This is a genomic window from Arthrobacter sp. BB-1, from assembly GCF_006151685.1.
Classification (GTDB): domain Bacteria; phylum Actinomycetota; class Actinomycetes; order Actinomycetales; family Micrococcaceae; genus Arthrobacter.
On record NZ_VDEV01000002.1, the window covers coordinates 280401 to 337302 of the forward strand.

56 protein-coding genes and 1 tRNA gene (1 of these 57 running past the window's edge) are annotated in these 56902 nt (G+C 65.7%); 42 read left to right on the top strand and 15 right to left on the bottom strand.

The window, feature by feature from the left end; genetic code table 11:
* The first annotated feature begins 98 nt into the window (after nucleotides 1-98).
* From pstS to FHJ30_RS01690, 5 genes are all read left to right on the top strand, one after another.
* The gene (pstS, locus tag FHJ30_RS01670; RefSeq protein WP_139027528.1) at nucleotides 99-1220 is read left to right on the top strand and encodes a phosphate ABC transporter substrate-binding protein PstS; all 1122 of its coding nucleotides are present in this window, start codon (nucleotides 99-101) and stop codon (nucleotides 1218-1220) included.
* A gap of 106 nt (nucleotides 1221-1326) precedes the next feature.
* On the top strand, nucleotides 1327-2259 hold the full coding sequence (gene pstC, locus FHJ30_RS01675; protein ID WP_139027529.1) for a phosphate ABC transporter permease subunit PstC: 933 nt from the start codon (nucleotides 1327-1329) through the stop codon (nucleotides 2257-2259).
* Nucleotides 2260-3372, top strand: coding sequence for a phosphate ABC transporter permease PstA (pstA, locus tag FHJ30_RS01680; protein ID WP_139027530.1), 1113 nt, complete (start codon nucleotides 2260-2262; stop codon nucleotides 3370-3372).
* An 80-nt stretch (nucleotides 3373-3452) separates the two neighbouring features.
* Entirely contained in the window at nucleotides 3453-4232 is a 780-nt protein-coding gene (pstB, locus tag FHJ30_RS01685) for a phosphate ABC transporter ATP-binding protein PstB (RefSeq protein WP_009357830.1), read from the top strand.
* A gap of 170 nt (nucleotides 4233-4402) precedes the next feature.
* Nucleotides 4403-4666 carry a hypothetical protein gene (locus tag FHJ30_RS01690; protein ID WP_139027531.1) on the top strand — a complete coding sequence of 88 codons (264 nt, stop codon included), beginning with the start codon at nucleotides 4403-4405 and terminating at the stop codon, nucleotides 4664-4666.
* A gap of 66 nt (nucleotides 4667-4732) precedes the next feature.
* On the opposite strand, the gene FHJ30_RS01695 is transcribed toward FHJ30_RS01690, so the two are convergent.
* The 4 genes from FHJ30_RS01695 to FHJ30_RS01710 form a co-directional block, all read right to left on the bottom strand.
* Nucleotides 4733-5140, bottom strand: a complete 408-nt coding sequence (locus FHJ30_RS01695) for a hypothetical protein (protein ID WP_139027532.1) — start codon at nucleotides 5138-5140, stop codon at nucleotides 4733-4735.
* A 207-nt stretch (nucleotides 5141-5347) separates the two neighbouring features.
* The gene (locus FHJ30_RS01700; RefSeq protein ID WP_139027533.1) at nucleotides 5348-6361 is read right to left on the bottom strand and encodes an inorganic phosphate transporter; all 1014 of its coding nucleotides are present in this window, start codon (nucleotides 6359-6361) and stop codon (nucleotides 5348-5350) included.
* A gap of 1 nt (nucleotide 6362) precedes the next feature.
* Nucleotides 6363-6980 carry a DUF47 domain-containing protein gene (locus tag FHJ30_RS01705; protein WP_139027534.1) on the bottom strand — a complete coding sequence of 206 codons (618 nt, stop codon included), beginning with the start codon at nucleotides 6978-6980 and terminating at the stop codon, nucleotides 6363-6365.
* 315 nt (nucleotides 6981-7295) lie between these two features.
* Nucleotides 7296-7955 carry a hypothetical protein gene (locus FHJ30_RS01710; RefSeq protein ID WP_139027535.1) on the bottom strand — a complete coding sequence of 220 codons (660 nt, stop codon included), beginning with the start codon at nucleotides 7953-7955 and terminating at the stop codon, nucleotides 7296-7298.
* Between the two features lie 188 nt (nucleotides 7956-8143).
* Here FHJ30_RS01710 and FHJ30_RS01715 point away from each other — a divergent pair.
* The 6 genes from FHJ30_RS01715 (at nucleotide 8144) to FHJ30_RS01740 (ending at nucleotide 12690) form a co-directional block, all read left to right on the top strand.
* Nucleotides 8144-8216: transfer RNA gene (locus tag FHJ30_RS01715), tRNA-Lys, on the top strand.
* 181 nt (nucleotides 8217-8397) lie between these two features.
* Nucleotides 8398-9414: a LacI family DNA-binding transcriptional regulator gene (locus FHJ30_RS01720; protein ID WP_139027536.1), complete on the top strand. Its 1017-nt coding sequence runs from the start codon at nucleotides 8398-8400 to the stop codon at nucleotides 9412-9414.
* A gap of 118 nt (nucleotides 9415-9532) precedes the next feature.
* Nucleotides 9533-10366, top strand: coding sequence for a DUF4397 domain-containing protein (locus FHJ30_RS01725; RefSeq protein ID WP_139027537.1), 834 nt, complete (start codon nucleotides 9533-9535; stop codon nucleotides 10364-10366).
* Nucleotides 10367-10482: 116 nt separating this feature from the next.
* Nucleotides 10483-11205 (top strand): class F sortase, encoded by a 723-nt coding sequence (locus tag FHJ30_RS01730; RefSeq protein WP_139027538.1) that lies wholly within the window; start codon nucleotides 10483-10485, stop codon nucleotides 11203-11205.
* A gap of 50 nt (nucleotides 11206-11255) precedes the next feature.
* Nucleotides 11256-11834 carry an RNA polymerase sigma factor gene (locus FHJ30_RS01735; protein WP_139027539.1) on the top strand — a complete coding sequence of 193 codons (579 nt, stop codon included), beginning with the start codon at nucleotides 11256-11258 and terminating at the stop codon, nucleotides 11832-11834.
* Complete coding sequence (locus tag FHJ30_RS01740) at nucleotides 11821-12690, top strand: anti-sigma factor (protein ID WP_139027540.1); 870 nt, start codon at nucleotides 11821-11823, stop codon at nucleotides 12688-12690. Before FHJ30_RS01735 ends, FHJ30_RS01740 begins: the two co-directional genes overlap by 14 nt.
* Here FHJ30_RS01740 and FHJ30_RS01745 read toward each other — a convergent pair.
* Nucleotides 12652-13191, bottom strand: coding sequence for a hypothetical protein (locus FHJ30_RS01745; RefSeq protein ID WP_139027541.1), 540 nt, complete (start codon nucleotides 13189-13191; stop codon nucleotides 12652-12654). The two genes, FHJ30_RS01740 and FHJ30_RS01745, sit on opposite strands and share 39 nt — an antisense overlap.
* A 174-nt stretch (nucleotides 13192-13365) precedes the next feature.
* Between FHJ30_RS01745 and araB the strand changes: the two genes are divergently transcribed.
* The 3 genes from araB to araA are packed head-to-tail and all read left to right on the top strand — an operon-like array spanning nucleotide 13366 to nucleotide 17390.
* Entirely contained in the window at nucleotides 13366-15114 is a 1749-nt protein-coding gene (araB, locus tag FHJ30_RS01750; RefSeq protein ID WP_139027542.1) for a ribulokinase, read from the top strand.
* A complete protein-coding gene (locus FHJ30_RS01755; RefSeq protein WP_139027543.1) occupies nucleotides 15111-15824 on the top strand; it encodes an L-ribulose-5-phosphate 4-epimerase in 714 nt (237 codons plus the stop codon). Before araB ends, FHJ30_RS01755 begins: the two co-directional genes overlap by 4 nt.
* 45 nt (nucleotides 15825-15869) lie before the next feature.
* Entirely contained in the window at nucleotides 15870-17390 is a 1521-nt protein-coding gene (gene araA, locus FHJ30_RS01760) for an L-arabinose isomerase (protein ID WP_139027544.1), read from the top strand.
* Nucleotides 17391-17510: 120 nt separating this feature from the next.
* Here araA and FHJ30_RS01765 read toward each other — a convergent pair whose 3' ends face one another.
* Nucleotides 17511-18407, bottom strand: a complete 897-nt coding sequence (locus tag FHJ30_RS01765; RefSeq protein WP_139027545.1) for an ANTAR domain-containing protein — start codon at nucleotides 18405-18407, stop codon at nucleotides 17511-17513.
* A gap of 388 nt (nucleotides 18408-18795) precedes the next feature.
* Here FHJ30_RS01765 and FHJ30_RS01770 point away from each other — a divergent pair, with 388 nt between their 5' ends.
* The 15 genes from FHJ30_RS01770 to FHJ30_RS01840 all read left to right on the top strand — a co-directional run bounded on the left by FHJ30_RS01770 (nucleotide 18796) and on the right by FHJ30_RS01840 (nucleotide 33717).
* Nucleotides 18796-20286, top strand: coding sequence for an alpha-N-arabinofuranosidase (locus FHJ30_RS01770; protein WP_139027598.1), 1491 nt, complete (start codon nucleotides 18796-18798; stop codon nucleotides 20284-20286).
* 137 nt (nucleotides 20287-20423) lie between these two features.
* Nucleotides 20424-21008, top strand: a complete 585-nt coding sequence (locus tag FHJ30_RS01775; protein ID WP_139027546.1) for an HhH-GPD-type base excision DNA repair protein — start codon at nucleotides 20424-20426, stop codon at nucleotides 21006-21008.
* A 258-nt stretch (nucleotides 21009-21266) separates the two neighbouring features.
* Nucleotides 21267-22391 (top strand): multiple monosaccharide ABC transporter substrate-binding protein, encoded by a 1125-nt coding sequence (gene chvE / locus FHJ30_RS01780; RefSeq protein WP_171058880.1) that lies wholly within the window; start codon nucleotides 21267-21269, stop codon nucleotides 22389-22391.
* A 94-nt stretch (nucleotides 22392-22485) separates the two neighbouring features.
* Nucleotides 22486-24015 carry a multiple monosaccharide ABC transporter ATP-binding protein gene (gene mmsA / locus FHJ30_RS01785; protein ID WP_139027547.1) on the top strand — a complete coding sequence of 510 codons (1530 nt, stop codon included), beginning with the start codon at nucleotides 22486-22488 and terminating at the stop codon, nucleotides 24013-24015.
* Nucleotides 24016-24020: 5 nt separating this feature from the next.
* The gene (gene mmsB / locus FHJ30_RS01790; protein ID WP_139027548.1) at nucleotides 24021-25307 is read left to right on the top strand and encodes a multiple monosaccharide ABC transporter permease; all 1287 of its coding nucleotides are present in this window, start codon (nucleotides 24021-24023) and stop codon (nucleotides 25305-25307) included.
* A gap of 195 nt (nucleotides 25308-25502) precedes the next feature.
* Nucleotides 25503-26507: a LacI family DNA-binding transcriptional regulator gene (locus FHJ30_RS01795; RefSeq protein WP_139027549.1), complete on the top strand. Its 1005-nt coding sequence runs from the start codon at nucleotides 25503-25505 to the stop codon at nucleotides 26505-26507.
* Nucleotides 26508-26560: 53 nt separating this feature from the next.
* Nucleotides 26561-27112, top strand: a complete 552-nt coding sequence (locus FHJ30_RS01800; protein WP_139027550.1) for a cysteine hydrolase family protein — start codon at nucleotides 26561-26563, stop codon at nucleotides 27110-27112.
* Between the two features lie 204 nt (nucleotides 27113-27316).
* The gene (locus FHJ30_RS01805) at nucleotides 27317-27619 is read left to right on the top strand and encodes an urease subunit gamma (protein ID WP_139027551.1); all 303 of its coding nucleotides are present in this window, start codon (nucleotides 27317-27319) and stop codon (nucleotides 27617-27619) included.
* Nucleotides 27620-27630: 11 nt separating this feature from the next.
* A complete protein-coding gene (locus FHJ30_RS01810; RefSeq protein WP_139027552.1) occupies nucleotides 27631-27984 on the top strand; it encodes an urease subunit beta in 354 nt (117 codons plus the stop codon).
* Nucleotides 27981-29723 (top strand): urease subunit alpha, encoded by a 1743-nt coding sequence (ureC, locus tag FHJ30_RS01815; RefSeq protein ID WP_139027553.1) that lies wholly within the window; start codon nucleotides 27981-27983, stop codon nucleotides 29721-29723. The genes FHJ30_RS01810 and ureC overlap by 4 nt, the downstream gene beginning before the upstream one ends.
* A 23-nt stretch (nucleotides 29724-29746) precedes the next feature.
* A complete protein-coding gene (gene ureE / locus FHJ30_RS01820) occupies nucleotides 29747-30226 on the top strand; it encodes an urease accessory protein UreE (protein WP_139027554.1) in 480 nt (159 codons plus the stop codon).
* A gap of 129 nt (nucleotides 30227-30355) precedes the next feature.
* Entirely contained in the window at nucleotides 30356-31024 is a 669-nt protein-coding gene (locus FHJ30_RS01825) for an urease accessory protein UreF (protein WP_139027555.1), read from the top strand.
* A gap of 25 nt (nucleotides 31025-31049) precedes the next feature.
* Nucleotides 31050-31667: an urease accessory protein UreG gene (gene ureG, locus FHJ30_RS01830; RefSeq protein ID WP_139027556.1), complete on the top strand. Its 618-nt coding sequence runs from the start codon at nucleotides 31050-31052 to the stop codon at nucleotides 31665-31667.
* Nucleotides 31664-32629: an urease accessory protein UreD gene (locus tag FHJ30_RS01835; protein WP_139027557.1), complete on the top strand. Its 966-nt coding sequence runs from the start codon at nucleotides 31664-31666 to the stop codon at nucleotides 32627-32629. The genes ureG and FHJ30_RS01835 overlap by 4 nt, the downstream gene beginning before the upstream one ends.
* Complete coding sequence (locus FHJ30_RS01840; protein ID WP_139027558.1) at nucleotides 32629-33717, top strand: HoxN/HupN/NixA family nickel/cobalt transporter; 1089 nt, start codon at nucleotides 32629-32631, stop codon at nucleotides 33715-33717. The genes FHJ30_RS01835 and FHJ30_RS01840 overlap by 1 nt, the downstream gene beginning before the upstream one ends.
* 40 nt (nucleotides 33718-33757) lie before the next feature.
* On the opposite strand, the gene FHJ30_RS01845 is transcribed toward FHJ30_RS01840, so the two are convergent.
* The 6 genes from FHJ30_RS01845 to FHJ30_RS01870 form a co-directional block, all read right to left on the bottom strand.
* Nucleotides 33758-34216, bottom strand: a complete 459-nt coding sequence (locus tag FHJ30_RS01845; protein ID WP_139027559.1) for a DapH/DapD/GlmU-related protein — start codon at nucleotides 34214-34216, stop codon at nucleotides 33758-33760.
* A 107-nt stretch (nucleotides 34217-34323) separates the two neighbouring features.
* Nucleotides 34324-36648 (bottom strand): maltose alpha-D-glucosyltransferase, encoded by a 2325-nt coding sequence (gene treS, locus FHJ30_RS01850; RefSeq protein WP_139027560.1) that lies wholly within the window; start codon nucleotides 36646-36648, stop codon nucleotides 34324-34326.
* 125 nt (nucleotides 36649-36773) lie between these two features.
* On the bottom strand, nucleotides 36774-37433 hold the full coding sequence (locus tag FHJ30_RS01855) for a GntR family transcriptional regulator (protein ID WP_139027561.1): 660 nt from the start codon (nucleotides 37431-37433) through the stop codon (nucleotides 36774-36776).
* A 119-nt stretch (nucleotides 37434-37552) separates the two neighbouring features.
* Complete coding sequence (locus FHJ30_RS01860; protein WP_139027600.1) at nucleotides 37553-38506, bottom strand: transketolase family protein; 954 nt, start codon at nucleotides 38504-38506, stop codon at nucleotides 37553-37555.
* Nucleotides 38507-38571: 65 nt separating this feature from the next.
* Nucleotides 38572-39444, bottom strand: coding sequence for a transketolase (locus FHJ30_RS01865; protein ID WP_228405100.1), 873 nt, complete (start codon nucleotides 39442-39444; stop codon nucleotides 38572-38574).
* A gap of 35 nt (nucleotides 39445-39479) precedes the next feature.
* Complete coding sequence (locus FHJ30_RS01870; protein ID WP_139027563.1) at nucleotides 39480-40817, bottom strand: MFS transporter; 1338 nt, start codon at nucleotides 40815-40817, stop codon at nucleotides 39480-39482.
* Between the two features lie 181 nt (nucleotides 40818-40998).
* Between FHJ30_RS01870 and FHJ30_RS01875 the strand changes: the two genes are divergently transcribed.
* From FHJ30_RS01875 to FHJ30_RS01920, 9 genes are all read left to right on the top strand, one after another.
* Entirely contained in the window at nucleotides 40999-41823 is an 825-nt protein-coding gene (locus FHJ30_RS01875; protein ID WP_139027564.1) for a sugar phosphate isomerase/epimerase, read from the top strand.
* A gap of 91 nt (nucleotides 41824-41914) precedes the next feature.
* On the top strand, nucleotides 41915-42688 hold the full coding sequence (locus FHJ30_RS01880) for an SDR family NAD(P)-dependent oxidoreductase (protein WP_139027565.1): 774 nt from the start codon (nucleotides 41915-41917) through the stop codon (nucleotides 42686-42688).
* A gap of 62 nt (nucleotides 42689-42750) precedes the next feature.
* Complete coding sequence (locus FHJ30_RS01885) at nucleotides 42751-44496, top strand: dihydroxyacetone kinase family protein (RefSeq protein WP_139027566.1); 1746 nt, start codon at nucleotides 42751-42753, stop codon at nucleotides 44494-44496.
* Nucleotides 44493-44984, top strand: a complete 492-nt coding sequence (locus FHJ30_RS01890; RefSeq protein WP_139027567.1) for a ribose-5-phosphate isomerase — start codon at nucleotides 44493-44495, stop codon at nucleotides 44982-44984. The genes FHJ30_RS01885 and FHJ30_RS01890 overlap by 4 nt, the downstream gene beginning before the upstream one ends.
* Before the next feature lie 106 nt (nucleotides 44985-45090).
* Nucleotides 45091-45804: a FadR/GntR family transcriptional regulator gene (locus FHJ30_RS01895; RefSeq protein ID WP_139027568.1), complete on the top strand. Its 714-nt coding sequence runs from the start codon at nucleotides 45091-45093 to the stop codon at nucleotides 45802-45804.
* A 221-nt stretch (nucleotides 45805-46025) separates the two neighbouring features.
* The gene (locus FHJ30_RS01900) at nucleotides 46026-47396 is read left to right on the top strand and encodes an MFS transporter (RefSeq protein ID WP_139027569.1); all 1371 of its coding nucleotides are present in this window, start codon (nucleotides 46026-46028) and stop codon (nucleotides 47394-47396) included.
* Between the two features lie 27 nt (nucleotides 47397-47423).
* Entirely contained in the window at nucleotides 47424-48197 is a 774-nt protein-coding gene (locus tag FHJ30_RS01905; protein WP_139027570.1) for an SDR family NAD(P)-dependent oxidoreductase, read from the top strand.
* 135 nt (nucleotides 48198-48332) lie between these two features.
* The gene (locus tag FHJ30_RS01910) at nucleotides 48333-48773 is read left to right on the top strand and encodes an SRPBCC family protein (RefSeq protein ID WP_139027571.1); all 441 of its coding nucleotides are present in this window, start codon (nucleotides 48333-48335) and stop codon (nucleotides 48771-48773) included.
* Between the two features lie 291 nt (nucleotides 48774-49064).
* Nucleotides 49065-49817, top strand: coding sequence for a GAF and ANTAR domain-containing protein (locus tag FHJ30_RS01920; protein ID WP_139027572.1), 753 nt, complete (start codon nucleotides 49065-49067; stop codon nucleotides 49815-49817).
* On the opposite strand, the gene FHJ30_RS01925 is transcribed toward FHJ30_RS01920, so the two are convergent.
* Nucleotides 49802-50092 carry a hypothetical protein gene (locus tag FHJ30_RS01925; protein WP_139027573.1) on the bottom strand — a complete coding sequence of 97 codons (291 nt, stop codon included), beginning with the start codon at nucleotides 50090-50092 and terminating at the stop codon, nucleotides 49802-49804. The genes FHJ30_RS01920 and FHJ30_RS01925 overlap by 16 nt on opposite strands.
* Before the next feature lie 176 nt (nucleotides 50093-50268).
* Entirely contained in the window at nucleotides 50269-51108 is an 840-nt protein-coding gene (locus FHJ30_RS01930) for a helix-turn-helix transcriptional regulator (RefSeq protein WP_171058882.1), read from the bottom strand.
* An 87-nt stretch (nucleotides 51109-51195) separates the two neighbouring features.
* Here FHJ30_RS01930 and ilvD point away from each other — a divergent pair, with 87 nt between their 5' ends.
* Nucleotides 51196-53061, top strand: coding sequence for a dihydroxy-acid dehydratase (ilvD, locus tag FHJ30_RS01935; protein ID WP_139027575.1), 1866 nt, complete (start codon nucleotides 51196-51198; stop codon nucleotides 53059-53061).
* Nucleotides 53062-53146: 85 nt separating this feature from the next.
* Complete coding sequence (locus FHJ30_RS01940) at nucleotides 53147-53611, top strand: phage tail protein (protein ID WP_139027576.1); 465 nt, start codon at nucleotides 53147-53149, stop codon at nucleotides 53609-53611.
* A 31-nt stretch (nucleotides 53612-53642) separates the two neighbouring features.
* On the opposite strand, the gene FHJ30_RS01945 is transcribed toward FHJ30_RS01940, so the two are convergent.
* A complete protein-coding gene (locus FHJ30_RS01945) occupies nucleotides 53643-54410 on the bottom strand; it encodes a FadR/GntR family transcriptional regulator (RefSeq protein ID WP_139027577.1) in 768 nt (255 codons plus the stop codon).
* 141 nt (nucleotides 54411-54551) lie between these two features.
* On the opposite strand from FHJ30_RS01945, the gene FHJ30_RS01950 reads away from it, so the two are divergent.
* Nucleotides 54552-55847, top strand: a complete 1296-nt coding sequence (locus FHJ30_RS01950; protein ID WP_139027578.1) for an ABC transporter substrate-binding protein — start codon at nucleotides 54552-54554, stop codon at nucleotides 55845-55847.
* A 111-nt stretch (nucleotides 55848-55958) separates the two neighbouring features.
* Nucleotides 55959-56902, top strand: partial view of a carbohydrate ABC transporter permease gene (locus tag FHJ30_RS01955; protein WP_240793540.1) — the 5' portion only. 10 nt of this gene lie beyond the right edge of the window; only the first 944 of its 954 coding nucleotides appear in the window; its start codon is at nucleotides 55959-55961; its stop codon lies beyond the right edge, outside the window.

Genomic DNA, 56902 nt, shown 5'->3' on the forward strand with positions numbered 1-56902 from the left:
CGGACCCTAACTTCGATGAAGGTACAAAACGTACGCATCGCGCAACAGGGTTCTCCGTCCCTGCCCGCATATTGAAAACCCTGGAAGGGGTACATCCAGTGAAGGCACTCCGCTTCGGCCGCCACGCGGCTATCGCTGTTCTCGCAGCCGGCGCTCTCGCGCTTACCTCCTGCGGTTCAGACAACGCCACGAACACCTCGCCCACCGGCAACCAGGCGCCCGCAGGCCCCAAGGTCACCGGCACCCTGACCGGCATCGGCGCATCCTCCACGGGTGCGGCCATGGACGCGTGGAAGGCAGGCTTCGCTTCCGCAAACCAGGGCGCCACCGTGCAGTACTCCCCGGACGGCTCCGGCGCAGGCCGCAAGGCCATCATCGACGGCTCGGCCCAGTTCGCCGGTTCCGACGCCTACCTCAAGGACGAAGAGCTCGAGGCTTCCAAGGCTGTCTGCGGTCCCGAGGGCGCCATCAACATCCCGGTTTACATCTCCCCGATCGCCGTGGCCTTCAACCTTCCCGGCATCACCGAGCTGAAGCTGGACGCAGCTACCGTGGCCAAAATCTTCCGCGGCGAAATCGCCAAGTGGAACGATCCCGCCATCGCCGCCCTGAACGAGGGCGTCACCCTGCCGGACCTCAAGGTCACCCCCGTGAACCGCTCGGATGACTCCGGCACCACCACCAACTTCACCGATTACCTGGCGTCGGCCGCACCCGAGGTCTGGACGGACAAGGCCGCCGGCATCTGGCCTGCAGCCCTGCAGGGCGAGAACGCCAAGGGCACCTCCGGCGTTGTCAAGACCGTCACCGACACCCCCGGCGCCGTGACCTACGCTGATGACTCAGCCGTGGGCGGCAAGCTCGGCACCGCCTCCATCAAGGTGGGCGAGGACTTCGTCAAGATCTCCGCCGACGCCGCAGCCAAGGCCGTCGAGGCAGGCAAGGCCGTTGAGGGCCGTTCAGCCAACGACGTCGCCATCAAGCTGGACCGCAAGACCACCGCCTCGGGTGCATACCCGGTGGTGCTGGTTTCCTACCACATTGTCTGCAGCGCGTACGACAAGCAGGAAACCGTTGACCTGGTCAAGGCCTTCGAAAACTACGTAGTCTCCGAGGAAGGCCAGCAGGCCGCCGCGGATTCCGCCAAGTCGGCCCCGCTTTCCTCTACTCTTGCAGAGAAGGCAGCCGCGGCTATCGACTCCATCAAGGTCAAGTCCTAATAACCGCTCTGAAACCGGGTTCCCCGCCTGCCGAAAGGCAGTGCGGGGAACTTGGCTTTGGACAGCACATCTTTCCTGAATCAGCTACCGACCGAAGGGCCGTCGAATGACCGCCACCCCCCTGACAAGTACCCAGGGCGCCGGGCGCGCCGGGGACAAAATCTTCTCGGGCGCCGCGCTGGCCGCCGGCTGCCTCATTCTTGCCGTCCTCTTCGGCGTCGCACTCTTCCTGGTTGTTCAGGCAATCCCCGCCCTGACGGCGCCGGCCGACGAAATCCAGGGCGGTGCGGGCTTCTTCGCCTACATCTGGCCGATCGTAATCGGCACGCTCATCGCAGCGGTCATCGCCCTGGTCATCGCCACGCCCATCGCCATCGGCGTCGCCCTGTTCATCTCGCACTTCGCCCCCCGCGGACTCGCTTCCGGCCTGGGCTACGTGGTGGACCTGCTGGCCGCCATCCCGTCCGTCATTTACGGCGCTTGGGGTGCGGCCTTCCTGGCCCAGGAAATCTCGCCCGCCTACAACTGGCTCGCCGCCAACATGGGCTGGCTGCCGATCTTCCAGGGCCCGGCCTCCGCAACCGGCAAGACCATCCTCACCGCAGGAATCGTCCTGTCCGTGATGGTCCTGCCCATCATCACTTCCCTGTCCCGCGAAATCTTCCTCCAGACCCCCAAGCTGCATGAGGAAGCCGCGCTCGCCCTGGGCGCCACGCGCTGGGAAATGATCAAGATGTCCGTCCTGCCATTCGCACGGCCCGGCATCATCAGCGCCGTCATGCTGGGCCTGGGCCGTGCCCTCGGCGAGACCATGGCCGTTGCCCTGGTGCTCTCCTCCGGCGCCCTCACCGCCAGCCTGATCCAGTCCGGCAACCAGACCATCGCCGCGGAAATCGCCCTGAACTTCCCGGAGGCCAGCGGGCTCAAGGTCAGCACCCTGATCGCCGCCGGCCTGGTCCTCTTCGTCATCACCCTGGCCGTGAACATGATCGCGCGCTGGATCATCACCCGGCACAAAGAATTCTCGGGAGCCAACTAAATGACCTCCACGCTTACCCCTGTGCGCAGCAAGCGCTCGGCCCTCACCAAGGGCCAGTTGCCCAAGTATGCGCCGTACGTCGTCCTGGCCGCCGCGCTGATCCTGGGTGCTGCCATCATGGCCCTGGTGGGCTTCAACCCCGTCGGCTGGGGCATCGTCTCGGCGTTGCTGTTTGCCATCGGCTTGGTCTCCTGGAGCGGAGCCGTGGAAGGCTCCCGCAAGGCGAAGGACAAGCTGGCCACCTGCCTGGTGGTGGGGTCCTTCCTGATCGCACTGCTGCCCCTCATCTCTGTGATCTGGACGGTGCTGGTCAACGGCGTCCCCGGACTCCTCAACCCGGGATTCCTCACAAGGTCAATGAACGGCGTCACCGGTGTCTATGACAACCGTGCCGTAGAGGAAGGCGCCCCGGTCCTGGGCGGCATCTACCACGCCCTTATCGGCACCATCCAGATCACCGTCCTGGCCACGGTCATCTCGGTGCCGGTGGGCCTCCTGACCGCCATCTACCTGGTGGAGTACGGCAACGACGGCCGCCTGGCCCGCGCCATTACGTTCTTCGTTGACGTGATGACAGGCATTCCGTCCATCGTGGCAGGCCTCTTTGCCGCGGCCTTCTTCTTCGCCGTCGTGGGCCCCGGCACCAAGACCGGCGCCGTTGCCGCCGTCGCGCTTTCCGTGCTCATGATCCCCGTGGTGGTGCGTTCCAGCGAGGAAATGCTCAAGATCGTTCCCAACGAACTGCGCGAAGCCGCGTACGCCCTGGGCGTGCGCAAGTGGAGGACCATCGTCAAGGTTGTCATTCCGACGGCGATTTCCGGCATTGCCTCGGGCGTCACCCTGGCGATCGCACGCGTCATCGGTGAGACGGCGCCCATCCTGGTCACCGCGGGCTTCGCCACCAGCATCAACTCCAACGTGTTCAGCGGCTGGATGGCTTCGCTGCCCACGTTCATCTACACCCAGATCCTGAACCCCACCTCGCCGGCCAACCCGGACCCGTCATCCCAGCGCGCCTGGGGCGCAGCCCTGGTGCTGATCATCCTGGTGATGGTCCTCAACCTTGGCGCCCGGCTGATCGCCCGGATCTTTGCCCCCAAGACGGGCCGCTGACCGCTTCCAGCCCTCGTCCCTTCCGGTCCTACCCGCCGGAACCTAGACTTCAATTCATACCCAGTTAGTGAAGGAACACCATGTCTAAGCGCATCGACGTCAAGGACCTGAACGTGTACTACGGCGATTTCCTCGCCGTGGAGGACGTCACCATCAACATCGAGGCCAAGTCCGTCACCGCGTTCATCGGACCCTCGGGCTGCGGAAAGTCGACCTTCCTGCGCACGCTGAACCGCATGCACGAGGTCCTCCCCGGCGCGCGCGTGGAGGGTGAGGTCCTGCTGGACGGGGACAACCTGTACGGCCCGGGCGTGGACCCCGTGACCGTACGCTCGCAGATCGGCATGGTGTTCCAGCGGCCCAACCCGTTCCCCACCATGTCCATCCGGGACAATGTGCTGGCCGGCGTGAAGCTGAACAACAAGAAGATCTCCAAGGGCGAGGCCGACGTCCTGGTGGAACGCTCGCTGAAGGGTGCCAACCTGTGGAACGAGGTCAAGGACCGCCTTGAGAAGCCCGGCTCGGGCCTCTCCGGCGGACAGCAGCAGCGACTCTGCATTGCCCGTGCCATCGCCGTGGAGCCGCAGGTGATCCTCATGGACGAGCCGTGTTCGGCACTGGACCCCATCTCCACGCTGGCCATTGAGGACCTCATCAACGAGCTCAAGGACCAGTACACGGTGGTGATCGTGACGCACAACATGCAGCAGGCAGCCCGCGTCTCGGACCGCACCGCTTTCTTCAACATCGCAGGCACCGGCAAGCCCGGCAAGCTGATCGAGGTCGGGGACACGCATACCATCTTCAGCAACCCCACCCAGAAGGCCACCGAGGACTACGTCTCGGGCCGGTTCGGATAACCCGCTGGTTTTGGCCCACGCGCCCCGCAGCCCGAGCAGGAATCCTTCCTGCTCGGGCTGTCTGCTGCAGCAGAGAAGTCGTGCAAAAAGTGGTGGCGATGACTGGCAGTGTTTAGTACGCTTGGCTAGATACTTTGGGAACTAGTAAATAGAAGACTCAGGAGTTTTCCTTGACGCAGATGGCAAACGGCCTTCGGGTCCATCATCCCAACGGGCCTGAAACCTGCGCCGATGGGGAGCACCTCTCCGCCGTGTGGCGCACCAGTTCCTATCTGGAAAGCATCCAGTGGGAACTCGATGCCGCCCACGAGTCCCTTAGGCAGGCAGTGCGGCAGGCCGCCAGTTCCGGCGTGGACCACGGTGCACTCCTCCAGGCGGCCAACCTGACGTCCGAGGAACTGGAAGCGGCCCTGCTGGACGCCCCGCGCGCCTGAGCCGGCGCCGGACCGCCTGGCCCGCCTGGCCAGCAAGGGCTTCAGCGTCCGGGCCGTCGGCGGCTGCTAGTCCGGGATTTCAAGCTGGAAGCCGCACCGGCAGCGCATGACCTTGGTGGGCAGCGAGACAACGTTCAGTCCTCCTCCGCCGTTGCTGCTGCGGTAGCTGAGCCGTTCGATCTCGAACGCGGCTTCCTCCATGGGGAACCCGCAGTGGATGTAATCGTCCCCGAAGAGGATGACCTGGGCCATCCAGCGCACCTGGTGCAGCGCTGCGGCCACATCCCGTGCATAAGCGAGGTGTTCCTGGAACAGGCCGCAGTCATTGCAGGTGTACGCGGCAAGGACCAGGTCCCCGTTGGCCGCGCCCACCGACCTGATGGCGTGGATGGTCAGTTCATGTTCGGTTCCGCAGGTTTCGCAACGGAGCCGCCGGGGCTGTGGCAGGGAATGCCGGGAATCCGATCTGGACATGATGCCTGGTCTTTTCCGCGTGGTGCGTCCATGCCGCCGGATGCTGCAGCGGCTATCCGCGGCCGTGCACCCGGCGGCGGATGTCAGGACCCTGGCAACTTGCGCTGTAACCGCGAAATTCCGGGGACCTACTTTCGAATCTACGGCACGGTCAACGGCCTGTATAGGGGAAGCGAAGCCTTGCAGGAAGCCGAGCAGGCGCCGGGTTCAGCGGGCCACCGGAGTGAGTGCCAGGGCCAGCACGAATGCCAGCGCGGCCGTAACCGCCGGGGTGAGGATCCAAAGCCCCACGATCCGGATCACCAATTTCCGGTTGGTCACGGAAAAGTGCTGGTTCTCTCCGGCGCCGAGGACGGCCGATGTGACGGTGTGCGTGGTGGACAGCGGCCAGTGAAGCCCGATTGCACCCACAAAAAGCATCACCGCGCTGAAGATCTGGGCCACGGAGCCCCGCAGCGGGTCCACCCTGGTGATCTTGTAACCGATGGTGTGCGAGATCCGCCAGCCCCCGAACATGGTCCCGGCAGCTATCATCACCGCCGTCACCACCATCACCCACAGGGGCATGGCGCCGCCGTCGGAATACCCTGCTGCCAGCAGCGCCAGCAGGAGCACGGCGCTCACCCGCTGCCCGTCCTGCACACCGTGCCCAAAAGCCACCGCCCCGGCCGCCACGGCCTGGCTTCGGCGGAAGCGGTGGTTGACCACGTTGGGCTGGGTGTACCGTGCCGCCCATGTGGCCGGATAAACCAGCAGGAATGAGCCGCTGTAAGCGACAAGCGGGGACAGTACCAGCGGAAGCACCACCTGGAAGAGCAAGGATTGGTCCACGCCTCCAACGCCGGTTCCGCCCACTGCAAGGCTGGCCAGCCCGGCACCGGCAAGGCCGCCCACCAGGGCGTGGGTGGACGAGGCGGGAATGCCCCGCCACCACAGCAGGATTCCCCAGGCGCAGGCACTCGCCAGCCCGGCCACCAGGATGCTGAGGCCCTCGGGCCCCGGGGGAAGGCTGATCCAGGCCCGGCTGATGGCCACCGCCAGGCCGGCGCTTACCAGGGCGCCAAGGAAGTTGAAGAAGGCCGCCAGGAGGACCGCCACACTGGGTGTGAGTGCCCTGGTGCGGACGGCAAGCGCAACGGAGGTGGACGCGTCGCGAAAGCCGTTGAGGAATGCGAACGCCGCGGACAACAGGACCACCAGGCCGAAAATGAGCGGCGTCACCTCACGATTCCTTGACGATGAGGCTGCCCACCTGGGTGGCGATCCGCCGCATGTCCTTGGTGACTTCCACCAGCTGGTTGGCGATATCCCGATTGCGGGAGTACTGGGCCCATTTCATGTCCGCGATCATGTCCGCCACCCAGACGCGGTGGGTCCGTTCGGCGCGTTTGGTGAGGCGGAGGATTTCGATCCAGTAGTCCTCGAGGTCATCAAGGTTGTTGAGCCGGCGCATGGCATCCACCGTCAGTTCCGCCTGCCGGCTGATGATCTCCAGCTGGTCGGCGGCACGTTTGGGCAGCCGCTCCAGCTTGTACAGGGCCACCAGCTCTGCAGCCGCGTCCATCTTCTCCATCGCCTCGTTGAGGTAGCGGGAGAGCGCGTACATGTCCTCGCGGGGGAGCGGGTTCACGAAACTGGAGCGCATGTGCGTGAGGAGGGCGAAGTGCAGCTCCGCGGACTTCGCCTCGTGGTTGTGCATGTCCTCCACCAGTTTGCCGTGTTCAGCAGCAGGGACGCCAAGAATTTCGGCCAGGGTGGCGGTGGCCAGCACGATCTGCTGGGCCAACTGTGAAAGGAGGTCCAGCCCGGCGGGCTCCTGGGGGAAAAGGCGCAGCTTCACGTGTTTACCGGTCTCCGGGGAAAAGTACGGGCGGGGCGTTGCTGCCGTGTGACTTGACCCCGGCACGCAACTGAGCCAACTCTACCGGCCCGTAACTTGGCGCCCGCAAACAGGGCCGGAATGTCCCGAAGGACGGCAGGAAAAGTGGCAGAAAAATGGTGCCGAACCGGATACGCCTCTCGGCGGTAGGCCGCTCTAGGCGGCTAATTGTTGAAGCCCGGGGGTTTCGCGGCTCGGCACCGATTTCAGTTTTCTACTTTGGCTGGCGCAAGTCAATCTTGACAGATGGGGCAAGGACGGGGCAGGCCGCCAGGTTCAGTCGAGTTCGCCCAGCCGCCACGCGTTCGCGGCGTGCTCCAGGTCCTCAGCGGTCTTCACCAGCTGGTGCGAGTTCCGGGTGAGCTTGCTGGCCTGTGCTTCGTTGCCGTGCTCGGCACCGTCGGCGATGGTCGCCTGGCCGAGCGCCACAACCCGGCAGAAGGCTGCGGAACGCTCCAGCGCGACGTCGAACTCGCCGTCGAACGCGCCGGAGAGGATGGCATCGGCCATGGCCCGCATCTCATCGGCGCCCGGCGGCTCGGCCGCCCCGGCCACCACGTTGGACACCTGGGCGGTATCCTTGCCGGCCCTGAAGTACACAGAGATGCGCTCGGGGTCCTGGACCGTGGCAGCCCGCAATGCGTAGAGGCGCCACAACGCGCCGGGAAGTGAACGGGCCGGACTTTCCGCCCACATTTCCGCGATGGCCTCCAGCCCCTGCTCGTCGGCCAGTTTCACCAGGCGCTCAGTGACCACGGGATCGTCACTGTCGCGGCCATGGCGGACCAGGGCCTGGGCCGCGAGGTGGGCCGCCTCCGAAACGCGCGCGGGATCCGCGCCCCCGGCAAAGGGCTCGAAGTCGATGGGAGCGAAGGGCTTGGGCTTATGGTGCCGGTTCGCGCCGCCGTAAGGACTGGATCCTGCTTGCTCACTCATGCCCCCACGCTACTCCTGTGCCAAGGTGGAAATCGAGCATCCGTTCGCCTTGCCCGGCGCATGATTCCGCGCCCGACTGCGGATGGGCAGCTCCGTGCGAACGCGCCGGAACCATGGGTTAGAGTATTAACGTCCAGAAATGGATTGGGCCGAGGTGGGCAGCGCTTACAGCGTGAACCACCCGGCGGGGGCCTTTAGCTCAGTTGGTAGAGCATCGGACTTTTAATCCGTGGGTCGTGGGTTCGAGCCCCACAGGGCCCACTCTTTTAGCGAAGAGTGGAAAACCCCCGGTTCCTTGCAACAGCAGGGAACCGGGGGTTTTTATCTGTGGTCCGGGCAGAGCTGGCGTTCCTAAGCTTGTTCGCGGTTCCTGACCTTGAAGGTTCGGATTCGCGAACAAGCCCAGGACTGCCGGCAGGTCCGCAGCAGGCAGAATAGGCACATGGCAAAAAGCAGCAAGGGGCGGATGCCGCGCCTGGAGGACGTGGCGGACAAGGCCGGGGTTTCCCACCAGACCGTCTCCCGGGTGATCAACAACCACCCCAACGTGAGCGCAGCTACGCGGGCAAAGGTGGAGGCCGCCATTGCCGAGCTGGGGTACCGCCGGAATACCGCGGCCCGGAGCCTGGTGACCCGGCGCTCACAGACCATCGGCGTCCTGGCCAGCGAGCTGTCCCAGTACGGTCCGGCCAACACGCTCCTGGGGGTGGAACAGGCCGCCCGGAATGCCGGTTATTTTGTCAGCATTGCAGCCCTGAGAGAGGTAAGCAGGGATGCCATTTCCGACGCCGTCAACCACTTCATGGACCAGGCCGTTGACGGAATCGCAGTGCTGGTGCCCCACGCCGATACCCTGCTTGCCCTCGAAGAGATGCGGCTGCCAGTGCCTGTGGTGGCGGTGGGGTCCCTCGGCAGCAGCACTGTCAGCGGGGCCATGGTGGACCAGCGCGCGGGCGCCCAGTTGGCCGTCGCGCACCTCATCCGCCAGGGCCACCGCCGGATCGGCCACATCGCCGGACCGCAGGACTGGACGGACGGTTCGGAACGGGCCGAAGGCTGGCGCGAGGCACTCGGGGCCGCCGGTCTGGCGGACGACCTCCTGGTGCAGGGCGACTGGAGCGCCGGCAGCGGATACGAGGCCGGCCGGAAGCTCGCGGCCGGGCGGACCGCAACGGCGCTTTTCGTAGGCAACGACCAGATGGCGCTCGGCGTGCTGCGCGCCTTCGCTGAAGCGGGGGTCCGGGTGCCCGACGACGTCTCCGTGGTGGGGTTCGACGACCAGCCGGAATCGGGGTACTTCGCGCCACCGCTCACCACGGTGCGGCAGGACTTCGAGGAGCTGGGCCGGCGCTGCATGGACATCATGCTCAAGGAGATCGAAGCCGGCGCCGACGTCAGCTCCACAGTGGTCACGCCGGAACTGGTCCTCCGGGCGAGCACCGCCCCGCCCGCCGCCTAGCCGCACCAAAAAAATTCCTAACAAATTTCCATGCAAGTGCATCCAACTCTGATGCTGCGCCGGTAGTAGGGGTGTAAGCAAAACACGCCCGCACGGCGGGCCGATCAAGGAGAAGGACATGCGCAACAGGATCTTCACAGCAGGCGCCGGAGCAGCGGCAATCGCAGCTGCCATCGCTCTCGCCGGCCCTGCACAGGCGGCGGAAGGGGACGCCCAGCTTTCCGTCCTCCATGGCGTCCCGGGCCTTACCGTGGACGTTTGGGTCAACGGCGACCGAACGCTGGACGACTTCACACCCGGCAGCCTGGCCGGTCCGCTGGCACTGCCGCCAGGGGCCTACGAACTGGCCATCACCGCCTCGGATGCAGCCGATGCGTCCGCAGCCGTGATCGGCCCGGTCAGTGTCACCCTGGCCGCCAACGGCAACTACACCGCCGTCGCCAACCTTGACGCAGCGGGCAACCCCACGGCCAACCTCTTCACCAACAACGTTTCCCAGATCGAGGCCGGCAAGGGCAAGCTGACCGTCCGGCACACAGCCGCCGCCCCGGCCGTGGACGTCCTGGCCGGCGGTGCCCCCGTGGTGTCCAACCTCGCCAACCCGAACGAACAGACGCTCACGCTGGACCCGGGCACCGTTTCCGCTGCGGTTGCCGCCACCGGAACCACCGCGCCGGTTATCGGTCCGGCCGACGTCACGATCGCCGAGGGTACGCACACCATTGTGTACGCCTGGGGCAGCCTGGCGGACAAGAACCTCCAGCTCGCCGTCCAAACCATCGAGGGGCTGCACTCCGCTCCCGCCTCCGTGCCGGGAGCCCGTGACGGCTCCGGCGATGCTGCTCCGACCAACCCGGCCGCACTCACTGTCGGTCTTGGCGTCGCAGCCCTGGCACTGCTCCTCGGCGGCCTGGGCGTAACCCGCACCGCCGCCGCCCGCCGGGCAGAGTAGGCAGAGTACACCCCCACTGGCGGCCGCCCGGTGAAAGCCGGGCGGCTGTCCCCTTCCCATCAGGTGCAGGTTCCCGCCCAGGGACTGACGCGAGAAAGGCCGGACAGGTGGTCCCGATGCAAGTGAACGCCGGACAAGCACAAACAGGTACGACGACGGCAGGGGAGTACCGCCGTCGTCCTTCCGTTTTTTCCGGGGCCGCCGCCCTGTTGGCCGTGGCCCTGCTGCTTCCCGCCTGCGCGGCCGACCCCTCGCAACAGGCTCCGTCCTCCCCGCCGGCAGCCAGCCAGGCAGCTGCGCCGGCTCCAGTCCAGTCGGAAAGCCCCGCGGCCGCCGGGACTGCTCCCGTTCCGGACATTCCCGTGCGGCCCGCCACGCCGGAATCAACGGCAGCGGCACCTTCCCCGGTTTCGCTCACGGTGGCCGGAACCTCCATCGACATGCCCGTGGTGCCGGTGGGAGTTGTGGAGGGCGGGGCGATGGAAATACCCGACGCCTTCGACCGGGCTGGCTGGTACCGTTTTGGCCCGGCCCCAGGCGCGGCGGCGGGTACAGCCGTAATCGCCGGGCACATTGACACGAAATCGGATACTGCACCGTTCTCGCAGCTGAAAACGGTGGCCGCCGGAACGCTGGTGCAGGTGGGCCGCCAGGGTGCGCCTGCCCTGAACTACCGGGTGGTCAGCGTGGAGCTGATGGCCAAGGACAGGTTTGACGGCAGCTCAGTGTTCCGGCGCTCGGGTCCGCATGAACTTAAGGTGGTGACCTGCGGTGGCAAATGGCTGGACGAACGAATGGACTACAGCGACAATGTGATTGTCACCGCGGTCCTTGAGTGAGCGGTGATGCTGCCTTGATTTCCGCCACCGACGCCGCGAAGGAGCCACGTTTGGTACCTCCCGACCAGGCTCCGCGGGGTTGGGAAGACGAGCTCACACCCTCCTTCCTGGCCGGGGATGAACGCGCCCTGGCTGCTGCCTACCGTGAATTCGCGCCGCTGGTACACACCCTTGCACTGCGTTCGCTGCCCGACCGTTCGGCGGCGGATGATGTCACCCAGGAGGTCTTCATCCGCGTGTGGCGCTCCCGGAGCACCTTCAACCCGCAGGTTGCCAGGCTTCCCGCCTGGATCGTGGGCATCACCCGGAACGTCATCTCGGACACCCTGTCCGCCTCGGCCCGGGAAGCGCGGAAAGCCCTCGCGGCGGCGGGAGCCGGCATGGCGGACGAAGCCGGGAACGGCCTTGAAGATGCCGAACTCCTGGCCGACAGGCTCCTCCTGGATGGGGAACTGGACAGGCTTGGCGAACCCCAGGGCTCCATCATGAAGCTGGCCTTCTACGATGACCTGACCCATGAGCAGATCTCGCGGAAACTCGGCCTGCCTCTTGGTACCGTCAAGAGCCATATCCGCCGCAGCTTGTCCCACCTGAGAAACAGATTGGAGGTAAACCATGCCGCATCTTGATCCGGAAGAGTTGAGCCTCCTTGCCCTGTATGACGACTGGGACGACGGCGGCAGCAGGGAACACCTGCGGGCCTGCCCTGAGTGCGCGGCGGACTTCGCTGCGCTTCGCCGGGCCGTGGACGCGGTCAAGACGACGCCGGATGCCGGCAGCCTTGAGCGCCCCGGCCCCCAAGTGTGGGCAGGGATCCACAGGGAGCTGGGCCTGTCCGCGGCCGTGCAGGAAGATCCGTTGGTCAGGGCTGAGGCCGGGGCCGGGCAGGCAGCGGCAGGGCCCCAGGCGGCGGGCGAGCGCCAAGCGGGGGCCGAAGCCCAGGCGGCGGCCGAACGTGGGGCGGCGGAGGGCCGCAGGGAGGCAGCCGGCAGTCAGGCCGCGGCGGGGCCTGTTTCCCTGCAGGACAGGGCTGGAACCGGCCCTGCCCGGCGCCGGACCACAGCCTGGTGGCAGCGCCCGGGTACCTGGATGGCTGCTGCCGCGGCGGCTGTCCTGGTCACTGCGGGAGCTGTCTGGTCGCTCAACCAGGCGCCCCGGCCGCTTGCGGAAGCAGACCTTACGCCGCTTGCCCAGTTCTCCGCCGCCGGCTCGGCAAAGGTGGTGGAGGCAGCGGACGGTTCCCGTGCCCTGGAGATACAGCTCAGCAAGGACGAGGCGAAGGGCTACCAAGAAGTCTGGCTGATCGCCCCCGACCTCTCCCGGCTGGTGAGCCTGGGTGTGATGAATTCCGATTCGGGAACCTTCCAGTTGCCCGCCGGCCTGCAGCTCTCGGAATACCCCATTGTTGACGTCTCGGACGAGCCCGTGGACGGCAATCCCGCCCATTCAAGCGTCAGCATCGTCCGGGGCACGCTCAACACCTGAGCGGCTCCGCCCTTGGACCGCTGACAGCAACGTGGCCCCTTGCGTGGCCAAAACCGTGGCCGCCAGTGCGGCTGCGGCGTGGAGGTGCAGCATCAGGTGCGGGGAGTGGGCAGCGCCGGATCCTTCCGCGGAAGGTGTTGCCGGGTCCGGCGCCCGCGGGTCCGGCGCTCCTCCGTGGTGGCCGGGAAGGGAAAGGCCGCTGGCTGTGGAAAACGCGTCGAAGGCCAGGTGCAGCAGCTGCTGCACCAGGCCGGCGGCGAGCAGTACAGCCCACCCCGGGAGCCGGCGTCCGCCCGAGATCGAGGCAGCTATCGACGCGGCCATCCCCAGCAGGGCAGCCAGGGCGGTGACGATGAGGATGCCGGGTGCCTGGCCGCCGGCAACCACGTGGGCGGCCAGGCCCAGCCCGGCGGAAAGGGGGCCGGCGAGCCACGCAGGGGAAGCGCCCCGTGTGGTCCGGCTGGAGCCTGCAGGTGCCGGCGCGGTTGATGCACCCTCCATCGCTTCCTCCCGTGGCCGTCTTTCCAGTCTTCCTGCCTTTACCCGGGCTGGCTGCGAATATGCCTGGAACCCACAATCGTTTCCTCTTGACTTTCCCCTGTTGACTTCACTTCTGTTAGCGCTCACAATTGTGGTCAGGCCGCGAAGCTGCGGCAGCTATGGAGGAAGCTTCTTATGGACGCAGTGGGTACCCCGGATACATTCGTTGTCGGCGTAGACTACGGAACGCTCTCGGGCCGTGCGGTGGTGGTGCGGGTTCGGGATGGCAAGGAACTCGGCAGCGGTGTCTACGACTATCCGCATGCCGTGGTGACGGATTCCCTCCCGGAGGACGTGGCTGGCCGCGGCGATGACGGACGAACGGTGCGGCTTCCCGGCGAATGGGCCCTGCAGGTACCGAACGACTACCGGGAGGTCCTGCGCAACGCGGTTCCCGCCGCTGTTGCCGAGGCGGGGATTGACCCGGCCGCCGTCGTCGGCATTGCCACGGACTTCACCGCCTGCACCATGGTGCCGGCCAAGGCGGACGGCACGCCGCTGAATGAAGTGCCAGGGTTCGAACGCCGTCCGCACGCCTACGTGAAGCTGTGGCGCCACCACGCGGCACAGCCGCAGGCTGACCGGATCAACCAGTTGGCCGCCGAGCGCGGCGAAACCTGGCTTCCCCGCTACGGCGGGCTCATCTCCTCTGAGTGGGAGTTCGCCAAGGGCCTGCAGCTGCTGGAGGAGGATCCGGAAGCCTACGCGGCAATGGACCATTGGGTGGAGGCTGCTGACTGGATAGTCTGGCAGTTGTGCGGCGAGTATGTCCGCAATGCCTGCACCGCCGGCTACAAGGGCATCTACCAGGATGGGCGCTACCCATCCACGGACTTCCTGGCCGCCCTGAATCCGCAGTTCAAGGATTTCGTCAGCGCCAAACTGGAGCACACCATCGGCCGCCTGGGTGAAGCCGCCGGGTACCTGACTGCCGAAGCCGCGGCCTGGACCGGGCTGCCGGAGGGCATCGCCGTGGCTGTGGGCAACGTGGACGCCCACGTCACTGCCCCGGCCGCGAAGGCTGTAGATCCGGGCCAGCTGGTGGCCATCATGGGCACCTCAACCTGCCACGTCATGAATGGCGCGGAGCTGCGTGAAGTGCCCGGCATGTGCGGGGTGGTTGACGGTGGCATTGTTGAAGGGCTGTGGGGCTACGAGGCCGGCCAGTCCGGCGTGGGGGACATCTTCGGCTGGTTCACCAAGTACGGCGTGCCCCCCGAATACCACCAGGCGGCCGAGGCAGCGGGACTGGGCATCCACGAATACCTCACGGAGCTGGCTTCGCGGCAGGCCATCGGTGAGCACGGCCTGATCGCTCTGGACTGGCACTCGGGCAACCGCTCGGTCCTGGTGGACCACGAGCTTTCCGGCGTCGTGGTGGGGCAGACCCTCGCCACCCGGCCTGAAGACACCTACCGCGCGCTGCTGGAGGCCACCGCCTTCGGCACCCGCACCATCGTGGATGCTTTCCGCGGCTCGGGCGTCCCCGTGGAGGAGTTCATCGTGGCTGGCGGCCTGCTCAAGAACCCGCTCCTGATGCAGATCTACGCGGACGCCACCGGCCTGCAGCTCTCCACCATCGGGTCCGCCCAGGGTCCGGCATTGGGGTCCGCCATCCATGCGGCCGTCGCAGCCGGCGCCTACCCGGACATCCGGGCTGCGGCCGCCGCGATGGGCTCGGAACCGGGCGAGGTGTACACGCCGATTCCCGAAAACGTGGCCGCCTACGAGGAGCTGTTCCAGGAGTACAAGGCCCTGCACGACTACTTCGGCCGGGGCACCAACGATGTGATGCACCGGCTCAAGGCCATCCAGCGCAGGGCTGCCGGTCCCGTCTTTGCCGCCGGCGCTGCTGCCGAGGCTCCTGTGGAGGTGTCCGCATGAGCGCCGAAAAGGCAGCGGGAGCCGGAATCCTGGAAACCATCGCCGGCGTCAGGGAGGAAGTCTGTGCCCTGCATGCCGAGCTGACCCGGTATGGGCTGGTGGTATGGACGGCGGGAAACGTCTCCGCCCGGGTCCCCGGCTACGAGTTGATGGTCATCAAGCCCTCCGGCGTCTCCTACCAGGACCTGACCCCGGAACAGATGGTGGTCACGGACCTGTACGGCGAGCCTGTCGCGGGAGGCGCAGCAGGTGCGTGGGGCAACCCGCCGCTCTCGCCGTCGTCGGACACCGCAGCCCATGCCTACGTCTACCGGCACATGCCCGAGGTGGGCGGGGTGGTGCACACACACTCCACCTACGCCACGGCCTGGGCGGCGCGCGGTGAAGCCATCCCATGCGTGCTGACCATGATGAGCGACGAATTCGGCGGATCCATTCCGGTGGGGCCATTCGCGCTGATCGGTGATGACTCGATCGGCCACGGCATCGTGGAGACGCTGAAGAACTCGAACTCGCCGGCCGTGTTGATGCAGAACCACGGCCCGTTCACTATCGGCAAGGACGCCAAATCCGCTGTCAAGGCCGCCGTGATGTGCGAGGAAGTGGCCCGCACGGTCCACATCGCACGGCAACTGGGTGAGCCCATCGCCATCGACCAGGGCTCCATCGACTCCCTCTACGCCCGCTACCAAAACGTCTACGGCCAATAGCCGCCCCGCCCGGCCGGCCCCCACAACTTACTTCCAGGAGCATCCATGAGCACTGCAGCAAACACTTCCCTTGACGGTTTTGAGGTCTGGTTCCTCACCGGCAGCCAGCACCTCTACGGCGAGGACGTCCTTAAGCAGGTGGCCGCGCAGTCGCAGGAGATCGCCAACCAGCTCAACGCCGCCTCATCGGTTCCGGTGCGGATCGTGTGGAAGCCGGTCCTCACGGACTCGGACTCCATCCGCCGCACCGCACTGGAGGCCAATGCGGACGACTCCGTCATCGGCGTCACCGCCTGGATGCATACCTTCTCCCCGGCCAAGATGTGGATCTCCGGCCTGGACCTGCTCCGCAAGCCGCTGCTGCACCTGCACACCCAGGCCAACCGGGACCTGCCGTGGGCGGACATCGATTTCGACTTCATGAACCTGAACCAGGCCGCGCACGGCGACCGCGAGTTCGGCTACATCCAGTCCCGCCTGGGCATCGCCCGGAAGACCGTCGTCGGGCACGTCTCCAACCCCGAGGTGGCCCGCCAGGTCGGTTCCTGGCAGCGTGCCGCCGCCGGCTGGGCCGCCGTCCGCACCCTGAAGTTGACCCGCTTCGGCGATAACATGCGCAACGTCGCCGTCACCGAAGGCGACAAGACCGAGGCGGAACTGCGCTTCGGTGTCGCGGTCAACACCTGGTCCGTCAACGAGCTCGCCGAGGCGGTGCACGGCGCCGGGGAGTCCGACGTCGACGCGTTGGTTGCCGAGTACGAGGACCTTTACGACGTGGTTCCGGAGCTCCGCGCAGGCGCGGCCCGCCACGAATCGCTGCGGTACGGCGCGAGGATCGAACTGGGCCTGCGCAGTTTCCTTGACGCCAACGGCTCCGCGGCGTTCACCACCTCCTTCGAGGACCTCGGGGCCCTCCGCCAGCTCCCAGGCCTGGCCGTGCAGCGGCTGATGGCCGCAGGGTACGGCTTTGGCGCCGAGGGTGACTGGAAGACCGCCATCCTGGTCCGCGCCGCCAAGGTGATGGGCGCCGGCCTGCCCGGCGGCGCCTCCCTGATGGAGGACTACACCTACCACCTGGAGCCCGGTTCGGAGAAGATCCTGGGCGCGCACATGCTCGAGGTCTGCCCCTCGTTGACCGCCGCGAAGCCCCGGCTGGAGATCCACCCGCTGGGCATCGGCGGCAAGGAAGACCCCGTGCGGCTGGTGTTCGACGCCGATGCCTCCCCGGGCGTCGTCGTGGCCCTTTCGGACATGCGGGACCGGTTCCGCCTGGTGGCCAACGCCGTCGACGTCGTGCCCCTGGACCAGCCGCTGCCCAACCTGCCCGTTGCCCGCGCCCTATGGCAGCCAAAGCCGGACTTCGCCACCTCCGCCGCCGCCTGGCTCACGGCCGGCGCCGCGCACCACACGGTCCTGTCCACCCAGGTGGGCATGGACGTGTTCGAGGACTTCGCTGAAATCGCCAGGACCGAGCTGCTGACCATCGATGAAGGAACCACCATCCGGCAGTTCAAGAAGGACCTGAACTGGAACGCCGCCTACTACAAACTGGCCGTCGGGATCTAAACAATCCTGCGAGTTTTTGTCCAGGTGTGCCGATCTCATTGCCCGTGAAGCCTGCACAGCTGGACAAAAACTCCCGGGTCGGAGGCCGATTCACCGCCTATGCAGCCCCGCCTATGCAGCTCAGTGGCCGAAGTGGGCGCGGGGCGGACCCTCGGGCAACCGCTCCAGGATATCCTCCGCCACCCGGCGCACCTTGATGTTCCGGTGGCTGGAAGCCTTGGCGAGGATGGAGAATGCCTCGTGGTACGAGCACCGGTTCTGTGCCATGATCACGCCGCAGGCAACGTTGATTGATGTCCGGCTGTCCAGCGCGGAGCGCAGGTCGGTGGCCATGGACCTGGCCGAGTGGAGGCTGATGGCCATTCCCAGGCTCTTCGCGGCAAGTCCGGCGAAGGTGCGGGCTTCGGCGATGACCTGCAGCGGGAAAGCCTTGGCGTCCTGGGCGAAGAATGCCAGGCCGGCGGCTGTCTCGCCAAAAGCGGCTCCGTCCGCGGCCGCGCTTTCGGCGCCGTCGGTTCCCACCCGCAGCCGTACGCCCATGGCGCTGCCGAACCCCGCCAGTTGCAGCTGTGTGGAATACCGCGGCCACCGGAAGTCGCCGTTCCGCTGGAGTACCGCCACAGGATGGCCGCCGGACAGGACCTCGTTCAGCGGGCCCTCCTTGGTTTCCTGTTCCCATTCCAGGAGCCTGGCCACATCTTCCGAGGTGCCGGTGGCTGTTGGATTCCTCTTAGGCTGGTGCACCACCACTCCGCACTCGATCCGGAGCCCCGTGGCCTGGACTACTGTCCGGACGGTTGCGGCCGCCAGCAGGTCGAGGGATTCGAGCAGGCTGTTGGTGCCGGTGACCAGGTCAAGCAACAGCCCGTCCTGGGCGCCGGACTCGGCCGGGCTTCCAGGGGCGGGACGTGCCGGCGCCTGCCGGTGGTTCAGGCCCTGCTGGGAACGAAGAGGGCCGGCGACGGCTGGGGGAGAGGCCTTGGTCTCAAAGGCCTCCTCGTCGCCGGCCCCGCTCAATACCCGCGTCCGATGGACCGGGAAACCCGCGCTTACCTGCTGTGCGTGCATTGCCGTCTCACACCCCCTAGTGAGCCAAGTACTACAAGCCAGAACACGTCTTGTCTCTGAGAAAAACCTAGTTCGGACGCTGGGGCCGGCGAACGCGTAAGAAGTACCCGACTTTGAGATTAGGTACTACTTGGATTTCCGCCCCGCCACGAGGCCGTGGGCGTCCCCCCCGGTCGGCGTGCGGTGATCCGGGCCGATCCCCCTGCGGCCCCTCCCGCAGCCCGTGCGGACCGTGCTTGACTCCTGCCGCCGCAACACGAACAATGCTATCTATAACGTTGTAAAAGTATGAGACAAGGATGTTTTAGTGACAGAACCAGCCGCAGCCAAAATCACCATGGACCCCGCCTTCGTGGTGGGACCGGTCCGCCGGCGCACTTTCGGTGCCTTTGTTGAGCACCTCGGCCGGTGTGTGTACACCGGTATCTTCGAGCCGGAACACCCCGACGCCGACGAGGACGGGTTCCGCCGGGACGTGCTGGAGCTGACCCGTGAGCTGGGCGTGTCAACCGTCCGTTACCCGGGCGGGAACTTCGTTTCCGGCTACCGCTGGGAGGACGGCGTGGGGCCGGCGGACAAGCGGCCGGTGCGGCTGGACCTGGCTTGGCATTCCACCGACCCCAACCTGGTGGGCGTGGACGAGTTCGCCAAGTGGTCGGCCAAGGCCGGCGTCGAGCCGATGATGGCCGTGAACCTGGGCACCCGCGGCACGCAGGAGGCGCTTGACCTGCTGGAGTACTGCAACATCGACGGCGGCACCGCCTTCTCTGACCAGCGAAGGGCCAACGGTGCGGAGAACGGCTACGGCATCAGGATGTGGTGCCTGGGCAACGAGATGGACGGGCCCTGGCAGATTGGGCACAAGAACGCTCTGGAGTATGGCCGCCTGGCAGCGGACACTGCCCGCGGAATGAGGATGATCGACCCCGACCTGGAGCTTGTGGCCTGCGGCAGCTCCGGGCCCAGCATGCCCACCTTCGGAGAATGGGAGCGCGTGGTCCTTTCCGAAACCTACGAGCTGGTGGACCTGATTTCGGCCCACCAGTACTTCGAGGACTTTGGCGATCTGCAGGAGCACCTCTCGGCCGGGCACCGGATGGAAGCCTTCGTCCGTGACATCGTCAGCCACATCGACCACGTGAAGTCGGTGAAGAAGTCCGCCAGGCAGGTCAACATCTCCTTCGATGAGTGGAACGTCTGGCACATGAGCCGCGACGAGTCCCGCGTCCCCAACGGCAAGGACTGGCCCGTGGCCCCCGTCCTCCTCGAGGACACTTACACGGTGGCGGACGCAGTCGTTGTGGGCGACCTCCTGGTCACGCTGCTTAGGAACACGGACCGCGTCCATTCGGCCAGCCTGGCCCAGCTGGTGAACGTGATCGCCCCAATCATGACCGAGCCCGGCGGCCGCGCGTGGAAGCAAACCACCTTCCACCCGTTCGCCCTCACTTCCCGCCACGCTTCCGGAACAGTGCTGCAGCTCGCTGTCGAATCCCCGCTGGTCACCGGCGGCAAGACGGCGGACTTTGCCGCGGTGTCCGCCGTCGCAACCTATGACGCCGGCAAAGGCGAGGCGGTCGTCTTTGCCGTCAACCGCTCGGCCACGGAGGCGCTCAGCCTGGACGCCGCGGTGTCCGGCCTGGGCGGCGTGCGCGTGGTGGAGGCCCTCACCTACGCCAACAAAGACCCCTACTGGCAGGCAACCGCTGATGATTCGACGTCGGTCCTGCCGGCCGAAAACATCACGGCGAAGGCCGACGGCGGCCGCCTCACCGCCCAGCTCCCGCCCGTGTCCTGGTCCATGATCCGCCTGGCGGTCAACCAGTAGCCCTGCACCCGAGTTTTGTCCAGATATGCGGAGATAAACCGCGTATAACCCTGCATACCTGGACAAAAACTCCGCGGGGAGGGTGCATGGGGACGGTCGGGAGGGGTGCATGACGACGGCGGTCCTCCTCTGGGAGGATGGACCGCATGGAATTGCACATCACAGGGGATCCCGCCGCGGACAAGTTGCTGAGCGAGGACGCCTTCGCACTGCTGACCGGCATGCTGCTGGACCAGCAAGTGACCATGGAGTCCGCGTTCGCGGGGCCGGAGAAAATCAGGACGCGGATCGGGTCCATGAAACCCGCGGCCATCGCGGCGCAGGAGCCGGGGGCATTTGTGGAGATGTTCAAGGAACGGCCCGCAGTGCACCGCTTCCCCGGCTCAATGGCGGCTCGTGTCCAGGCGCTCGCCGAGACCGTCCAGGGCGAGTGGGGCGGCGACGCCACCGCGATCTGGACCAAAGGCGGCCCTGACGGTACTGAAGTGCTGCGCCGGCTGAAGGCGTTGCCCGGCTTCGGCGAGCAGAAGGCAAAGATCTTCCTGGCACTGCTCGGCAAGCAGTGCGGACTCCAGGCGCCGGGCTGGCGTGAAGCCGCGGGGCATTATGGGGAAGAAGGCTCCTACCTCTCGGTGGCGGACATTGTGGACCCGGAGTCCCTGGCCAAGGTACGTGCCAGCAAGCAGGCGGCCAAGGCAGCTGCGAAAGCCGCAAAGGCCTGACCTGCCGTTCCGTCGGGGCCGGTTCGCGCCCCGTAGCAGAATTGTGACTTGCTCCATAGCCCAAGCCCGGGTTAGGCTCGTGCACTGTTAGCGCTAACAGTGCCGACGCTTCCGGCCATGCCTTGTCCGGGTTCGACGGCGCCAGGCGCTGCTTGGAGCACCCGGGAACGCTGCAAAAATCCCGGCTCAGCGGGAGGCATCGATGCCTTCCGCTCCAGCACCGATGCGTGGCTGAAGTGGCCGCGGGAGGAGAATAGCGTGAAAATCAGGAAACTCGTGGGCGCCATAGCCGTCGCCCTGGCACTAACGGTGGGCGCCACCGGCTGTGGGACCCGCGGAGGGGCCGCTGAATCCGGCGGCACGGCCAACCCGAGCCAATCACTCGTCGGCATCTCCATGCCGACCCAGACGTCCGAGCGGTGGATAGCCGACGGGAACAACGTGGAGAAATCGCTGAAGGAACTCGGCTACAAAACCGACCTTCAATTCGCCAACGACGACATCCCGACCCAGGTGTCACAAATTGAGAACATGCTGACCAAGGGCGTCAAGGCCTTGATCATCGCCGCTATCGACGGCACAACCCTGACGGACGTCCTCGCCAAAGCCAAAGAGCAGGATGTCAAAGTGATCGCCTATGACCGGTTGATCAACGGCACGCCTAACGTCGACTACTACACGACCTTCGACAACTACACAGTAGGCGTTCAGCAGGCCACTTCACTCCTGACCGGCCTCGGGCTCCTTGATGCCCAGGGCAAGAAGGTGGACGGCGTTGGCCCTTTCAACGTCGAACTGTTTGCGGGAAGCCCTGACGACAACAACGCCAACTTCTTCTGGACTGGTGCCATGGACACCCTGAAGCCGTTCCTTGACGCAGGCGCCCTCAAGGTTCCCAGCGGCCAGACCAAATTCGAGCAGGCCGCCATCCTGCGCTGGCAGGCCCCTGTGGCCCAGAAGCGGATGGAAGACATCCTCACTGCCGCCTACAGTTCAGGGCAGAAGCTCGACGGCGTCTTGTCCCCTTACGACGGGCTTTCCATCGGCATCATCTCCGCTCTCACGAGCACCGGTGGGTATTCCGGAGGGAACCTTCCGGTCGTGACCGGCCAAGACGCTGAGAAGGGGTCGGTCAAGTCCATTATCGCTGGGGAACAGTACTCGACGATCTTCAAGGACACCCGGGAGCTCGGCAAGCAGGCCGTGAAGATGGTCGACGCCGTCCTCAAGAACGAGGAACCGGAAACCAACGACACCACCACCTATGACAACAAAGTCAAGGTTGTTCCGGCCTACCTGCTGGAGTCCGTGATTATCACCAAGGACAACCACAAGCAGGAACTGATCGACTCCGGCTACTACACAGAAGCTGACGTCAAGTAGGAGCCGGTGAGGTTGCGGCCGGGTGTTCCTGGCCGCAACCTCGGCAGCCCCTGCATGCAGGAGCCAGGCTTCCGCGAGTCAGCGGGAAATGACCATGAACGTACCCATTCTGCAAATGCGGGGAATCACCAAGACATTCCCCGGCGTGAAGGCCCTCCAGGACGTCACTCTGGATGTGAACCGCGGCGAGGTGCATGCCATCTGCGGCGAAAATGGCGCAGGCAAATCCACCTTGATGAAGGTGTTGTCCGGGGTTTACCCGCATAACACCTTCGAGGGGGACATATTGTTCGAGAACGAGCCCTGTGACTTTGCGAGCATCAGCGACAGTGAGAAACGCGGCATTGTCATCATCCATCAGGAACTCGCCCTCAGCCCCTACCTGTCGATCGCCGAGAATATTTTCCTGGGCAACGAACTGTCGACGCGGGGTTGGGTGGACTGGCGCAAGACGAACCTTGAGGCCGCCAAGCTGCTGGCCCGCGTGGGCCTGAATGAAAACCCCGTTACGCCCATCCAGCACATCAGTGTTGGAAAGCAGCAACTCGTCGAGATCGCCAAGGCACTCTCCAAGGAAGTCAAGCTGCTCATCCTCGACGAACCCACCGCTGCGTTGAACGACGAGGACTCCAATCATTTGCTGGATCTCATCCTGCACCTGAAGGCACAAGGCGTCACCAGCATCATCATCAGCCACAAACTCAACGAAATCCGGAAGGTGGCCGATGCCGTCACGATCATCCGGGACGGCAAGACGATCGAGACGCTGCGCCTGAACGAAGGGGAGATAACCCAGGAAAGGATCATCCGCGGAATGGTCGGCCGGGACCTGGAAAGCCTCTACCCGGAGCGGACTCCGGTCATTGGCGAGGAGGTCCTGCGCATAGAGGACTGGTCCGTGCAACACCCCCAGGACCACACGCGCACGGTAGTCCAGAATGCGAGCCTGCACGTGCGGAAAGGCGAGGTTGTTGGGTTGGCGGGGCTCATGGGAGCCGGCCGCACGGAACTGGCCATGAGCGTCTTCGGGCGTACCTACGGCCGGGCCGTATCAGGGCGGGTGCTCAAGTACGGCAAGGAGATCAATACCTCCACCGTTTCCGACGCCATCCGCCAGGGAATCGCCTATGCCACGGAAGACCGCAAGCACTACGGGCTGAACCTCATTGAGGACATTAAGCGCAACATCTCCATGGCCAGCCTGGGCAAACTCGCCAACAGGGGCTGGGTGGACAAGAACGAAGAAACGGCTGTGGCCAACCGCTACCGAACCAGCATGAACATCAAGGCTCCCACGGTTGCCGCGATTACCGGGAAGCTCTCGGGTGGAAACCAGCAAAAGGTCGTCCTCAGCAAGTGGATGTTTTCGGACCCCGACGTCCTGATCCTTGATGAACCGACCCGGGGTATTGACGTTGGGGCCAAATTCGAGATTTACACGATCATCGCGAGGCTTGCTTCCGAGGGGAAAGCCGTCATCGTCATCTCCTCGGAACTCCCCGAGCTCCTGGGCATCTGCGACAGGATCTACACCATGTCGGCGGGCCGCGTCACCGGCGAGATCCCCATTGCCGAGGCGTCCCAGGAGACGCTCATGCACTACATGACCCAAGAAAAGGAATAGCGACCATGTCCGCCTTACGAGAATCACTCGGTTTCCTGACGAGCCGCCTCCGCCAGGTCGGCATCTTTGTCGCCCTGATCCTGATCGTCCTGCTCTTCCAAATACTCACCGACGGCATCCTGCTCCAGCCGCAAAACGTGACAAACCTCGTAGTCCAGAACAGCTACATCCTGATCCTGGCCATCGGCATGGTGATGGTGATCATCGCCGGCCATATCGATCTTTCTGTCGGGTCCATCGCCGGCTTCATCGGTGCGGTGTCGGGGGTGATGATAGTCCACTGGGGCTGGGCGTGGTGGATCGCCATCCCCGCCTGCCTGCTGGTGGGGGCCTTAGTGGGTGCCTGGCAGGGGTATTGGATCGCCTATGTGGGCATCCCTGCCTTCATCGTCACCCTCGCCGGAATGCTGATCTTCCGCGGCCTGACCTTGATCACACTGAAAAACCAGCAGATCACACCTTTTCCTGAGGAACTGCGCGCGTTGGGCGGGGGCTTCCTGCCGGACATCACGGGGGGTAACTCGGTACTCGAAATCCTCACCGTCATCCTGGGAGTGGGCGGCACGGCGGCCATCGTGTTCCAAGCCCTCAAAGAGCGCCGCGTGCGCCGGAAATATGATCTTGAAAACGAGCCCATGGCGTGGTTCGCCATCAAGACGGCCTTCATCGCGGTGCTGATGCTCATCATCACGTTCCTGCTGGCGAGCTACCGCGGAACTCCGATCGTCCTGATCGTACTGGCAGCTTTGGTCATCATCTACTCGGCACTGATGAACAACAGCATCTTCGGCCGGCACATCTACGCAATCGGCGGCAACCTCCACGCGGCAGAACTTTCAGGTATTAAGACCAAGGCCGTCACCTTCCGGCTTTTCGTCAACATGGGTGTCCTGGCAGCCCTTGCAGGCCTGGTCTTCACCGCCCGCCTCAACTCTGCCCAGCCTGCAGGCGGTACGGGCTTCGAGCTGGACTCCATCGCGGCGGTCTTCATTGGCGGTGCTGCTGTGCAGGGTGGCGTGGGCACCGTCGCCGGAGCCATGATCGGCGGGCTGATCATGGGCGTGCTGAACAACGGAATGTCCATCCTTGGCCTTGGCACCGACTACCAGCAACTGATCAAGGGCCTGGTCCTCCTGGTGGCCGTTGCCTTTGACATCTTCAATAAAAACCGGGTCGGGGGAGGACCCGCAATGTCCACCCGGTTCAAGCTCCGGAGGACACCGCCGGCCAGCGAGCAGAAGACGGCAGCCACCGAGCCGGTCGAGCCCGTGGGGACTGCCCGCGGCCAGTGAAGCCGGGAGCATCGGCTCTTCCCCGGTGGGAACGCTGACGCTGAGGTGCCTCGTCCAACCGGACCGTAGCTGGTGCGGCGATACGTTCGAAATGTATCGCCGCACCGGCTTTTGGTCTTTCCTGGGTCCTGCACGGCTTCGATTTTCTGCAACGATGTATGGCAGGAACTGGCGGAACCACACAAAGGAGCCACGATGGCGGTCACCATGAACGACGTTGCGAGGGCGGCGGGGGTGTCGCTCAAGACCGTCTCCAACGTGCTCAATGACTACGAATTCATCCGGCCTGCCACCAAGCAGCGGGTCCTGGACGCCATCGCGGAGCTGGGCTACGAGGCCAACCTGACCGCGCGCAGCCTCCGGTCCGGGAAAACCAGGATGCTGGGCCTGATGCTCGCCGACCTCTCCGCGCCCTACTACGCGGAACTGGCGTCAAGGCTGATGAAGGCGGCGTCCCGGCGCGGGTACCGGGTCCTGGTGGAACAGTCGGACGCGGTGGGCGAGGTGGAACTGAACACCCTGCAGGGCCCGTTCCGCCAGCTCACCGACGGGCTGCTGTTCACTCCGCTGGTGATTGACGCGGACAGCATCGCCGGCCGCCTGGGCACGAAGCCCCTGGTCTTGCTGGGCGAGCACATCCTGGATCCCCGGTTCGACCTTGTCACCATGAAGAACGCTGAAGCTGCTGCCGCCCTCACCACGCACCTGCTGGCGGGCGGCCGCCGTCGGATTGCCGTGGTCGGTGCCCACCCCGGGGAGGCAGCGGGCAGCGCGGGCCTGCGCCTCAACGGCTACCGCAAGGCGCTGGACAACGCAGGGGTGCCGTTTGATCCGGCCCTGATCGCCCCCTGCGAGTGGCGCCGGGACAACGGCGCTGCTGCCGTGGCCGGCCTCCTGGACAACGGCGTGCAGTTCGACGCCGTGTTCGGCCTGAATGACGTCCTGGCCCTGGGGGCCATGCACGAGCTGCTGATCCGCGGCATCCGGGTTCCGCAGGAGGTGGCCGTGGCGGGCTTCGACGACATCGACGAGGCCCGGTTCGCCGCACCCTCGCTGACCACCATCTCGCCCGGCATGGAGGAAATCGCGGAACGCTCCATCGGGCTGCTCATCGACCGGATCGAGGGGCGCACTGCGGAGGAGCAAGGGGTGCACGTGGAGGCCGGTTTCCGGCTGGAGGTCCGCGAGTCGGCACCGTAGGGGTTGTTCCTGTCGAGGTTTCGCCGGGCACGCCACGGGGTACGGTTCCGGACATGATTGCACTTCTTGTCATCGACATGCAGAACGCATACTTCGAGGCGCCCGAACTTGCCGCGCAGCAGGAAAGGCTGGTGGCGTCCTGCAACAGGCTGCTGGAGGCCTTCAAGGCGAGCGGCCACAAGGCCCTGATGGTGGGGACGGAACACGAGCGGGACAAGTCAACCTGGACGCTGAACATGCTCGACGACGACCAGGGCTTCATTTTCCGCGGCACCGAGCAGGCGCAGGCTGTACCTGGACTCGCCCTCGACGGACTGCCGCAGCTGAACAAAACACGGGACAGCGCCTTCGTGGGCACCAACCTGCTGTCCCGGCTGCGCAACTGGGGCGCGGATGAGGTGGTCCTCGCCGGGGTGTCCACCCACAACTGCATCGCCCAGACCGGCGCAGACGCCTTCGCCCACAACATCCGGGTCACCTACGCCAGGGACGCGATGGCCTCCGAGGACACCCAGGACGCTGCGGACATGCTGCGCATCCTCTCCACCAGCTACCGCCAGCCCGTCCAGTCCACCGAGGAGATCCTCGCGCGGCTGGCCCGCTGAGTCTCCCCGCCTTTTGGAGCCGACGACGGCGTGTCCCGGCGACGCGCCGTCGTCATCGCCTTCCCTGCGCCGAGACCTGGGGAAATTCAGCGCAACGCCGGGCGTGCACGCGGAGAGCCGGCGCTAACAAACCTGAAACGTGGCCGAAACGTCCGCCACCTACTGTGGGTCCCACGCCGTCCGATGGCTGCCGAAGGGACCCTCATGCATTTGATGCCACGTGAGCAGGAAAAGCTTCTGATCGTGGTGGCCGCCGACCTCGCGCGCCGCCGCCAGGCCCGCGGGCTCAAGCTCAACTACCCCGAGGCCGTGGCCATCATCAGCTACGAACTGATCGAGGGCGCCCGCGACGGCCGCACTGTGGCCGACCTGATGAGCTATGGCACCACCCTGCTCAGCCGCGGGGACGTCATGGAAGGCGTACCCGAGATGATCCACGACGTGCAGATCGAGGCCACCTTCCCCGACGGCACCAAGCTCGTCACCGTCCACGATCCCATCCGCTGAAGGGGCAGGCCATGATCCCAGGAGAGTACGTCCTCCGGCCCGAGCCGGTGACGGCAAACGCCGGACGGGAGGCGATTGAGCTGCCCGTCACCAACACTGGCGACCGGCCCGTGCAGGTGGGCTCGCACTTCCACTTCGCCGAGGCCAACCGCGCCCTGGCCTTCGACCGGGAAGCCGCCTACGGGCGCCGGCTGGACATCCCCGCCGGGACCGCTGCACGGTTCGAACCGGGTGACTCGCGGAGTGTGCGGCTAATCGAACTGGCCGGGTCCCGCGAGGTGTTCGGGCTCAGCAACGCTGTGAATGGAAAGCTCGACGGCGGCGCCCGCACGGGCGGGTCCGTCACGGAAGGGGGCGGCAAGTGAGTTTCGAGATTCCCCGCCGGCAGTACGCCGATCTGTACGGCCCGACGACGGGCGACGCCATCCGCCTGGCGGACACCGAGCTGTTCCTCGAGATCGAGCGCGACCTCACCGTCTACGGCGAGGAAGTGGTGTTCGGCGGCGGCAAGGTGATCCGCGACGGGATGGGCCAGAACGGCCAAGCAGTCCGTAATGAGGATGTGCCGGACACCGTGATCACCAACGCCGTGATCCTGGACTACACCGGCATCTACAAAGCGGACGTCGCCCTCAAGGACGGGCACATCTTCAGGATCGGCAAGGCCGGCAACCCGCAGATCACGGACGGCGTGGACATCGTGATCGGCGCCAGCACCGAAATCATCGCCGGCGAACGCAAGATCCTCACCGCCGGGGGAGTGGACACGCACATCCACTTCATCTCCCCGGACCAGATCCCAACGGCCCTGACCAGCGGCATCACCACCATGATCGGCGGCGGCACCGGCCCGGCCGAAGGAACCAAGGCCACCACCGTGACGCCCGGAAAGTGGCACATCCAGCGAATGCTCCAGGCCGCCGAAGGCTTCCCCATGAACATCGGCCTGTTCGGCAAAGGCCATGCATCCGCCGTCGAACCCCTGGCCGAGCAGATCCGCGCCGGTGCCATCGGCCTGAAGGTCCACGAGGACTGGGGCGCCACCACCTCCTCGATCGACACCTCGCTGACGGTGGCTGACGAGTACGACGTCCAGGTGGCCATCCACACGGACACCCTGAACGAGTGCGGCTTTGTGGAAGACACCATCCGCGCCATCAACGGCCGGGTCATCCACACCTTCCATACCGAGGGAGCAGGCGGCGGGCACGCGCCGGACATCATCAAGATCGCCGGCATGCCCAACGTCCTGCCGGCCTCCACCAACCCCACCCTGCCGTACACCCGCAACACCATCGAAGAGCACCTGGACATGTTGATGGTGTGCCACCACCTCAACCCGGACATCCCCGAGGACGTGGCGTTTGCTGATTCCCGGATCCGGGCCGAGACCATCGCCGCCGAGGACGTGCTGCAGGATATGGGGATCTTCTCCATCACCTCCTCCGACTCGCAGGCGATGGGCCGGGTGGGCGAGGTCATCACCCGCACGTGGCAGGTGGCGGACAAGATGAAGAAGCAGCGCGGGTTGCTGACAGCTCCTGGCGGCGGGATTGAAGATGCCTCCCACGGCAGCGCCGGCAGCGACAACTTCCGGCTGAAGCGCTACGTGGCCAAGTACACGATCAACCCGGCCATCGCCCAGGGCATCGCGGACTCCGTTGGCTCAGTGGAGGTGGGCAAGTTCGCCGACCTGGTGCTGTGGGACCCGGCGTTTTTCGGCGTGAAACCCGAGCTGGTGCTCAAGGGCGGGCAGATTGCCTATGCGCTGATGGGTGATGCCAACGCCTCCATCCCCACCCCGCAGCCGCGCACAATGCGGCCGATGTTTGGCGCGTTCGGCAAAGCTGTCCGGCAGTGCTCCATCACGTTCCTGTCCCAGGCGGCCATTGACGCCGGCGTCCCCCAGGAACTGGGGCTGGAGAAGGTGATCCGCCCCGTCTCCGGCATCCGGACGCTCACCAAGGCCGACCTGAAATACAACGACGCCACCCCGGACATCCAGGTGGATCCGGAAACGTACCAGGTAAAGGTCGACGGCGAGGACGTCACCTGTGAGCCGGCCGACGTCCTGCCCATGGCCCAGCGCTACTTCCTCTTCTAGAACTTCGAACGTCGGAGCCACACGTGATCATCGAAAAAGTCCTCGGCAACCTGCACGAACTGCCGGACCCGCACGCCTACGCAGGGCTGCACCAGGAAAAAGTGGTCCTCCCCAGCGCGCAGTTGGTCAAACGCATCCAGCGGGCCACCACAGACCACGGCAAGGAAATCGGCATCCGCCTGCCCGCAGGCTCCGGCGACCTGCGGGACGGGGACATCCTCCACGTCGAAGAGACCAACATGATCGTGGTGTCAGTCCTGCCCACCGACATCCTGGTCATCGCTCCCCGGACCATCCACGAGATGGGCGTCGTGGCCCACTCCCTCGGCAACCGGCACCTCCAGGCCCAGTTCTTCGACTCCGAGAGCGAGTATGGGGCCGACGTCATGGTGTGCGCCTACGACCACACCGTCGAGGACTACCTTGTCCACGTGGGTGCGCCCTATACCCGCCAGGAACGCGTCATGCCTGTGCCTTTCCGCCATGCTGAGCACAGTCACTAACGCTCTCCCCGTTTCCCCGGCTTGGGACGCCGCGAGGGATATGGGGCCGTGCCCGCTCCGCGGTGCCCGCCACGCCGCGGCCCCATATCCCTCGCGTCGCTTGCGTTCCTCACCGCGGGTGCGCCTTCAGTGAGCAGCTACCAGCTTGCTCTTCAACAGTTGGTCGACTCTGCGCTTCCTACCGGGGCTTTTGCGCACTCTCTTGGGTTTGAAAGCTATGTTGACGCCGGGGTGGTCGCTGATGAGGCTGGTTTCGGGGAGTGGTTGTCTGTTTTTGCCTCGCAGTCGCTTACCTACTCTGACGGGCTGGCCATTCGCTTCCTTTATGAGGGCTGGGACTTGGCGGAGCTGGATGGTCTCTTGTCTGCTTCGCTCTTGTCGCGGCAGGTTCGGGAGGCCAGCCTCAAGATGGGCTCGCGGTTGCTCGAGATCGGTGGGGAGGTTTTTCCCTCGCCTGCGCTGGGACTGTACCGGGACCTGGTGGCCAGCGGGCGGGCCGCGGGGCACCAGCCGCTGGCATTCGCCGTCGTCGCCCGTTCGCTCGGCGTGCCGCTCCAGGAGGCGCTCGGCGCCTACCTTTTCGCCACCGCCACCTCCCTGACGCAGAACGCCGTCCGCGCCATCCCGCTGGGCCAGAACGCAGGCCAGCGGCTGCTGAGGCAGGCGGCCGACGGCGTTGCTGCCGCCGTCGAACGCATCCCGCACCTTACGCCGGACGACTTCGGGGCCGTCAGCCCCGGACTGGAAATTTCGCAAATGCGGCACGAACGCCAACGTGCCCGGATGTTCATGAGCTAACTGTGCTTTTTACTGAGGAGGAACAATGGCTGAACCCATCAAGATCGGCATCGGAGGACCCGTCGGTGCCGGTAAAACCCAGCTCGTGGAGCGGCTCACCCGGCACATGAGCGGCGGGATCTCCATGGCCGCCATCACCAACGACATCTACACCATCGAGGACGCCAAGATCCTCGCAGCCAACGGCATCCTGCCCGTGGACCGGATCATCGGCGTCGAAACCGGCGGCTGCCCCCACACCGCCATCCGCGAAGACACCTCCATGAACACCGCCGCCATTGAGGAGCTCAAAGCCCGGCACCCGGACCTGCAGGTGATCTTCGTCGAATCCGGCGGCGACAACCTCTCGGCAACCTTCAGCCCTGAACTCGTGGACTTCTCGATCTACATCATCGACGTGGCCCAAGGCGAGAAAATCCCCCGCAAAGCCGGCCAGGGCATGATCAAGTCCGATCTCTTCATCATCAACAAAACCGACCTCGCACCCCACGTCGGCGCCGACCTCGCCGTCATGGAACGGGATTCCAAAGAGTTCCGCGGCGCCAAGCCGTTCTGCTTCACCAACCTCAAAACCGACGAGGGGCTGGACAAGGTCATGGACTGGATCCGGCACGACGTCCTGATGCTCGACCTCGCAACATGAGCACGACGACGGCGCCAAGTTCCGCGCGTCCCTCGCCGGGCCCTGCGCCCGCGGGTGGAAGGGGCCGTGCCCGCTCCGCGGTGCCCGCCACGCCGCGGCCCCTTCCACCCGCGTCCGCTGATCGGGCCCCCACGGGGGAGCTTGAGCTTGTGGTCGCCTTGCGTGGGGAGCGCTCGGTTGCGTCGCATCAGTATCATCGGGGCGCTCTTCGGGTTTTGCGGCCGCATTATCTTGATGACTCTGGGCAGGTTTGCTATGTCGTTGTGAATCCTGGTGGTGCCTATCTTGGGGCGGATCTCTTTCTTGTTGATGTTGAGGTGGAGGACGGGGCTGACCTGTTGCTGACAACCCAGTCGGCTACCAAGGTTTACCGGACTCCTGGGTCTTTTGCTGAGCAGCGGATGACTGTGCGGCTGGGGGAGGGGGCCCGGCTGGAGCTGGTGCCGGACCAGCTCATTGCCTACCGGGAGGCCAGCTACCGGCAACGGACGCACCTCACTGTCCATCCGTCGTCGAGCCTTGTTATGGCCGAAGTTGTGACGCCGGGCTGGTCGCCGGACGGTGCTGCCTTCCGCTACGAGGAAGTGAGGCTGCGGAACGAGATCCACGTCGAGACGGAGGGCGGCACTGAGCTGCTGGCCTTGGACAACCTGCTCATCCACCCGCCGTCGGCCTATGTAACGGGTTTGGGATTCATGGAAGGCTTCAGCCACCTCGGGTCGCTGATCGTGGTGGACCCGCGCGTGGACCAGGCGCTCGCCGACGAGCTGCACGGCATCACGGGGGACGCAAATGCCCTGGCCGGGATCTCCCTCACCCGCACAGTGGGCGGAACCACGGGGCTGGTCCTGCGCTCGCTGTCGAACAGCACCGGGGAACTGAACAGGCTCTTGGGGGACTGCATTTCGCTCCTCCGGGAGCGGTGGCACGGGCAGGGACCGCTGAACCTGAGGAAGCACTGATGACTGCCCTCGGGACCATCACCACGCTGTACCGGCAGCGGGAAGCGCTGCCGCTGCGGACCCGCCTACTGTGGATGTTCGGTGCGGTGGCCGCCCTGCACACGGCCGCCGTCGTACTCCTGCTGGCCGGCAACGCAGGCGCCGCGGGCGGGACCGGCGCGCAGGCGCTCACCTGGGGGCTGGTCCTGACCGCCTACCTGGCCGGCGTGAAGCACAGCTACGACTGGGACCACCTGGCAGCCATCGACAACTCCACCCGGAAGTTCGTTGCGCAACGGCAGGACCCGGTGAGCGTCGGGTTCGCGTTCAGCCTTGGCCACAGCTCCGTGGTCACCCTGGCCGGCGTGCTGGTGGCCGCCGGCGCCGCAGTGGTGGGGGAGCTCATGCAGGACGGATCAACCGGCAACCTGGTGCTCGGGCTGATGGGCAGCGGCGTGTCCGGGCTGTTCCTGTTGGCGATGGGCCTGTTCAACGGTTCAGCGTTCGCGCGCTCGGCCGGCGCCTACCGCCGGGCACGGACCGGGGCGCCCATCAACCCCCTGGACCTGGAGCCGCGGGCACTTGTGGCGCGGCTCCTCGCGCGGCCGCTGGCCAGGGTGCGGCGGCCGCGGAACATCTATGTGGTTGGCTTCCTGTTCGGGCTGGGCTTTGACACCGCCACAACAGTCGGTCTCCTGATGATGACGACGGCGGCCTCGCTGGCCGGGGTGCCGGCATTCGCCTTGCTGGCGCTGCCCCTCGCGTTCACCGCCGCCATGACCCTGTGCGATTCGCTCAACGGGGTGGCCATGATGCGGCTGTACCGCTCTGCCCTCGACGATCCTCAAAGGAGGCTCGGCTTCAACGCCCTGGTCACCGGGATCTCGGCGGTGTCCGCCCTGTTCATCGCGGTCATCACCCTGGGTGGCTTCGTCAACGCCGCCTTCGCGCTGGAAGATCCCCTGACGGGGTGGCTGGGATCCATCGACCTGGGCGACGCCGGCCTGCTGCTGGTGGCGCTGCTGGCTGCTGTGTGGGCCGCGGCGGCCCTGAAGGCGAGGAGCCAGGATAAGCGGGCCCACGGATTTTCCGGCCCTGAGCCCGGGTGAAGCCAGGCCACGGCGCCCGCGACGGCGCCAATGGCACGGCTCAGGCAGCTATCCGGCCCCTGCCCTTGACGTGGGTCCGGTCCTTCCCAGGGACCGGCCGGGGGCGTTTCGCCTGCGAGCCGGACAGGACCTGTTCACCGTCGGGCACGGTAGCGTCCGTTTCCAGGTGGGTGCCGTGCTCAATCAGCACGCTGGAACCGATCCGGGAATGGCTCCCGATGTGCACCCGGTTTCCCACCACGGTCCCGCGGCCTACGCGCACGCCGTCGCCGATCACGGTCCGCTCGCCCACCGTGGCGTCGCGGTCAATCCAGCTGCCGTGGCCTATCCGGCAGCCCGGGCCGATCCGGGCGCCGCTCTCCACGTACGTCATGGCGCCGATCCGGGCGCTCTCGGCCACAACGGCGCCGGGCGCGATAAGCCCGCCGCCGTTGGCATGCCTGACGTACCGGGTGACCTTCCCGGCGTCGTCTTCTACTGATACAAACTTCGCGTTCATTCAATCCCTCGTTCGAATGAGCGGAACTTTCCGCACATTCAGTTAACGGCGCGGAACTCAGGGGGATTCCCGAAAGGCATCCTGGAGGTGCCTGGAAGCCTGTGCCCCTACGGCAGGACCGCCTCGGGCTGTCCACTTGCTTCCCGCCCGGGGGCGGCCTCCTGCTCTGCCTCCTGCTCTGCTTCCGGTTCGGTCAGCTGCAGGACCGTTCCGTGGAAGGCAGGCAGTTCCAGGAAGAAACTGTGCAGGTCGTCCACCTGGCCAACGGCGTCGCCACTGAAAAGGTCGTGGACGGCGGCCCCGGGCACCAGGTGGCTGGACTGGATGCTGCCCGCAATATCCTGGTCCGAGAAATTCAGCACGGTGACGCCCAGTGCACCGCTTTCCAGCCGGATGACCATCACCAGCAGGCCGCGGTTGGAAACGTCCGGTACATCGAGCAGGGCCCCGGTGGCTATCCCGCTTTCCTCGCGCACCGCCAGGATCCGCTGGAGCCGGCTGGCATAGGAGTCCGGGTTCCGCAGCTGCTCCGGGAGCGGGCCGTAGAGGCTGCGCGCCCTGGGCATTCCGGAGGAGGACGCTTCCGCGTCCGGGCTGGTGCCCATGATGTCGTGGGCGCCGCGGTTGATCCAGCGGGTGTCGCCCTGGGCAGTGAGCTCCTCGACGCTCTTCCGGTCCAGCGCGGTGATGCCGGCCAGGTCCCAGCCGGACAGGGCGAAGACTCCGGGCTGGAGGGCGTTGTACATCGAGAGGAGGATGTGCACGTCAAGGATCCGTGCTTCCTCCTCGGCGGAGATGGCGTGCGGGTCCTGGATTCCCAGTGCGGCCATGATGAAGCTGACTGAGGTGCAGGCGATGCCGTTCGTGGTGAACACCGCGTTGTAGGGTGCCTTCTCGCCGGTCAGCCGTTCGCGCATGGTCTGCTGCACCTGCTCAGCGAGCTGGGCGCCGGTGAGCTCCTGCCCGTTGAGTTCGAACAGCTCGTCCCGGTGCCCGGCGGCGAAGTGCATCAGCTCGTAGGTCAGCTCATCGTGGTTCTGCAGGGCATGCACCAGTGAAGCCTGGTCCACACCGATCTCCATGGAGAGACGCAGCGTGAGCCGCAGGAGCTCGGTATCCGCGGTGACAAGGGCGTAGTGGTAGGCCGGCCTGGTGATGAAGTCGTAGGAAAGGTCGGGGCCTGCCTCGGAGGTCGCCTTGATGTCGTCGATGGTCAGGTTCAGTTCCTGGAAGGAGAACCCGCCCACCTTCCGGATCATGGAGCCGATGAGCTGGTTGGCCGCCTCGGACAGCGGGTGCCCCTCGGACCAGCCGGGCTGCTCTTCGGCGCTCTTCTCCACTCCGAGGAATCCGTTGGCATCCAGCCGGAGCGCGCCGGTGCCCAGGTCAACCAGGGAATGCAGCGCATCGCCTACCACCAGGCGCATCCCCGCAAACGTGGGGTCCAGCCAGTTGATGGACGGCTGGCCTGCCTTGAAGTAGTGGAGGTAGACCCAGCGGCGCGTCTTCCCCGTGGTGTCCACGATGGGCCGGGTTGCGCTCCAGTTGGTTTCCTTGACGCCGGGCTCATAGAAAATGACGCGCTGCAGCCTGCCGATGATGTAGCCGGCCTTCTGCAGTGCCTGCTCGGCGTCCGGGCTCAGGTTTACCGAGTCCTGCCCCTCGGGCACGTCCGGCAGCAGGTGCCAGTCCTCCTCGGGGATGTCCACCATGTGGTAAATCCCCGGATAGTCCCGGAAATTCATCTCGGCCAGGCGGAAGTCGGCTCCCTTGCCGGTGTGCCCGGGAACGATGTCGTCAATGATGGTGCCGCCGTGGTCCGCAGCAACCTCGCACATCCGGCGGAATTCATCCTCCGTGCCGAACACGGGATCAATCGCCATGCTGATCCTGTCGAAGTGGCCGTCCACGCTGGGCGTCTGGGACCAGCCGCTGATGCCGCCGGCCAGTTTGACCGGGCCCGTGTGGATGGCGCGGATGCCTATCTGGCTGAAGGCTTCCCACATGGCGGGGTCACCCAGGGCCGAGAGGAAGGACTGGCTGGACCTGGTGATGAAGGACAGGGGATATGCGGTGAACCAGACAGGCGCACGTTCAACGGCAGCCCGGGGATTCGGGTGGGCGTACGAGTTCTGCCACATGCTGGCCTGCCCTGAGAGCTGCCTGGCCAGTGTATTGGCGTCTCCCAGCATTGCCTGGTTCCGCAGCCATTCGACGTACGCCGTATTGCGCCCGTCGAATTCGAAGGACGGTCTCGTGGCAAAGTACTGGCGGCGCCGCGCCGTTGGCCTCAGGGCCTTGGGCCGGGCAGGGTAGAACTGTTCGTCGAAATTGACGTCAGGTTCTACCGAAGGTTCAGCAGCTGTTACTTCATCCTTGCCGGCAACGGTCTCCGCTTCATAAACACCGTCGCTGGCCATCGGTTCCCGCATACAGTCCTCTTCCTACACGTCGATTCCGCAGTCCCAGGGCGCACTGCCTGACACCTTTCCCATAGTCCCAGGTACCCGGGGGCGCCGAGACTATTCGGGTGAACTACGAAACTACCAAGAAACGGCTAGGCCACGAGGTTGGCCGCGGCAGTGTCCATATGTTCCCGGATGGTTTTCCGGGCCAGGGAGGCGTCACCGGTTTCGATGGCCGCCACAATGTCGTGGTGCCGGTCCACGCTCATGTTCTTCACGCCCTTTTCGAGCCCGGCGAACATGATGGACATCCTGATGGACCCTTCCAATGATTCCCAGGTGTGCAGGAGCGTCTCGTTGCCCGTGAGCCGGCACAGCGTCCGGTGGAACTCCAGGTCGGATTCGACGCGCTGCTGCAGGCTTTCCTTCTCGGCTGCCGTCATTGCATCGATGGCTGCGCGGAGGGACGTGATGACGTGCTGGCGGTCCGGCAGTTCACAGAGCGTGCGGGCGGCCAGCGATTCCAGGGCTGCGCGAACGGTGTAGATGTCCCGGATTTCTTTTTCGTCCAGGTGGCGGACGGAGAGCCTGCCGCGGGGCCCGGCGGAGACCAGCCCTTCCTGTTCGAGCTGGCGCAGGGCTTCGCGCAGGGTTCCCCGGCTGATCTGCAGCATCTCGGAAAGTTCGGTTTCCACCAGGTGGCGGCCCGGTTCGAGTTCTCCGCTGGTGATGGCGGTGCGCAGTGCCGAGAGTGCCTGTTCGCGCAGGCTCTTTTTTTGCAGTCCCAGCAGCGGGGCGGTCAGTCCGGCCATGGCCTCTGTCCTCAATGTTGTAAGTCGACTGTTTACAGTCGGTCGTACTTTCGATGGTACGGCAGAAAGCACGGGACCGGCCGGGCCGGCGCCGTGCTTTCTGCGATGCGGGACGGGTGCTAGCCGAGCTCGGCGAGAACCTTGGCCACGATGCGGTCCACGGTCAGGCCGTAGCGGCTGTGCAGGGTTGGCAGGGCGCCGGCGTCCAGGAACTGGTCCGGAAGTGCCACCGGCACCACCCGTTTGCCAATGCCTGCGGTGACGGCGGCGGAGGCGACGGTTTCGAACAGGCCGCCCACCACGGAGTGGTTCTCCAGGGTGACGGCGAGCCGGTCCGTGTTGATCTCCGCCAGGACCGTTGCGGCGTCGAACGGCTTGATGGTGGGGGTGTGCACGACGGCGACATCCACGTTGTGTGCCGCCAGTGCCTTGGCTGCCTGGAGGGCGCGCATGGTCATCAGCCCCGAGGAAACGAACACGACGTCATTGCCGCCGCGCAGCACCTTGGCCTTGCCGAGTTCGAACGTGTAGCCGTACTCGTCCAGCACGGTGGGCACGTTGCCGCGCAGCAGGCGCAGGTAGGTGGGTCCGTCCGATGCTGCCAGCTGGGGGACGGCCTGCTCGATGTCCACCGAGTCGCACGGGTCCACGATGGTCAGGTTGGGCATGCCGCGGAAAATCGCCATGTCCTCAGTGGCCTGGTGGCTGGGGCCGTACCCCGTGGTCAGGCCGGGAAGGCCGCCCACGATGTTAACGTTCAGGTTCGGCTCGGCCGCATCCAGGCAGAGGAAGTCGTAGGCTCGGCGGGCAGCGAACACGGAGTACGTGGACGCGAACGGCACCAGGCCTGTTTCCGCGAGCCCGGCGGCGGCGCCGAAGAGCAGCTGCTCCGCCATGCCCATCTGGAAGAAGCGCTCGGGGAAGGCCTGCGCGAAGATGTGCATGTCCGTGTACTTGCCCAGGTCCGCGGTGAGGCCAACGATCTTGTCGTTCTCCTGCGCGGCCCTGGCCAGTGCGTGCCCGAACGGTGCCGAGGACGTTTTCTGGCCGGGGTCCGCGAAGGAGGCGATCATCGCAGAGGTCTTCAGCTTCGGCTTCACAGCGGCCGTGGTGTTGGGGGCCTCGGTGGCGGTGGTGCTCACTTGGTGTCTCCTTCAGCGGCTTCGTAGCCGGCGGTCAGCTGCTCGCGGCAGACCTGCCATTCGTGTTCGTCGATGCGCATGAAGTGCGCTTTTTCGCGCTCCTCCAGCAGGGGCACGCCGCGGCCCACCTTCGTGTCGCACAGGATCACCGAGGGGCGTCCGACGGCGGCGGCCTGGGCGGCTGCGTTGTCGAACGCTGCCAGCAGCGCGCCGACGTCGTTCCCGTCCACCCGCTGCGTGTACCAGCCGAACGATTCCCACTTCTCGGTCACCGGCTCGGTGCGCAGCACCGTTTCCGTCTTCCCGTCCGCCTGGAGGGCGTTGATGTCCACCATGGCGGTGAGGTTGCCCAGCTGGTGGTGGTGTGCACCCATGGCGGACTCCCACGTGGAGCCTTCGTCCAGTTCGCCGTCGGACAGGAAGTTGAACACCCGGGCGTCCGAGCCCTGGTAGCGCAGGCCCAGGGCCATGCCCACTGCGATGGTGAGTCCGTGGCCCAAGGAGCCGCCGGAGATTTCCATGCCCGGCGTGTAGGTGGACATTCCGGACATCGGCAGCCGGGAATCGTCCGAGCCGTAGGTCTCCAGCTCCTCGACCGGGACAATTCCGGCCTCTGCGAGGGCCGCGTAGTGGCCGATCGCGTAGTGGCCGGTGGACAGCAGGAACCTGTCCCTGGGCTCCCAGTGCGGATCCTCAGCCCGGAAGCGGAGCTGGTCAGCGTACACCGTGGCCAGCATGTCCGCGGCTCCCAGGGCCTGGCCCACATAGCCCTGGCCCTGGACCTCGCCCATGTTGAGGGCGTGGTGCCGGATGCGGTAGGCCGCGGCGCTGACCCGCGCCAACCGGTCATGGACGATATCTGCGGACATTACTGGCTCCGTGGTCGATTCGTGGGTGATGGTCATTAGACCGTCACCGAATGCGGGGTGCTTTTGGTGGCTTCCTCAGCCAGCTTGCGTTCGCGCTTGCCCCAGGTCTCCCTGGTGACGAGGGCAGCCCAGAGGCCGATCGCTGCGTAGAAGCTGAAGAGGAGCGCGGGGCCCATCCAGCCGAGGGCTACGAACAGCAGGGTGGTCACGAAGGGCGTGAAGCCGGAGACCATAGCGGAGATCTGGTAGGCCAGGGAGGCCCCGGAGGATCGGGTCTTGGCCTGGAACAGCTCCGGGAACCACGGTCCCTGGGCGCCGGCAAGCGAGTTCTGGCAGACGGCGTAGGAGATGACGATCGTGGCAATGACGAAGATGAACAGTCCGGTGTTCACCATCAGGAACATGGGGATGCCGAACAGGGCAGCGAAGGCGCAGGACCAGATGTACAGGGGCCGGCGTCCGATGCGGTCCGTAAGGCGGGCCCAGGCCATGGTGGCGAAGATACCGATTGCCGATGCGATGCAGAGGGCCACGAGGGTTTCGGTCTTGTTTGCGAGCTGCTGGGTGTGCAGGTAGGAAATCATGTAGGTGACGGACACCGCGTAGCCTGCAGTCTCGGCGATGCGCAGGCCGATGCCGCGGACAATGTTCCGCCAGTCGGTCTTGATGACCTCCGTGATGGGCGACTTAACGATGGAGCCGCTCTCCTTGACCTCGTCGAAGACGGGGGACTCCGGGACCTTGGAGCGGATGATCAGGCCGACGGCCACGAGCACGATGCTTGCAAGGAACGGGACACGCCACGCCAGTTCACCGCCGAGGTTCACGCTGACCAGGAAGACGAGGTTGGCCAGGAGGAGGCCCACCGGGAAGCCGGCCTGGACGATGCCGGTGTACTTGCCCTTGGACTTCCAGGGTGCGTGCTCGTAGCTCATGAGGATGGCGCCGCCCCATTCGGCGCCGAAGGCGAGGCCCTGGACGATGCGTACAAACACCAGCAGCGCCGGTGCCAGCAGGCCAACCTGTTCGTAGGTGGGCAGCAGGCCTATGAGGAACGTGGCCACGCCCATGAGGATCAGGGAGGCAACCAGAACGGGCTTGCGGCCCACCTTGTCACCCAGATGGCCGCCGATGATGCCGCCGATGGGGCGTGCCGCGAAGCCGACGCCGAGGGTGGCGAAGGCTGCAAGCGTTCCTGTGACGGGATCGCCGGTGGGGAAGAAGGCTGTTCCGAAGTAGAGGGCCGCAGCGGTGCCGAAGCCGATGAAGTCGTAGGTCTCAATAACGGCGCCGACGCCGGAGCCGATGGCGACGCGCTTGGCATCCTTGGTGCCGTGCACGTGGCCACGCATTTTTAGAGCTTCGTTGCTCATGGAGTTTCCCTTTCGAAAAGCGGTCCGAGGGGATCCGGCCGCTGTCGACTGTTAACAAATGATATCCCCAGTGTGACGCGCCTCATGCTGACTGTCAACAGTCAATGTTGGAAGTTGACTGTTGACAGTAAAAGGGCTTACGGTGATTCACGTCACCACCCGCCCACCCAGAGGAACGACGATGTTCAACTCCCGACTCGGCTGCTCATCCATCAGCTTCAGGCACCAGGCCCTGCCTGCTGCCCTGAAAACGATCGGCGGCCTGGGCTTCGAAGAGATCGATCTCGGCGCCCTCCCCGGCGTCTGCGACCATGTCCCGTACAACCTGGACGCAGCCGCCGTCGGCGCGGTAACAGCCGAGGTTGGTGCCTCCGGACTGCGGGTCCGTTCCGTCAACGGGGACATCGGCGACCTCAACGCAGTGCTCGACGCCGGGCAGCAGGCCGGGCGCGAACGGCACCTGGAGGCGTTGCTGACCCTCACTCGGGATACCGGCGCGAAGGCGCTCGTCCTCCCGTGCGGTGCACTCAGCCACGAACCGGTTCGGAACCTCGACGGGGACCTGGACCTTATTGCCGCCCAGCTCACCTCCGCCGGGCAGCGCGCGGCGGAGTTCGGCGTCGAACTTTGGACGGAGTCCCTGCACTTCCTGCGGTTCTGCTGGAACCTCGACCGCGCGGAACTGCTGGCACAGCGCCTGGCGGGCACCGGCGTCGGAATCGTCATGGACTTCAGCCATATCGTCGCCGCCGGCGAGGACCCGCTGGAGTACCTCCGGCGCCACGAGGGCCGGATTTCCCACGTCCATCTCCGGGACGCCGTGCCGGGGAACATCAACCTCAGCATCGGCAACGGGCATGCCGACTTTGCCGCAGGCCTGAAGCGGCTCGCCGCGGATGGCTACCAGGGGCACTTCTCCCTGGAACTGGAGACCCGCGACGTCACCCATGACGAGCGTCCCGCTGCTGCCGCCAAAGCCGGCAGCTTCATCACAGACCTGATCTGACCATCGACTGTTCCGTACCTGCCGTTTTGAACGTCCAGAACGACAGCTGCGGAGCAATCGATCCACCGAAACAGAACCCAAGGAGCACATCATGACCACCATCCAGCGCACCGCCGTCCTCACCGGGGCAACCTCGGACCGGGGCATCGGCATCACCACCGCCCGCCGCTACGCCAACCAGGGCTGGGCCGTGGTGATCCTGGACCTCGACGGCGAGAAGTCCGCCAAGGTCGCGGCCGAAATCGGCAACGAATTCAACGTCCCCGCCTTCGGCCACGAGATCGACGTCGCCAACGAAGCCTCCGTCACCGCCGCCCAGGCCGCCGTCGCCGCCGAAGTTGCGGCCGGCAACCTGCCGCCGGTGGGCGCCCTCGCCAACATCGCGGGCATCACCTCCCCGGTCCCGTTCCTGGAGACCACCCTTGAGCTCTGGCACAAGGTCATGGACGTCAATGCCACCGGCACCTACCTGGTGACCAAGGCATTCCTGCCGGACATGATCGCGAACGGCTGGGGCCGCATCGTTAACATGTCCTCGGTCTCCGCCCAGCGCGGCGGCGGCGTGTTCGGCAAGGTCCCCTACTCCGCCGCCAAGGCCGCCATCCTGGGCTTCACCAAGGCACTGACCCGTGAGCTCGGCACCACCGGTGTGACCGTCAACGCCATCACCCCCGGCGCCGTGGACACCAACATCCGCGTGGGAAGCACCGAGGAGCAGGAAGCCGCCATCAACGCAGGCATCCCGCTGGGCCGCAACGCCACCACCGAGGAAGTTGCCGCGGTGATCACGTTCCTCTCCTCAGAAGACTCCGCCTACCTCACCGGCACCACCATCGACATCAACGGCGGCAGCCACATCCACTAAAGCGGCCGCATCTTTCGGAAGTCCCTCAGGTCCGCCCAGAAACACACGGCAGAGAGCTCATCATGACGAAAATCTTCAACGACCCTTCGGACTTTGCCGAGGAGGCCCTGGCAGGGTTCTGCGACGTCCACGCGGACCTGGTCCGCCAGGTCCCCGGCGGCGCCGTGCGGCGCTTCCGGCCCCCGCAGCCCAAGGTCGCCGTCCTGGCGGGCGGCGGGTCTGGACACTACCCGGCCTTCGCCGGCCTCATCGGACCTGGATTTGCCGACGGCGCAGTGGTGGGCAACATCTTCACGTCCCCTTCGGCGCAGCAGGCCTACGCCGTGGCCAAGGCAGCAGAGTCCGGCGCCGGCGTCGTCTTCACCTACGGGAACTACGCCGGCGACGTCATGAACTTCGGCATGGCCAGCGAGCGCCTGGCTGCGGAGGGCATTGCCGTGGAGAACGTCCTGGTCACTGACGACATCGCCAGCGCCCCGCCGTCGGAATCCGCCAAGCGCCGCGGCATCGCCGGTGACTTCACCGTCTTCAAGGTCATGGGTGCCGCAGCCGAGGCCGGCACGGACCTCGCCGAGGTGGTCCGCTTGGGCCGGAAGGCCAATGACCGGACCCGCACCATCGGCAGCGCGTTCTCCGGCTGCACCTTCCCGGGCGCGGAATCCCCGTTGTTCTCCCTGCCCGACGGGCAGATGGGGCTGGGCCTGGGCATCCACGGCGAGCCCGGACTGTTCGACACCGCCTTGCCGTCCGCAAAGGAGCTGGGCCGCGAGCTGGTGACCCGCCTCCTGGCAGAAACTCCGCCCAATGCCGGCGAACGGATAGCAGTCATCCTCAACGGACTCGGATCCACCAAGCACGAGGAGCTCTTCGTTCTCTGGGGCACCGTGGCGCCGCTGCTCCGCGCCGCCGGATATACCCTGGTGGCGCCCGAAGTCGGGGAACTCGTCACCAGCCTGGACATGGCCGGGGTGTCGCTCACCGTCACCTGGCTGGACGGGGAATTGGAACCGCTGTGGCTCGCCCCCGCCGAAACGCCCGCCTACCGCCGCGGGAACGCGGTCCGGGAGTCAGGCGCCGCCGCCGTTGAAGGAACGTCCGACGACGACCCAAGCGCTGCCCCGTTCGTTGCCGCCGAGGCCTCCCGCCAGTACGCCACCGCGTGCCTTGCCGCGCTGCAAGCGACGCAAGCCCTGCTGCACGACGCCGAGGAGCGGCTCGGCAGGATGGACGCTATCGCCGGAGACGGTGACCACGGGCGCGGCATGGTGCGAGGGATCGACGCCGCCGCCGCGGCTGCGTCCGCTGCCCTGAACCAAGGGGCCGGAGCAGGCGATGTGCTGGCAGCTGCCGGAGATGCCTGGGCCGACAAGGCGGGCGGGACATCCGGCGTCCTGTGGGGAGCCGGACTGCGGGCCTTCGGCGAATCTGTTGGAAACAGTTCGGCCCCGGAACCCGGGCAGCTCGCAGCGGCGGTCAGGGCATTCGCTGACCGGATCGTGCAGCTGGGGAAGGCAGAGGCCGGCGACAAGACCATGGTGGACGCGTTGCTGCCGTTCGCTTCCTCCTTTGCCGCCCTGGTGGCGTCAGGAGTGGAACCGGACCGGGCATGGGAGGACGCTGCCCGCGACGCGACGGCAGCCGCCGAAGCAACGGCCGGCCTCCTGCCGCTCAAGGGCCGGGCCCGCCCGCTGGCCGAAAAGAGCCTGGGCACACCGGACCCGGGCGCGACGTCGCTGGCCATGATCTTCACCGTCATGGGTCCGCACCTCACCGCAACCGCCAGCGAAGCTGTTGGAGCGCGGCAATGAACACTGAAGGGCAGCCCACGGGACTGAGGCTCGTTGTAGGCGCGGACGAGGCGGGAGTGGACTACAAGGACAAGGTCCTTCAGGACCTCCGGCAGGATCCCCGGGTCCGCGAAGTGATCGACATTGGCGTCAACCGGTGCGATGCTCCCGACGACTTCACCAGGCCATACCCCTATGTGGGAATCGCGGCGGGCGAAATGATCAGGGACGGCGCCGCTGACCGGGCCATCCTCTTCTGCGGCACCGGAATCGGGGTGGCCATCGCTGCGAACAAGGTGGAGGGAATCCGGGCCACCACCGCCCATGATTCTTTTTCCGTGGAACGCTCAGTCCTGTCCAACGACTGCCAGGTCCTCACCATGGGCCAGCGCGTGGTGGGCATTGAACTCGCCCGCCGGCTGGCCAAGGAGTGGATCGGTTACACCTTCGACCCGGCCTCCGCGTCCGCTGGTAAGGTCAAGGTCCTTACGGACTTCGAGGGCTGCTAAGCCCGGCCCGCTGCGGGAAACAGGTCACGATGCTGATCCGCGCAGCATTGGACAGTAAAGTTTAGAGGGCCCGTACCGGCGGGCAACTCTAGGGCAGGAGCCAAGGATGGGCCGCAGGACACTCGTTGACGACCTCGTCGACGGCCTGCTCGACGACATCCTCTCCGGCAAGCTGAAACCGCACGACGCCATCCCGCCCGAGGCCGACATCGCCAAGGCCTATGACGTCAGCAGGCTCACGGTCCGCGAGGCGCTCAAGGCGCTAAGGGCGCAGAACATCCTGTACGTCAAGGCAGGCCGCGGAACATTCGTGAACCCGACGGACAACTGGACGGGGCTGGACGCGATCTTCAAGGCCGCCTCGCATGGAAACGCTGCGGACCAGGTTTCAGTGGGGCTGATCGAGATGCGGCGCATGGTGGAAACCGGTGCGGCGTCCCTGGCCGCCAAGCGGCATACCCCCGAGCATGCCCGGCAGATGGAGCAGTGCATCGCGGACATGAAGCGCTTCCACGAGGCGCGGGACCTGGACCGTTTTGTGGAAGCGGACATCGCATTCCACGACGTGGTGCTCAGGGCCTCGGGCAATCCCTTCGTCCGGGCACTCTTCGCGCAGTTGGGGCAGCTGCTCTACATGACCCGGCGGGAAACCTCGGCTGTACCCGAGATCCAGCTCCACGCCATCGAGTACCACCAGAAGGTCATGGAGAGCATCGTCAGCGGCGACGCCGAGCTTTCCCGGCGGGTCATGGATGACCATATGGAACAGACGTACCGCGACTACGAGCGCTACGTCCAGCACCCTGAATCCCAGGGCTAGAGCTGCACGTGACCGTTGGCACCCCGAGCGCCACATCACCGGTTTGCGGTGCCCTTCTCCGCGGGGCTTGACGTAATCCGGATCACCCTTCTATGATCTTTCTCATGTTGCTTCGTCAGATGTCAGACATCTGATCCAAATTGCAAGCAGACGGAAAATCCCCACTTCCCCTCGGACGCGCCGCCCCCAATGCGCCGCGTCCGCCAGATAGAAGGTCGACGATGACTTCACTCTCCATGCCGTCCGCAGGACTGGGCGAACTCGGCGAGCGCACGCTCCGCAAGGTCCGCCGCCGCGTCATGCCGCTGATTGTCCTGCTTTACTTCATTGCCTACCTTGACCGCAATAACGTGGGCTTCGCCAAGCTCACCATGAGCGAGGACATCGGCCTCAGCGCCGCCGCCTACGGGCTTGGCGCCGGCATCTTCTTCCTGGGCTACGCCCTGCTTGAAGTTCCCAGCAACGCCGGAATGTACCGCTTCGGCGCCCGCAAGTGGCTTGCCCGGATCCTCATCACCTGGGGCATCTTCGCCACCGCCATGGCGCTGGTCAACGGCGAAAGCACCTACTACATCATCCGCTTCCTGCTGGGTGCTGCCGAGGCCGGGTTCTTCCCCGCGATCCTCTTCTACCTGACGCTGTGGTTCCCCGCCGCGCAGCGCGTCACCGTCCTGGGCATCTTCATCCTGGCCCAGCCCATTTCCAACGCCCTGGGCGCACCGGTCTCCGGACTCCTGCTGCAGATGGACGGCATCATGGGACTGCAGGGCTGGCAGTGGCTCTACATCATCGAGGGCATCCCCGCCATCCTGCTTGGCCTGCTGACTCCGATGCTGATGACGGACCGTCCCCGTGACGCCAAGTGGCTCAACACTGAAGAACGCGAATGGCTCGCCACCACCATGGAAGCCGAACTTGCTGCCAAGTCCAAGGTCGGGAGCCACAACTTCCTGGCCGGCCTCAAGGACAAGCGCACCCTCACCTACTCGGCCCTGTACTTCGGCCTGGTTTGCGGCATCTACGGACTGGGCCTCTGGATGCCCACCATTGTGGCCGCCCTTGGCAAGTTCTCCACCGCCGAGGTGGGCTTCATCGTCCTCATTCCGTACTCCATCGCCGCGGTCTTTGTCTACTTCTGGAGCAGGCGGGCGGACCGCACGGGCAAGCGCGCCTGGCACACCTCCGTCAGCATGGTTCTGGCCGGCATGGGCCTCCTGGCAGCGGGCTACCTGCTCCCGGTCAACCCCATCCTTGCCCTGATCGCACTGACCGCTTCCGCGATGGGCATCTACGGCGCCATTGCACCGTTCCTGTCCATGCCGTCAGCCGCACTCACCGGTGCAGCCGCTGCTTCCGGACTGGCCCTGGTCAACTCCCTCGGCAACCTCGGCGGCTTTGTGGCCCCGTACGCCGTGGGCCTGCTCAAGGACGCCACCGGCAACAACCAGAGCGGCCTGCTGTTCCTGTCCTTCTGCCTGTGCGTCACGGCAGTGGCCACGTACTTCTACGCCCGGAAACGGCCTGAGGGCGACGCCGCCCTGGACCCTGCAGTTGCCGCTGCGGCAGCGGTCAACGCAGCCAAAGTCTCCTGAACCGAACCCCTGACGAAAGATATACCTGTGACAACCACCGCATTTCCCGCTGAACGTACCGTCGTCCTGACCGGGGCCGCGTCTGCCCGCGGCATCGGCCGCGCCACCGCGGACCTGATGGCCAGCGAGGGCTGGTCCATCGCAATCCTTGACATCAACGCCGAAGACGCCAAAGCCGCGGCCGCGGAGATCGGCTCCAACCGTGCAGTGAAGGCAATCGGAGTGGGCGCGGACGTGTCCGACGCCGCTTCCGTGGACAGGGCCATCAGCGAAATCGAAGACTCGCTGCCGCCCATCGTTGCCCTCGCCAACCTTGCCGGCATCAGCTCGCCCACCCCCTTCATGGACACCACCGTGGAGGAGTGGGACAAGGTATTCGCCATCAACATGCGCGGCACCTTCATCGTGTCCCAGCGCGTGCTCAAGGGCATGATTGAGCGCAAGCTCGGACGCATCGTGAGCATTTCCTCGATTTCCGCGCAGCGTGGCGGCGGCACCTACTCCAAGGTGGCGTACAGCGCCTCGAAGGCTGGAATCATCGGGTTCACCAGGGCCCTTGCCCGTGAGGTGGGGGAGTTCGGCGTGACCGTCAACGCCATCGCACCGGGTCCCATTGACACTGACATCATGGGCGGCACCCTCTCTGAGGAACGCAAGGCCCAGATGTCCGAGGGCATCATGATGGGGCGCGTGGGTACCCGCGAGGAAGTGGCCGCACTGATTTCCTTCCTGCTCGGGAAGGACGCCGGCTACATCACGGCAGCCACCTACGACATCAACGGCGGCCTGCAGGTCAGCTGACCGCACAGCCATGATTCACGGCAGTAGCGCCCCGGCGGGTTTCGTCCGGGGCGCTGCTGCTGTTTGTCGTACAGGGACCGTGCAGGGCCATCCCCGGGGGTGTGCTTCCCGGGTGCCTGTTCCTACACTGGGGTGATGATCACAGTCACCGGAAGTGTGGAAACCAAATTGTCCGCAGAGAAGGCCTTTGCCTTCCTGAGCGCGTTCGAGAACACCAGCGAGTGGGATCCCAACACCCCGGTGATGGAGAAACTGACGCCCGGTCCGGTGGCGGTGGGGCACCGCTACCATGCAGAGTCCGAGTTCCGCGGCAAGCGGCAGTCACTGGAGTACGAGGTCATCGAGCTGACGGAGAACCACATCAAGCTCCGCGGCGAGAACAAGTCCGTCACCGCCTTCGACTCCATCGACGTGAGCCCCGCCGCCCAGGGGTCGGTAGTGAAATATACCGCCGAGTTCAGCATCAAGGGGCCGGCCAAAATCGTCCAGCCGCTCCTGAAGCCGGCCTTTATGTCCCTGCGGGACCCCGCGCTGAACGGGATCCGGGACACCCTCAACTCCCTGGCCGCCGCATAGGCTCCCAACGTACCTGGTCACCGTCGGACGCGTGCCGGGAGGCGGCGGGCAGAAGCGCCGGGGCCCCGACGGCGGCTGGGCGTCGGGAATCCCCATAAAGCGGTGGACCGTGGGTCCTTCCGCCGTCACCGTGCTGCCGCGAACAGCCCCCGTGCGCGGGCTGGCGTTTGTCATGGAGCACACATTATGACCGCCTCGCAGGTAGGCTGGCATGTACCGTTCGGCAGTGAGCGGCCAAGGCGTTCATTTAATGGACGACGTGGCCTACGTGCTGTTCGGGAGGGGAAAGTGGTGGCTCACGCCGAAGCCGCGAATGACGATGTCTTCGCCGACGTCGCGCTGCATCTTCAGGACCTGGTGCTGGACAGCGCCAATATTGACGAGTTCCTTCGGGACCTGGCCAGCTATTCGGCGCGACGGCTGAGCAGCGGGGACCGGGAAATTCTCTGCGGCGTTGCTGTCGAGAGGCAGAAGAAGGCCACCGCCATCGCTGGCAGCGATCCCTGCATCCGCGTCCTTGACCAGCTCCAGAACAAGTACGGCGACGGACCGGGCATCACCGCCATGCGCACCATGGACACGGTCCTGGTCCCTGACGTGAGCCAGGAAAGGCGATGGCCTGCCTATGCCAGCGCGCTCTCCGGCCAGGGACTGTTCTCCGCTGTCAGCGTGCCGCTCGCGCTGGGCGAAGATACCCGTGGTGCGCTCAGCCTGTACAGCGTCCGGTTGCAGGCCTTCAGCAGCGAAGACATTGCCACCGTGCGGGCCTTCTCCGGACAGGTTTCAAAAAGCCTGCGGCTGGCACTGCGGATAGGCAAGTTGCAGGACACGAAGGACAGCATGAGCGCCGCCATGAAGTCGCGGACCGTGATCGACCTGGCCACCGGCGCCATCATGGCCCAGAGCCGCTGCAGCCAGCACCAGGCGTTCAGCGTGCTGCTGCAGGCCTCCAACACCCGGAACATGAAGCTCAAGGAGGTTGCCGCCACCGTGGTTGCATCCATCGCCGGCAGTTCCGGCACCTCCACCTACTTTGACGAGTAGGGTTCCTGCGAGTCGCTTCCCGCCTGGGCCAGGAGGGAGCCGCTGAACGGTGCCCGGGACAGCAGGCCTGCGGCAGCACAATGCTCGTTGACGGCCTGGGCCAACGCGTCCCTGTCTTTCGGGGGAAGGGTTGCCAGCCCGCTGCTGTAGTCCCGGATGTCCTCCTCGGAAGCGTCGCCGCCGAGGGCCAGGTATTCCAGCCACAGCTGGCCCATGTCCAGGGCGTGCTCCCGTATCAGTGCGCCGGTAAGGGCCTGCTGGTCCGCTGCGTCCACTGCTCCGTCCTTTCCTGGAAGTATTTCTTCCCCAGTGGAGGTTCGGAGCGGCGGCGCTGCTGGATGGGCGGGTGGTGGCTCTTTTCCTAAACCGGCTGTACCGCTTTTTCGGTGGCTGCGGACGCGCCGCCCAGATAGATAACCTCGCCTATGGCAAGCACGAAGCCGCCACGAAGCTAGCTTCCAACAGCCAAAAGCCGCTGGATCTGCTCCGCCGCTTCGCTGTCCGGTGCCGGGGTGTAGACGACAATGTGGAGGTCCGGCCGGTCCGACGGTGAAACCTGGTGGTGCTCCAGCCTCATGACCCCCACCGAGGGGTGCCGGAACAGCCGCTCCCGGGATTCGAACCCAAGGATGTCGTACCGGTCCCAGCCCTCCTTGAACTCCGGACTCGTCTCCTTGAGCCGCTCCACCTGGTAGGCCACGCCCGGATCGCCCAGCCGTTGCCCCGCTTCCGCCCGGAACTCGGCAAGGAACCGCCTGCTGGTGACATCCCAGTCGGGGAGCAGCTCCTTCACATAGGGGTCGGTGAAGACCAGCCACAGCAGGTTCCGCTCCGGGGCGGCCACGTTGGCGATGTTGGGATACAAGGCGGCGTAGGGCCGGTTCCACCCCGTAACGCTCCAGTCCGGGGCAAGCGCGAATGCCGGGTTAGGCCCCAATGCATCGAGGAGCCGCTGGATGTGCGCCGGTGCGTCAGCAGCTGCCGGACCGGAGGACACCGGCACGGAATACCCGCCCAGTGAAAGGACATAGGAACGGCCTGCCTCCGAAAGGTGCAGTGTCCGGACCACGGCCTCCAGGACTTCCCGGGAGGGCCTGATGTCCCGGCCCTGTTCCAGCCACGTGTACCAGGTGACGCTGACCCCGGAAAGGAAGGCCACTTCCTCCCGCCGGAGTCCGCGTTCGCGCCGGCGCGCCACCGGCGGCAATCCATATTCGGACCGCAGTGCCTGGTCGCGGCGTGCCCGCAGGTATAGTCCCAGTTCCTTGCGCTTCTCGCCTGCCTCTTTCACGCCCACTAACACTAGTAGTCTGGTACTCCTGCTACTAGTATCACCACTGTCTTCCGCCGCGCCGGCCTGGACGGCAGGATCGGTACCATGCCTCCTCTCCGTTCACGCACTGTCACCCACGGCCGCAACATGGCCGGCGCCCGCGCACTGCTGCGCGCTTCCGGCGTCGCCAACTCCGACATCGGCAAGCCGATCATCGCCGTGGCCAACTCCTTCACCGAGTTCGTCCCCGGCCACACCCACCTCGCCCCCGTGGGCCGGATCGTCTCCGACGCCATCCTCGCCGCCGGCGCTGTGCCCCGCGAGTTCAACACCATCGCAGTGGACGACGGTATCGCCATGGGCCACTCCGGCATGCTTTATTCGCTGCCGTCCCGGGACCTGATCGCCGACTCGGTGGAGTACATGGTTAACGCACACTGCGCCGACGCGCTGGTCTGCATCTCCAACTGCGACAAGATCACCCCCGGCATGCTCATGGCGGCCCTCCGCCTCAACATCCCGGTGGTGTTCGTCTCAGGCGGCCCCATGGAGGCCGGCCGCGTGACCCTGACCGACGGTTCTGTGCGCTCCCTGGACCTGGTGAACGCCATTGCCGACGCCGTGGATGAGTCCATCTCCGACGAGGACATCAACCTCATCGAAGAGAACGCCTGTCCCACCTGCGGGTCCTGCTCCGGCATGTTTACCGCCAACTCGATGAACTGCCTCGCGGAGGCCATCGGCCTTGCCCTGCCGGGCAACGGCTCCGTGCTCGCGACCCACACCGCACGCAAGGCGCTGTACGAGAAGGCCGGCGCCACCATCGTCGAGCTGGTAAAGCGCTACTACGACGGCGACGACGACTCAGTGTTGCCGCGCTCCATCGCCACCGCCAAGGCCTTCGACAACGCCATGGCCCTGGACATCTCCATGGGCGGCTCCACCAACACCATCCTGCACCTGCTGGCCGCCGCCCAGGAGGCGGGCGTGGACTACGGCCTGGCCGAGATGGACGCCAAGTCCAGGCAGGTGCCCTGCCTGGCAAAGGTGGCCCCGAACGTGGCCAAGGACAAGACCTACTACATGGAGGACGTGCACCGTGCCGGCGGCATCCCCGCCCTGCTGGGTGAGTTGAACCGCGGCGGGCTCCTGCACAAGGACGTCCACTCCGTGCACTCCGCCGACCTGGACGGCTGGCTGGATGATTGGGACGTCCGTGGCGGCAAGGCCACCAAGGAAGCGAAGGCCCTGTGGCACGCTGCCCCCGGCGGAGTCCGCTCCTCCACCGCGTTCTCCCAGTCGAACGAGTGGACCTCCCTGGACACCGACGCCGCGGAAGGCTGCATCCGCTCCGTGGAGCACGCCTACTCCAAGGACGGCGGACTGGCCGTGCTTCGCGGCAATGTGGCCATCGACGGCGCCGTGGTGAAAACCGCCGGCGTGGACGAGTCCATCTGGACCTTCGAAGGCCCGGCCGTTGTATGCGAATCCCAGGACGAGGCCGTGGAAAAGATCCTGAACAAGACCATCATGGAGGGCGACGTGGTGGTCATCCGCTATGAAGGCCCCCGCGGTGGTCCGGGCATGCAGGAAATGCTCTACCCGACGTCGTTCCTCAAGGGCCGCGGCCTGGGCAAGAAGTGCGCCCTCATCACCGACGGCCGCTTCTCGGGCGGCACCTCCGGACTGTCCATCGGGCACATCTCGCCCGAGGCTGCCTCCGGCGGCACCATCGCCCTCGTGGAGGACGGCGACATCATCAGCATCAACATCAGTGAGCGCTCGCTCGAGTTGCAGGTATCCGACGAAATCCTCGCCGAACGCCGCGAAAAGCTCCTGGCCAACGGCGGGTACAAGCCCAAGGACCGGGACCGCCAGGTGTCCCCGGCCCTTCGTGCCTACGCCGCCATGGCACTGTCCGCCGACAAGGGCGCCGTCCGGGACGTCTCGCTGGTGGAGAACCTCGGCTAAGCCGCCTTGGGGCCGGGAGAAATCCCGGCCCGTTCTCCTTCCTGATCTGCGACGATGTGCGAAGGACCATTCCCAGGAGGATCCATTGCCTTACACGGTTGATTTCAAGAACGTGTCCACCACAGGCCTGGAGTCGTCACCCGTCGCGGAGGCGCTGGCAGGGCTGCGGGCCAACGAGGCGCGCTACTACAAAACCAAGTACGGCCACGACTTCACCGTCACGCCGGCCGGCGAGGCTCCGGAGACCCTGGAGTACATCAACCACATCCTCGCCACCGAACGAAATCTCGCCATCTCCTCCCGCGCGCTGGAAGTCTCCTCGTTCGAAGTGGACGGCCTGCGCATGGCGTACGTGTTCTACGAATCCGGCCTGTCCATCAACGTCATGTACGGCATCGAGGAGGGGGCGAAGCGCGCCGTTGGCTTCAAGCTGTCCGAAGAGATGGAGGTTCCCGAGGAACTGGCGTCCAGCTTCAGGTTTGCGCGCCAGAAGTCAAAGCTCGCAGGCGTCATCCGCGGCTCCTACTTCGTGATCAAGGGCGAGTACTGAACACCTTTCCTGCCGGGGAAGGAGCCAGGGGCTAGCTGGCCGACTGGCCTGAAGCGGGCGGCGGAGCGCCGGCCGTGCCCTGGTTGCTCGACCAGATCTGGCTCATCTCTTCGGTGGACTGCTCCACAATCCTGCTCATCGCCGCATGCGCCGCGGCCGCCTCCCCGCGCTGGATGGCGCTGGCCAGGTCCACGTGCAGCTGCAGGGCTTCGTGGTGCGGCAAGTGGGGCATCAAGCCGTGTTCCGTCCTGCCGGTGAGGACCTCCGCCACAAGGTTCTCCAGCTGGGAAAACATCGCATTGCCGGAGGCTTTGAGTATCGCGGCGTGGAATTCCACGTCCAGCCGGAGGAACTCCTCCTGGTCTCCGCGTTGGCCGGCAGCCCACAGCCTGGCCGCAAGGGAGACGAGTTCGCTGCCGGCATCCCAGGAGGCCCGTTCGGCGGCGAGGCGGGCAGCCTGCGGTTCGATGGCTCCGCGAAGTTCATTGAGGGACTGCAGCTGCTCCAGCCGGCGGGAGGACGCCAGGCGCCAGCGGATCACCTGCGGGTCGTAGAGATTCCAGCACTCCTCAGGCTGCACAATCGTCCCGAACCGCCGGCGGGACTCCAGCATTCCCTTTGATGACAGCACCCTGGCGGCCTCACGGACCACGGACCGGGATACGTTGTGCTGCCCCTCCAGCTCGTCCAGCCTCAGGACGGAATGCGGCGCCCAATGCCCATCGGCGATGCCAAGCCCCAGGCTCTCGACCAACGCAGCATGCAGGTCGGTAGGGGACTCCGCCTTTGGGGTTTTCATAAATAAATCATACGGCTCGCTGGCAAGGGCTTGTCTAAGTCTGCCTTATTTCCATATGATCGCTCCCAAGGCAGATGTAAAGATGCATTTGTAGGGCGGCTGGACAGTGACGTCAGCCCTCAGAAAGCAAAGGGAGTCGTAATGAAGCGACGTTCAATCGTGAAGTACGCGGCAGTCGCCGCAGCACTTTCGTTGGGGCTGACCGCCTGCAGCGGGGGCGGCGGAAGCACGGACGCCAAGGAATCAGGCACGGTACGGGTCACGCTGGCCAACCACGTCTGGACTGAAGGCATCAAGGCAGCCATTCCGGACTTCGAGAAGTCCAGCGGGCTCAAGGTGGAATTGACCCAGCTCGGCGAAGACCAGCTCTCGGACCAGTACAACGTCAAGCTCAACGCCGGCAGCGACGAGATCGACGTGATGATGTACCGCCCGCTCCAGGAAGGCAAGGCCTTCGCCAAGAACGGCTACCTGGCCGACCTGACCGAAAAGGTGTCCTCCGATTCCGGCTGGGACTGGAAGGACTACCAGGAAGGCCCGGTCAAGGCCACCACCGCCGACGGCAAGGTTGTAGGCGTCCCGATCATCACCGAGCGCGAGGTCCTCTACTACCGCAAGGACCTGCTGCAGGCCGCCGGCCTCCAGGTTCCCAAGACCATGGAGGAGCTCGAGGCGGCAGCCAAGGCCATCAAGGCGTCCAACCCCGACGTCGCCGGCTTCGTGGCCCGCACCGGCAAGTCCGCCGCCGTCACCCAGTTCTCCAGCTTCCTGTACAGCTTCGGCGGTGACTTCACCGACTCCAGCGGAAAGTCCGCCGTCAACTCGGACGCTGCAAAGAAGGCCTACGGATACTACGGCGGCCTCATCAGGAACTACGGCCCTGCCAACGTCAGCACGGACATGAGCTGGCCCGAGGCTATGGCGATCTTCACCCAGGGCAAAGCCGCCTTCTACACTGAGGCGGACTCGCTCTACAAGAACGCCACTGATCCGGCCAAGTCCAAGGTTGCGGACACTGTTGGGTTCGCACCCCTGCCCGCAGGTCCCGCCGGTTCCAAGCCCTACAACATCCCCTCATGGGGCCTGGCCGTCAACGAGGCGTCCAGCAACCAGGACAACGCATGGAAGTTCATCCAGTGGGCAACGGGCAAGGAACGTACCCTGGCCGCGCAGAAGGCCGGTGTTCCCGGACCCCGGACTTCCGTCTGGGCGAACGCTGAAGGTACCTCCACCTACCCGAAGGACCTCGCCGAAGCCATCGCCGTGAGCGCGAAGAACGGTGTTGGGCATGACCGTCCCCAGGTTGTCACCGTGGGCAAGGCCAGGGAAATTGTTGGCGAGCCGATCGTAGCCAGCATCACCGGCGCCGATCCCTCCGCGGCAGCCGACTCGGCCCACGAAGCGTTCCAGAAGTTCCTGGACAGCGAAAAGAAGTAACCCCGCAGGCGCCCGCGCCTGCGTCGGTCACACCCTGCACCACAGCCCGGCGGGACGGCGGCCCTGTCGCCGTCCCGCCGCGGACCGCACCCCCAACTCCTTAGGTGAACCATGTCCGTAACGAACGCTCCCCGCAGCGCTCCCGCCCGCAGCGCCGGCCGCCCTCCCAGCGTTGGGGGGAACATCTCCGCCTGGTCCAACCGGCACCGCAAGTGGCTTTTTGCGGCCCCCGCGATGATGTTCGTCGGCGTCCTGATTGTCTTCCCCCTGGTGTGGACCCTGTACTTGAGCCTCACCGATTCGCAGGGCTCCGTCCGCGCCGCCACGGAGTTCATCGGCCTCCAGAACTACCTCACTGTCCTCACCGACACGGAGCGGTTCTGGCCGGCAGTGGGCCGCACGCTGACCTTCACCGGCGTGGCGCTGGTCTGCGAGGTTGTGCTCGGCATGGGCATCGCCCTGCTCCTGTGGCGTCCCTTCCGCGGCGAAAAGTGGGTCCGCGTGGCAATCCTGCTTCCGCTGGTGGCCACCCCGGTTGCCGTCGGCATGATGTGGCGCCTGATCTTCGATCCGAACATCGGCTTCGCCAATCAGCTGCTGGGAATGATCGGCATTCCACCGCAGCCCTGGCTTTCCGGCCAGGACACCGCCCTTGGCACCACCATCTTCATGGACGTGTGGCAGTGGACCCCCATGGTGGTGCTGATCCTCCTCGCCGGACTGACGTCCCTCTCCGATGAGCCTGACGAGGCTGCCCGCGTGGACGGCGCCAACGCCTTCCAGCGCTTCTTCTACATCACGCTGCCCCTCATGATGCCCACCGTGATCGTTGCCATCCTGCTCCGCGGCATTGATGCCCTGAAGACCTTTGACATCCTGTACGCCACCAAGGGCAAGGGCGGCGGATCCTTCAACGAAGTGGAAACCCTGAACGTCTACGCCTACGGCCTGAGCTTCGACTACAACCAGTATGGGCTGTCCTCCGCCGTCTTGATCCTGTTCTTCATGATCATCATCGGCTCGATGTGGCTGCTGACCATGCGCAAGAAAGCGGT

Bases quoted from the DNA above. Each gene is read 5' to 3' on its own strand.
- pstC (WP_139027529.1), top strand. From the start codon at position 1,327: ATGACCGCCACCCCCCTGACAAGTACCCAGGGCGCCGGGCGCGCCGGG.
- pstA (WP_139027530.1), top strand. From the start codon at position 2,260: ATGACCTCCACGCTTACCCCTGTGCGCAGCAAGCGCTCGGCCCTCACC.
- pstB (WP_009357830.1), top strand. From the start codon at position 3,453: ATGTCTAAGCGCATCGACGTCAAGGACCTGAACGTGTACTACGGCGAT.
- FHJ30_RS01695 (WP_139027532.1), bottom strand. From the start codon at position 5,140: ATGTCCAGATCGGATTCCCGGCATTCCCTGCCACAGCCCCGGCGGCTC.
- FHJ30_RS01710 (WP_139027535.1), bottom strand. From the start codon at position 7,955: ATGAGTGAGCAAGCAGGATCCAGTCCTTACGGCGGCGCGAACCGGCAC.
- FHJ30_RS01720 (WP_139027536.1), top strand. From the start codon at position 8,398: ATGGCAAAAAGCAGCAAGGGGCGGATGCCGCGCCTGGAGGACGTGGCG.
- FHJ30_RS01725 (WP_139027537.1), top strand. From the start codon at position 9,533: ATGCGCAACAGGATCTTCACAGCAGGCGCCGGAGCAGCGGCAATCGCA.
- FHJ30_RS01730 (WP_139027538.1), top strand. From the start codon at position 10,483: ATGCAAGTGAACGCCGGACAAGCACAAACAGGTACGACGACGGCAGGG.
- FHJ30_RS01740 (WP_139027540.1), top strand. From the start codon at position 11,821: ATGCCGCATCTTGATCCGGAAGAGTTGAGCCTCCTTGCCCTGTATGAC.
- FHJ30_RS01745 (WP_139027541.1), bottom strand. From the start codon at position 13,191: ATGGAGGGTGCATCAACCGCGCCGGCACCTGCAGGCTCCAGCCGGACC.
- araB (WP_139027542.1), top strand. From the start codon at position 13,366: ATGGACGCAGTGGGTACCCCGGATACATTCGTTGTCGGCGTAGACTAC.
- FHJ30_RS01755 (WP_139027543.1), top strand. From the start codon at position 15,111: ATGAGCGCCGAAAAGGCAGCGGGAGCCGGAATCCTGGAAACCATCGCC.
- araA (WP_139027544.1), top strand. From the start codon at position 15,870: ATGAGCACTGCAGCAAACACTTCCCTTGACGGTTTTGAGGTCTGGTTC.
- FHJ30_RS01770 (WP_139027598.1), top strand. From the start codon at position 18,796: ATGGACCCCGCCTTCGTGGTGGGACCGGTCCGCCGGCGCACTTTCGGT.
- FHJ30_RS01775 (WP_139027546.1), top strand. From the start codon at position 20,424: ATGGACCGCATGGAATTGCACATCACAGGGGATCCCGCCGCGGACAAG.
- mmsA (WP_139027547.1), top strand. From the start codon at position 22,486: ATGAACGTACCCATTCTGCAAATGCGGGGAATCACCAAGACATTCCCC.
- mmsB (WP_139027548.1), top strand. From the start codon at position 24,021: ATGTCCGCCTTACGAGAATCACTCGGTTTCCTGACGAGCCGCCTCCGC.
- FHJ30_RS01795 (WP_139027549.1), top strand. From the start codon at position 25,503: ATGGCGGTCACCATGAACGACGTTGCGAGGGCGGCGGGGGTGTCGCTC.
- FHJ30_RS01800 (WP_139027550.1), top strand. From the start codon at position 26,561: ATGATTGCACTTCTTGTCATCGACATGCAGAACGCATACTTCGAGGCG.
- FHJ30_RS01805 (WP_139027551.1), top strand. From the start codon at position 27,317: ATGCATTTGATGCCACGTGAGCAGGAAAAGCTTCTGATCGTGGTGGCC.
- FHJ30_RS01810 (WP_139027552.1), top strand. From the start codon at position 27,631: ATGATCCCAGGAGAGTACGTCCTCCGGCCCGAGCCGGTGACGGCAAAC.
- ureG (WP_139027556.1), top strand. From the start codon at position 31,050: ATGGCTGAACCCATCAAGATCGGCATCGGAGGACCCGTCGGTGCCGGT.
- FHJ30_RS01835 (WP_139027557.1), top strand. From the start codon at position 31,664: ATGAGCACGACGACGGCGCCAAGTTCCGCGCGTCCCTCGCCGGGCCCT.
- FHJ30_RS01840 (WP_139027558.1), top strand. From the start codon at position 32,629: ATGACTGCCCTCGGGACCATCACCACGCTGTACCGGCAGCGGGAAGCG.
- FHJ30_RS01845 (WP_139027559.1), bottom strand. From the start codon at position 34,216: ATGAACGCGAAGTTTGTATCAGTAGAAGACGACGCCGGGAAGGTCACC.
- treS (WP_139027560.1), bottom strand. From the start codon at position 36,648: ATGCGGGAACCGATGGCCAGCGACGGTGTTTATGAAGCGGAGACCGTT.
- FHJ30_RS01855 (WP_139027561.1), bottom strand. From the start codon at position 37,433: ATGGCCGGACTGACCGCCCCGCTGCTGGGACTGCAAAAAAAGAGCCTG.
- FHJ30_RS01860 (WP_139027600.1), bottom strand. From the start codon at position 38,506: ATGATCGCCTCCTTCGCGGACCCCGGCCAGAAAACGTCCTCGGCACCG.
- FHJ30_RS01865 (WP_228405100.1), bottom strand. From the start codon at position 39,444: ATGTCCGCAGATATCGTCCATGACCGGTTGGCGCGGGTCAGCGCCGCG.
- FHJ30_RS01870 (WP_139027563.1), bottom strand. From the start codon at position 40,817: ATGAGCAACGAAGCTCTAAAAATGCGTGGCCACGTGCACGGCACCAAG.
- FHJ30_RS01875 (WP_139027564.1), top strand. From the start codon at position 40,999: ATGTTCAACTCCCGACTCGGCTGCTCATCCATCAGCTTCAGGCACCAG.
- FHJ30_RS01880 (WP_139027565.1), top strand. From the start codon at position 41,915: ATGACCACCATCCAGCGCACCGCCGTCCTCACCGGGGCAACCTCGGAC.
- FHJ30_RS01885 (WP_139027566.1), top strand. From the start codon at position 42,751: ATGACGAAAATCTTCAACGACCCTTCGGACTTTGCCGAGGAGGCCCTG.
- FHJ30_RS01890 (WP_139027567.1), top strand. From the start codon at position 44,493: ATGAACACTGAAGGGCAGCCCACGGGACTGAGGCTCGTTGTAGGCGCG.
- FHJ30_RS01895 (WP_139027568.1), top strand. From the start codon at position 45,091: ATGGGCCGCAGGACACTCGTTGACGACCTCGTCGACGGCCTGCTCGAC.
- FHJ30_RS01900 (WP_139027569.1), top strand. From the start codon at position 46,026: ATGACTTCACTCTCCATGCCGTCCGCAGGACTGGGCGAACTCGGCGAG.
- FHJ30_RS01910 (WP_139027571.1), top strand. From the start codon at position 48,333: ATGATCACAGTCACCGGAAGTGTGGAAACCAAATTGTCCGCAGAGAAG.
- ilvD (WP_139027575.1), top strand. From the start codon at position 51,196: ATGCCTCCTCTCCGTTCACGCACTGTCACCCACGGCCGCAACATGGCC.
- FHJ30_RS01945 (WP_139027577.1), bottom strand. From the start codon at position 54,410: ATGAAAACCCCAAAGGCGGAGTCCCCTACCGACCTGCATGCTGCGTTG.
- FHJ30_RS01950 (WP_139027578.1), top strand. From the start codon at position 54,552: ATGAAGCGACGTTCAATCGTGAAGTACGCGGCAGTCGCCGCAGCACTT.